The sequence below is a fragment of the Pseudomonas cichorii genome (genome assembly GCF_003700275.1).
Classification (GTDB): Bacteria; Pseudomonadota; Gammaproteobacteria; order Pseudomonadales; family Pseudomonadaceae; genus Aquipseudomonas; species Aquipseudomonas cichorii_B.
The window spans coordinates 172,182-213,793 of sequence record NZ_RBRE01000042.1 but is presented as its reverse complement, the minus strand read 5'-3'; the positions used below and the strand labels follow the sequence as shown (position 1 = coordinate 213,793).

Here is a 41,612-nt window from a genome sequence, read left to right as displayed (position 1 = left end):
TCGCGGACAAGTCCGCTCCTGCGGGAACTGGAGCGCAGCCACCATGCTGAACACTATTCTTCCCATCCTGCTGTTCGCCGCCCTTGGCCTTGGGCTCCTCGGTGCTGTGCGGCGGGTGAAACTGTGGCGCAACGGGCGTGCCTCGAAGGTCGATCTGCTTGGCGGGCTGCTGGCCATGCCCAGGCGTTATATGGTCGACCTGCACCATGTCGTGGCACGGGACAAATACATCGCCAATACCCACGTGGCTACGGCGGGTGGGGCGGTGGCGTCGATTGTGCTGGCGATTCTGGTGCATGGTTTTGGGCTGCATAACCGGGTTCTCGGTTACGCCCTGCTGCTGATGAGTGCTGTGATGTTCGTCGGCGCGATCTTCGTGTTTCGGCGCCGTCTCAACCCGCCGTCGCGGCTGTCCAAAGGGCCGTGGATGCGCCTGCCGAAAAGTCTGCTGGCGTTTTCCGCGAGCTTCTTTGTCCTGACCTTGCCGGTCGCGGGCATTCTTCCCGAAGGCTTCGGTGGCTGGCTGCTGGCCGCAGTCCTGGCTGTAGGTGTGTTGTGGGGCGTCAGCGAGCTGTTTTTCGGCATGACCTGGGGCGGACCGATGAAGCACGCCTTTGCCGGAGCCTTGCACCTGGCCTGGCATCGGCGTGCCGAGCGTTTCGGCGGTGGTCGTTCGACCGGGCTGAAGCCGCTGGACCTGACTGACAAGGGCGCGCCGCTGGGGGTGGAAAAACCCGAGGACTTTACCTGGAACCAGCTGCTGGGTTTCGACGCCTGCGTGCAGTGCGGCAAATGCGAAGCGGCTTGTCCGGCATTTGCCGCAGGGCAACCGTTGAATCCCAAGAAGTTGATTCAGGACATGGTGGTCGGTCTGGCGGGCGGCACCGATGCGCAATTTGCGGGCAGTCCGTATCCATCCCTCGACGGCAAGGGCAAGCCCCTCGGCGAGCATGGCGGCCATCCGCATCAACCCATCGTCAATGGTCTGGTGGATGCCGAAACCCTGTGGTCCTGCACCACCTGCCGCGCTTGCGTGGAAGAGTGCCCGATGATGATCGAGCACGTCGATGCCATCGTCGACATGCGCCGTCACCTGACTCTGGAAAAGGGCGCGACGCCGAACAAGGGCGCCGAAGTACTGGATAACCTGATCGCTACCGACAACCCGGGCGGCTTCGCCCCTGGCGGACGCATGAACTGGGCGGCGGACCTGAACCTGAGCCTGCTTGGCGAGAAGCAGAGTACCGATGTGCTGTTCTGGGTCGGCGATGGTGCTTTCGATATGCGCAACCAGCGCACGCTGCGCGCATTCGTCAAAGTCCTGAAAGCTGCCGGGATCGACTTTGCCGTGCTGGGCCTTGAAGAACGTGACAGCGGTGATGTGGCGCGCCGCCTGGGCGATGAGGCGACCTTTCAGATGCTGGCCAGACGCAATATCCAGACCCTGGGCAAATACCGCTTCAAGCGTATCGTCACCTGCGACCCGCACAGCTTTCATGTGCTGAAGAACGAGTACGGCGCCTTTGGCGGCGATTATCTGGTACAGCACCACAGCACTTACATGGCCGAACTGATTCAGAACGGCTCGCTCAGGCTCTGGCAACACAAGGGCTCCAGCGTGACCTATCACGATCCGTGCTATCTGGGCCGTTACAACGGCGAGTATGAGGCGCCGCGTGAGGTGTTGCGTGCCCTGGGCATCGAGGTCAGGGAAATGCAACGCTCCGGCTTCCGCTCCCGTTGCTGCGGTGGCGGCGGCGGTGCGCCCATCACCGACATTCCCGGCAAGCAACGGATTCCCGATATGCGCATGGAGGACATCCGCGAGACTGGTGCCGAACTGGTGGCCGTGGGTTGTCCACAATGTACGGCGATGCTCGAAGGTGTGGTCGAACCGCGACCGCTGATCAAGGACATTGCCGAACTGGTGGCCGACGCCCTGATCGAAGAGCCGCCTGCCAGCAAGCCTGCGTCTGCCAAACGTGAACCCGCGGAGGTGCACTGATGAGCGACATTATTCGCCGCGACCCGCGTGCCGAATGGATTGCCCGTAACCGTCTGCATCCCTTGCATGCGGCCATGCAGCCTGCACAAACGAGCTGGATGGGACCCAATGGCCTGTTACGCAAGAACGTGCATGGCCTTGGTTTCATTGGCCCTAATGGCATCAAGCGTATTGACCGCAGCGGCGCGCAGCAGGGCGGAACGGTCAAGCGTACGGCGAGTGCTGAAGTCAGCCTGCCGCTGCATCAAGTGCCTGAACCGGCTTTTTACATCAGTGTGGCGCCGGATATGGTCGGTGGCCGCTTGAGCAGTCACGACCGAGATCTGCTCGGCCTGGCCCGGCAACTGGCAGGCGCGGATGGCGCGGTACTGGCCGTGGTGTTTGGTGAGCACAAGGAAAACACTTTCGAGACCGCCGGTGTGGATCGTCTGCTGGTGCTTGATGGAGAGGAATTCAGCGGTTACTCACCCGAGCAGCGGGTTCAAGGGCTACGGGCTGTGGATAACCAGTTCAGCCCACGCCACTGGTTGCTGCCGGACAGTCGCAGCGGCGGTGCCGAGTTGGGACGACGCTTTGCGGCCAGCCTCGGTGAACGCCCGGCGACCCGTGTCTGGCAGGTCAAGGATCAACAGTGCATCGGACGCGCCGGCGCAGGACGCGAGGATCTGGCCCGGCCACTGGCGCGCCTGATTCTGGCGGCTGCCGAGTGTGCCGAACCGGTCAGCGAGACGCGCCACGAAGCCTTGCCTGTGGAGTTATCCACAGCGGTGGCGCGCAGTCTGGCGCGCATCGAAGACCTCGGCGCGGTAGCGGTCGATCCGGCAGTTATCCCCATGGCCGAAGCGGAATTCATCTTCTCCGGCGGTAATGGCGTCAAGGATTGGGAGCTGTTCCACCGCACGGCGGCGGCCCTGGGCGCGACCGAAGGCGCATCGCGGGTGGCGGTGGACGATGGTTTCATGGGCCGGGATCGTCAGGTCGGTGCCAGCGGAACCTGGGTCACTGCGCGGGTGTATGTGGCTGTGGGTATCTCCGGGGCGATCCAGCATCTGCAAGGCATCGGTGCTTGCGACAAGGTGCTGGCGATCAACCTGGATGCCGGCTGCGACATGATCAAGCGTGCCGACCTGTCGGTGATCGGCGACAGCGCAGAAATCCTCAAGGCCTTGATCGATGCGGTCGAGGCTTATCGCAGCGGGGCAAAACGTGATGCGGCCTGAACAAGCAAACTCCTCTGTGGATAACGTTGCATTGAATAAACCCACGCTGCAGGTCATGAGCCTGGTGTCCATTGGTGCCCATCCGACCTCCGGACGTGCGCGCCGCGCCGAACAGGATGCACGGGCCGTGGAACTGGGCCTGCAACTGGCTGGGGATAACTTGCAGGTGCTGCATGCCGGCAATGCCCGGGAGCCTGCATTGCGGGCCTATATGGGCATGGGCCTGGATGAGCTGCAAGTGCTGGAGCAGCCGGAAGGCGCGGATGCGTTGCCCGCGCTGACCGATTACATCCGCGATGCCGGGGTGCAGATTGTCCTCACTGGCAGCCAGGCGGAAACCGGGGAAGGTTCAGGCATGTTGCCGTTCCTGCTGGCGGAACGGCTTGGCTGGCCGCTGGTGGTGGGGCTGGCTCAGGTCGAGTCGCTGGATAACGGTGTGGCCATTGTTCTGCAAGCCTTGCCGCGGGGGCAGCGGCGGCGCCTGAAGGTGCGTCTGCCGTTTCTCGCCACTGTGGATAACGCCGCACCCAAACCCCGGCAGAGCGCCTATGGCCCGGCGCAGCGGGGCGTTGTGGGCGCTGAGCAGGTTGAGTTGGTGGAAGATGAGTTACTCACAGCCAACGCTCTGCAGCCGGCCAGACCGCGTCCCAAGCGCCTGAAAGTGATCAAGGCCAAGAGCGGAGCGGATCGCATGAAAGCAGCGACCGCCAAGGCCAGTGGCGGTACCGGGCAAGTACTCAAGGGCGTCAGCCCGGAGGAGGGCGCAGCGGCTATCCTGAAACTATTGGTGGAAGAGGGTGTTATCCGCTAGTTACACACATTCCCTGTGCGCCCGGCTGTGGATAAGGTGTTCGCGGGTTGCTGGACGCCATGTAAAACGTGGCTTACAGACGTCTGGTTGAAAAATGATCAACCTAAGTTGCGGTTTTTCCTGACTTTTTCTTGTGGATAAACAATTCACTGTTTTCTCTGCCAGGTAGTAATTGCCCACAATCTCTGTTGGCCTCTCTGTGGACAAGTTGTTCGTGACCTCTTGCAGCCCATATAAAACGTGGTTTGTACGCTTTAGTATAAAAAATGATCAATTGATCGTTTGCCGGAATAAAAGCGCTCTGCAAGCCTTGTTGTCTCTTGCTCTGAGAGGTTTTCCACAGCGCGCAACCAGTAAAGGCAAAGTTGCCCCCAAAGTCTGTTGGCGCTTCTGTGGATAAGGTGTTCGTCATCCACGGCAAGCCACGTTATACAAGGCGTGCGAGGGGTTGTTCAAAAAACGTACAGCATGATTCAAATGTGGACGTTTTGGATAACTCACGGTTTTGGCAGGTTTTTTCGGAGCGCTGGAGCCGACTTTCCCACAATTGCTGTGGGTTGCTCTGTGGATAAGTTGTTCGTTGACCCTGCTACACCCCGGCAGGCCTGGCCTGTAAGGCCTCTGTATGTTTTTTGTACAGTCCAGGGGAGCGAATTCATTCGCGAATGAATTCGCTCCTGCCAGGTGTTACACGGCTACACCCTTCAGATACGGCGCAGGCTCGGCTCCCAGGTTTGCCAGCATGCGTGAGCTGTACCAGTCGATGAAGTTGACCACACCGAACTCATAGGTCTTGGAGTACGGACCGGGCTGGTAGGCGCTGGAGTTGATGCCGCGCTGGTTTTCCTCGGCCAGGCGACGGTCCTGGTCGTTGGTGGCGTCCCAGACCTGGCGCATGCGTTCAACGTCGTAATCGACGCCTTCCACCGCGTCCTTGTGCACGATCCACTTGGTGGTGACCATGGTTTCCTGGGCGCTGATCGGCCATACCGTGAAGACGATGATGTGATCGCCCATGCAGTGGTTCCATGAATGCGGCAGGTGCAGGATGCGCATCGAGCCCAGGTCCGGGTTCTGGATGCGGCCCATGAGCTTCCTGCAGCCGGGCTGGCCGTCCATGGTCATGGACACGGTGCCCTTGAGCAGCGGCATGCGCACGATACGGTTGCGCAGGCCAAAGCTGGCGTGAGCGTAGGGAATCTTCTCGGCGTCCCAGGCTGCGGCAGACGCGGCCACATGATCCTTGAAGGCCTGATCGGCACGCGGATCGGTCACGTCGTCCCATTCCAGCAGGGTCTTGAGCAACTCCGGGTGCGAACCGTTGCAGTGGTAGCACTCGCGGTTGTTTTCGAGCACCAGTTTCCAGTTGGCCTTTTCCATCAAGGTGGTCTGCACCGCCACCTTGGTGTTTTCCATGTCGTAGGGTTCCATGTAGTGCTTGAGTGTGGCCAGGAACTCGTCGATTGCAGGCGGGTTCTCCGCCAGGCTGATGAAGATATAGCCGCCTGCGGTTTTCACATGCACCGGCTTGAGGCTGAATTTCTTCATGTCGAAGTCGTCGCCCATCTCGGTGCCGGCATACAGCAGGCGTCCGTCCAGCTCGTAGGTCCACTGGTGATAAGGGCAGACCAGTTTGGCGACCTTGCCCTTCTCGGCGGTGCACAGCCGCGAACCACGATGCCGGCAGACGTTGTGAAAGGCATTTACGCTGCCGTCCGGGGCGCGCACCACGAGGATCGGGTTCTTGCCGATCTGCAACGTCAGGTAATTGCCCTTGGTAGGGATTTCGCAGGTCATACCGGCAATCAGCCATTCCTTGTGGAAGATTTCCTGCATGTCGATTTCAAACAGCCGTTCATCACTGTAGAAAGGCTGCGGCAGCGAATAGGTGCGCTCGCGACTCTGCAGCATCCCGGCAGTGGCCTTGCGTGCAGGTTCCAGCGGATCGCCCAGGCTCAGGGTGGCGGTGATGTCCATTTTTCAAGTTCCCTCATGACCGCATCGATGGCGGCCTGCGAATGTGGCTAATACGGTTCTTTGCAGCGCTGCACGCAAGGCGATCAGGGGTCGCAATGCCGTGAATCGGTTCGTAGCGATTTAGGGGCGAGTGTGGAGCTGGGCGCGGACGGAACCTTATCCATGGGCGACATGGCCGAATCCGTTCCCGACTAGGTAACCCACGGCTTTTAGGGGCTGGTCGCCGTAAGTACGTGAATGTCGTTGATAGGTAAGTGGTCGCTCTGCGCGTTACGCAGAATCCGCAACATAAAAGGTCGACAGTCGACCATGGAGAACAAGTATGTCCCAAAGCTTTCTCAACCCGGTAACCACCCAGACATGGGCTAATGGCCGCCATCTTGTACGGGTCGTCAAGGTGATCCAGGAAACCTGGGACGTGCGCACCTTCTGCTTCATGGCCGACCAGCCGATCCTGTTCTTTTTCAAGCCCGGCCAGTTCGTGACCCTGGAGCTGGAAATCGACGGCCTGCCGATCATGCGTTCCTACACCATCTCCAGTTCGCCGTCGGTGCCGTACAGCTTTTCGATCACCGTCAAGCGCGTGCCGGGAGGCAAGGTTTCCAATCACCTGCACGACACGCTGCACGAAGGCCAGGAGCTGGCGGTGCACGGGCCGGTCGGGCTGTTCAATGCCATCGACTTCCCCAATCCGAAGATCCTCTATCTGAGCGGCGGCGTGGGCATCACTCCGGTGATGTCCATGGCCCGCTGGTTCTACGACACCAATGCCAATGTCGACATGGTGTTCGTGCACAGCGCCCGTTCGCCCAAGGACATCATCTATCACCGCGAGCTGGAGCACATGGCGTCGCGGATCGACAACTTCAACCTGCACCTGATCTGCGAGAAGCACGGCCTTGGCGAGCCATGGGCAGGTTACCGCGGCTATCTGAACCAGCGCATGCTGGAATTGATGGCACCGGACTACAAGGATCGCGAAGTCTTCTGCTGCGGGCCGACGCCGTACATGAGCGCGGTCAAGCGCATGCTGCAGGAAAGCGGCTTCAACATGGCGCAATACCATGAAGAGTCCTTTGGTGCGACGCCGCCCGAAGTGCGTGCCGAAGCGGTGGAACATGCCGAGATCGCAGCGGATGCACCGGATATCGATGTCGCGGACCAGCATCAGGTGGAGTTCGCCGACTCTGGCAAGAGTATTCGGGTCGCGCCGGGTGAAACCGTCCATGCGGCTGCTTCCAAGCTTGGCCTGATGATTCCCAAGGCCTGCGGCATGGGCATCTGCGGGACCTGCAAGGTCATGAAGCTCAGCGGCGAAGTGGAGATGGAGCACAACGGTGGCATCACCGACGAGGACGTGGAAGAGGGTTACATCCTGTCGTGCTGCAGCGTGCCCAAGGGCGATGTGCGGATCGAGTATTGAGTGAGCAAGGGCGCATTGATCATGCGCCCGGTTTCTTTCAAGGCTTAGCCGTGACTCTGCTTGTAGGTCGCCAGTGCCGGTAGCAGTTGTTGATCGATCGCCTGACGTACTGCGGGCAGAATGGTCGCCCTGCCGGTCAACAATTGCTCGACCAGACGTCGCAAGGCCGTGGCACGCTCCTCGGTCAAACCACATACCGCCTGGCTACAGGCCTGTTCGGCGGTTGCGCCACTGGGCATCTCGAACCCCAGTGCCCTGAGCTGGCTCAGCAAATCTTCTTGATCAATCAAATCCGCATGCATCATGACGTTTCTTCCTTTGATCGGGTAAGGCCCCGATTCTGGTAGCAGCATCATTGTCTCGGCAACCCCGTCTGGCTCGATTACCTATGAACAGGTCGTTTTCGCTCGGGTTCAGTCAGCGGAAAGTCGATCAACGGTCGGCTTTTGCGGTTTTATCTGTCATTTCTGACAGTACCCAATCATTCGACATGGGTATTCAATAATGTCCTGTTATGCCTGACTAAATAAGGAGGACGCACTTTGGCAATGACTCATCCGATGGAACTCATTATTGATCGGTTAATGCTTCAGGTTTCAAAGGCAGCACCTGTTTTCTCGTTTGATGGTCTCGAAAGGCCAAGGGATTGGTGGGTTAAATGCAAAGAAAAATATTATCCAGCTCCGCTTTTTCAAAACAGGGTTCAGCTTTTCCCTTCCCGGCATCATCTCCCCATGAGGCAAGACTCCTTGCCAGTATTGCCCTGAGTTTTGCACCGAAAGAAATCGATGTAAGCCCGGACAACGATATGCTTTTTGTCTCGCATGAAGATGGCAGCCGGGTCAGTTTCATCAATATCGAAAGTCGAGAAGTGGTCTCCACCCTGCAGAGGGGCTGCGTGGGAAATGTGGCGGTCAGCCCGGATGGGCGCAGGTTATATGTGGCGGGGGAAAATGAGTGTTCCGTCATTGATGTCCGGCGTAATGCGCTTGTCGCGATCCTTGATTCGGAAGGCGTCGACAAGATCGCGGCCAGTCCGGACGGGCGCTTTATCTGCCTGAGTTTCCGCTATGCGCCCGGTGGGCTTATCCGCATGATCGATGCGGATGACTACAATGCCGAGAGTGATTTTGACCTGGGCAGAATGTCGAATGCCGCACTGGTCATGGCCGTCAGTCCGGACGGTAATCATATCTATGCGCTGGAACTTGCCGATGATCCTGACAGCGCAGTGGCCATGATCGATACGCGGGATTATTCGCAAGTGGATATTCCCGGCTTCAGGAATCCCTGCTCCATGACGGTCAGTCCGGACGGTAGTCAGTTGTATGTAGGCGGCTTCGATGAAATGTTCGTTGCCGATACAGTAACGCGCAGGATTCTGTATACGCTGGAGTTCGGTTCAAGGGGCTATCCGGTCAATATCATTGGTGTTACGCCGGACGATAAATATGTATACGCCATTCATTCCTGCAATTTTGATTTGTATAGAATCGATACCGATAAAAGGATCGCGACACGCATTGATTTCTTTCACTCTGTAGGCGGAGCAGTGTTGAGCCGCGACGGTACTCGTCTCTATACCACCCATCCGGACAGGAAGTGGATTTCCGTTTATGCCTTGTAGTGCGATCCGTCCGTGATTCTGTAAAGCGCGACCTACAGGAAGGGTGATTAAAGTCATTCACCCTTCGTTATCGAACCCGCGAATTTCTCCTTTCTGTCACCTGCTTCCTGCACGCTACTGTCTTGTTCCCGGCCGAGTTTTGCTAAACTGCGCAGCCTGCCAGGAGCTGCCATGAATTACCGTCACGCCTTCCACGCCGGCAACCATGCCGATGTGTTCAAACACCTGACCCTGACTCGCTTGATCGCCCTCATGGCGCGCAAGGAGCAACCTTTCGCCTACCTCGACACCCACGCCGGGTTGGGGCTCTACGACCTCAAGGGCGATCAGGCCACCCGTACCGGTGAGTGGCTGGAAGGTATCGGACGTCTGTGGAATGCACCGGATCTGCCGGCACTGGCCGCCGATTACCTGCAAGTGCTGCACGACATGAACCCCGATGGCGAACTGCGCTATTACCCGGGTTCACCGGAGCTGGCCCGGCGCCTGACCCGCGAGCGTGAGCGGGTGCTGCTCAACGAGAAGCATCCCGAAGACGGGCAGTTGCTCAAGGAGAACATGAAGGGTGACCGTCGGGTGGCCGTGCATCTGGGCGAAGGCTGGCATGTGCCACGCGCCTTGCTGCCGGTTGCCGAGAAGCGTGCGGTGATGCTGATCGACCCACCGTTCGAGCAGCTCGATGAAATGAAGCGCTGCGCCGTCGCGCTCAAGGAAGCCATCAGCCGCATGCGCCAGACCGTGGCCGCCATCTGGTATCCGGTCAAGGACCAGCGCCAGCTCAAGCGTTTCTATCAGGACCTGGCCGAAACCGGCGCACCGAAGCTATTGCGCGTCGAGTTGTATGTTCATCCTCTCGACACGCCCGCCAGCCTCAACGGCTCGGGTCTGGCCATCGCCAACCCGCCCTGGGGCCTGGAAGAAGAACTGCGCGAACTGATGCCTTATCTGGCCAGCAAACTGGGACAGACCCAGGGTGGCTGGAAGATGGACTGGCTGATTGCGGAATAGCCCTTTCGCGAGTGAGTTCGCTCCTGCGGCAGGAGCGAATTCATTCGCGAAGCTTCAAGCCGGCAAACAAACCCCGGTTCCGCCCAGCCCGCAATAACCCTGCGGATTCTTCGCCAGGTATTGCTGGTGGTACGCTTCGGCGTAATAGAAGGTGGGTGCCTGGTCGATCTCGGTGGTGATCTCGCCCAGCCCGGCCTTTTGCAATTCGGCCTGGAACGCCTGTTCGCTGGCCTTGGCCGCGTCGAGCTGTTCAGGTTTGGTGCAGTAGATCACCGAGCGGTACTGAGTACCGATGTCGTTGCCCTGGCGCATGCCCTGAGTCGGGTTGTGCGCTTCCCAGAAGATCTTGAGCAGTGCTTCGTAGCTGATCTGCTCTGGCTCATACACCACCAGAACCACTTCGCTGTGGCCGGTCAGGCCCGAGCAGACTTCTTCATACGTCGGGTTTGGCGTCAGGCCGCCGGCATAGCCCACAGCGGTGCTGACTACGCCAGGCTGTTGCCACAGGCGGCGTTCGGCGCCCCAGAAGCAGCCCATGCCGAAGATCGCGAATTCGACCGTGCCCGAGAACGGACCCAGCAACGGGTTGCCGTTGACGAAATGCTGTTCCGGGACAGCGATAGGCGTTTCACGACCCGGCAGTGCCTGCTGGGCGGTAGGGAGTACATTTTTGTTCACTAGAATTTCCGAGCGAAGAGCCATGAACCATATCCTCTCGATAAGTGAAAACAGATTGGAGGGATAAACAGTCTGACAGTGTGCCCGAGAGTCCGGTGCACAGGGAAGGGGGGTCAGGCCGACGGTAGGCGCGGATAGCGTTGCAGTTTTTCGATCAGTTCTTCGCCGGGGATCGGCTTGTCGAACAGATAACCCTGGCCCACGTCGCAGCGATGACGGCGCAGGAATGCCAGTTGAGCCGCGGTTTCTATACCTTCGGCCACGACCTTGAGCTTGAGGTTATGGGCCATGGCAATCACTGCCGAAGTGATCTCCATGTCGTCCTCGTTATCCGGAATGTCGCGGATAAAGCTGCGATCGATCTTGATCACGTCGATGGGGAATTTCTTCAGATAGCTGAATGACGAATAGCCGGTGCCGAAGTCATCCATTGCCAGCGACAGTCCGAGCTTCTTCAACGAATCGAGTTGCTGGCGGGTGTCTTCGGTGGCTTCCAGCAGCAGGCCTTCGGTCAGCTCCAGCTCCAGAAGCGAGGCATCGAGCGCTTCTTCTTCGAGGATCGAGGCAATCGAAGACACCAGGTCCGGGTCGGAGAACTGCTTGGGCGAGACGTTGATCGCCACCTGCAGCTTGCCGAACCCGGCAGCGGTCAGTGCCTTGCTCATGCGGCAGGACTCGCGGGCTACCCATTTGCCAATCGGGATGATCAGGCCGGTTTCCTCGGCCACGCTGATGAACTGATCCGGCCGGATCATGCCCTTTTCCGGATGATTCCAGCGCAGCAGTGCTTCCATGCCCAGCAGGCGCCCGGTGAGCAGGCATAGCTTGGGTTGATAGAAGACTTCAAGTTCGTTCTGGGTCAGGGCCCGGCGCAGGTTGTTCTCGACGAACAGCTTGTAGCTGGCTTCGGCATTGAGCGCTTCGGTAAACACCTGGACCTGATGCTTGCCGTTGGCCTTGGCCTTGTGCAGCGCCAGACCGGCGTTTTTCATCAGGGTCTGCGGGTCGCGGCCATGCAGCGGCGCACAGGCCAGGCCTACGGAGCCGGTGACGCTGATGAGCTGGTTGTCGACGAACATCGGCTTGTCCAGCGTCGCCAGTACCTGACTGGCCACGTTTTGCCCGGCCTCCGGCCCGGTCTGGTCGAGCAGGACGGCAAATTCGTTACTGGCAAAGCGCGCCAGTATGTCGGACGGGCTCAAGGTATTGCGCAGGCGCCGGGCCAGGCTGATCAGCAGCTTGTCGCCGGTCTGGTGGCCGAGGCTGTCGTTGATCCGCTTGAAGTTGTCGATATCCACCAGCAACAGGCTCATGGGCGTGTCGCTGTCACGGGCAAAGCGCTCGTCCAGGTTGCGAATGAAGGCTGGCCGGTTGCCCAGGTTGGTCAGGTTGTCGGTATACGCCAGGCGCTCGATGCGCTGCTGCGCGAGCTTGCTCTGGGTGATGTCTTCGTAAATGCCGATGTAATGGGTCAGTTCGCGGTTGTCGCCATAGACCTTGGAAATCGACAACTGGCCCCAGTAGGGTTCCAGGTTCTTGCGCCGGCTCTTGAACTCGCCTTGCCAGCTATTGCTGTTGGTCAGGCTGGAGTTGGCGTCGAGCAGCAAGGCACTGAGGTTTTCCAGCGCCGGCAGTTCCGACAGCTTGTGGCCGTGGACTTCTTCGGAGCTGTACTGGGTGATGGCGGTGAAGCTCGGGTTGACGTATTCGACCACGCCGTCGCAGTTGACCAGCAGGAAGGCGTTGGCGCTTTGCTCGACAGCACGCTGGAACAGGTACAGCGCGTTGGTCGCGGCCCGTCGGCTGTGGTTGTTGATGACTTGCGCGAACTGGTCGGCCAGTTCTCCGGCGAAGGTGATCTCGTCGGGCTGCCACTCGCGTGTCGAACCGCTCTGCTCCAGGCACAGTACGCCGACCACCTGGCCGTCGATGCGGATACTGGCGTCGAGGATTGCATTGACGCCCTGCGGCAGGAGGGTTTCGGCGATCTCGCGGGTACGCGGGTCGTTCTGGACGTTACTGACATCGATAGCCCGGCTGTTATGCAAGGCTTCCAGGTAATTCGGGTAGTGGCTGATGTCCAGGGGCTTGCGCACCTGATAGTCGCAGCTTTGCCGGTGATAGTCGGCAATCGACTCCAGTCGCTGATTATGCAGGCTCCAGATGCCGACCCGGTCGACATCATAGATATCGCAGGCGCTCTTGGTGATCAGCTCTGCGGCTTCGAGGACCGAGTTGGCGGTGCTGTAGCGATGCCGGGTCAGCAGCAGGATCAGTTCCTGCTGGGCGCGGACCCGCTCCAGGTGCGCGAGTTGGTCACGTTGTGCCCGCTGGTTGAGTTCCAGAGCGATCTGCAGGCGTGAGTTCTGGGTTTCCAGATCCGGGCCGAAGGTCTGTTCGCTATCGTCAAGCAGGCCTTCGACGACCAGGAAATAGCCGCGCAGCAGATGACGATTGTGTTGCTTGTAGGCTTCGCCGAGTTCCAGAAGGCCTAACGGGCCTTTGGGGGTGTGCAGGGTATAGCGGACCAGATAATACGGAGCGGATGCCAGTTGTAGCTGGATCTCGTCATGCAGTTGATAGCGTGCCTCCGGCTCCATCAGGCTGGCGTAGGGCGAACCGATCAGGGCGCAGAGTTCCACGGCAGGCAGGCCGAACTGTTTTTCGCAGTTAGGATCGAGAAACAACAGCGCCCAATTGGCTTCATTAAGCCGCTCGAAACGCAGCATGCCCAGGCGCGAAGGCACTGGCAATTGCGTTACTACCTCGGCTGCCGTTCTGCCGGCAGCATCGGTTTGGCTTTTCATGAACAAACTCGCTTCCGGAATACTGATCGCGGTGGGGGCATAGGGCCCATATTACTTTCGCGTATGGCAAGGTTGCATCATGCAGCTCGGGCTTACAAGAGAACGCGGTGGCTTAGTGCTATAAATATCGGCCGGTTGTCCGGGCTCTGTAATGCAATTGGTCGGTTGGCAAAAATTCAGTGTGCAGCCAGAAGGTCCGGGCAAAAAAAAGCCCCGCTTGAAGGCGGGGTTGAGGTTCGAGCGTGGCAGCTCGGAAACACATGGCAAGGCCCGCCAGCGGCGGGCCTGTCCGGGCTTACAGCAGAATCGTGCGGATATCCGCCAGCAATTCGCTCAAGCGTTTGGTGAAGCGTGCTGCTGCTGCACCATTGATCACACGGTGATCGTAGGACAGCGACAGTGGCAGCATCAGTTTCGGCTGGAAGGCTTTGCCGTCCCAGACTGGCTGGATGGTTGCCTTGGAAACGCCGAGGATCGCCACTTCCGGTGCATTGACGATCGGCGTGAAGCCGGTGCCGCCGATGTGACCGAGGCTGGAGATCGTGAAGCATGCGCCTTGCATGTCGTTCGCGGTCAGCTTCTTGTTGCGCGCCTTTTCAGCCAGTTCGGCTGCTTCGGCTGCCAGTTGCAGCAGGTTTTTCTGATCGACGTTGCGGATTACCGGGACCAGCAGGCCGTCCGGAGTGTCCACGGCGAAGCCGATGTGCACGTACTTCTTGCGGATCACGGCCTTGCCGCTTGGTGCCAGCGAAGCGTTGAAGTCCGGCAGCTCCTTGAGCAGGTGCGCGATGGACTTGAGCAGCAGTGGCAGCACGGTCAGCTTGACGCCAGCCTTCTCGGCTGCGGCTTTCTGCGCAACACGGAAAGCTTCCAGGTCGGTGATGTCGGCCTGGTCGAATTGCGTGACGTGCGGGATGTTCAGCCAGCTGCGATGCAGGCCGGTAGCGCCCAGTTGCATCAGGCGGGTCATCGGCACTTCTTCGATTTCGCCGAAACGGCTGAAATCGACTTCCGGAATCGGCTGGATGCCCATGCCGCCGCTTGCGCCGCCGGCTGGAGCTTCCTTGGCCTTCTGCATCATGGCCTTGACGTAAACCTGTACGTCTTCTTTCAGCACACGGCCGTGTGGGCCGGTGGCGCTGACAGCGTTCAACTCGACGCCGAACTCGCGAGCCAACTGACGAACCGCCGGGCCTGCGTGAACCTTGGCACCGCCTGGCGCTGGGGCCGGAGCCGGAGCCGGAGCAGCCTCTGTTTTCGCAGCAGGTGCGGCAGCCGGTGCAGGTGCAGCTTCAGCCTTGGCCGGAGCTGCGGCTGGAGCGCTGGCAGCCTGAGCTGGAGCAGCAGGTGCAGCGCCTGCGATCTTCAGTTTGAGAATCAGGTCGCCAGTACCGACTTCCTGTTCCAGCTTGACTTCAACGCTCTCGACCACGCCGGCGGCTGGAGACGGGATCTCCATGCTGGCCTTGTCGGATTCCAGGGTGATCAGCGATTGATCGGCCTGGATGCTGTCGCCCGGCTTGACCAGGACTTCGATGATCTTGGCCTTGCCCGACGAACCGATATCAGGAACGTGGATGTCCTGAACGGTAGCGGCTGCAGCAGGTGCAGGCGCCGCCGCAGGAGCTTCAGCAGCCGGCTTCTCGGCAGCTGGCGCCGGTGCCGCTTCGGCAGCAGGAGCCGCCGGGGCAGTTGCTTCGCCTTCAACTTCCAGTTCAAACAGCTCGTCGCCTTCTTTCAGGCGGTCGCCCAGCTTGACCTTCATGACCTTGATGACGCCGGCCTTGGGAGCAGGGATTTCCATGCTCGCCTTGTCGGACTCAAGCGTCAGGATGCTCTGGTCGGCTTCGATGCGATCACCGGCCTTGACCAGCAACTCAATGACTTCACCTTCACCGTTGCCGATGTCGGGTACGCGAATTAACTCACTCACAATGTATCTCCTTCGCAGAACCTGTTCATTCTCGATGGCGCCGTATCCAGTTGCAACGAAACAGCGTTGGATGCTCATTTACAGATGTAAATTCCGCATCCTCGGCTGTTTCACGCTCTTGATCAGCGCAGGTTACCGATGTTGAAGCAGGCTCTTAACAGTCCAGTGGGTTGCGTTTTTCAGGATCGATACCGAACTTGGCAATGGCCTCGGCCACGACTTTAGGTTCGATGTCGCCACGGTCAGCCAAGGCTTCCAGGGCTGCCAGCACCACGAAGTTGCGGTCGACTTCAAAGAAGTGACGCAGCTTGCGGCGGCTGTCGCTACGGCCGAAACCGTCGGTGCCCAGCACTTTGTATTCCTTGGATGGAACCCACTGACGGATCTGGTCAGCGAACAGCTTCATGTAGTCGGTCGATGCGATGACCGGACCCTTGCGACCGCTCAGGCATTGCTCGACGTAGGTCTGCTGAGGCTTCTGGCCTGGGTGCAGGCGGTTGGAGCGCTCTACTGCCAGACCATCGCGACGCAGTTCGTTGAAGCTGGTAACGCTCCAGACGTCAGCGCCGACGTTGAATTCGTCGCGCAGGATCTTCGCTGCTTCGCGGACTTCACGCAGGATGGTGCCCGAGCCCAGCAACTGGACGTGGTGCGCCGCGGCCTTGGTGTCTTCCTCGAGCAGGTACATGCCCTTGATGATGCCTTCCTCGACGCCGGCCGGGATGGCTGGCTGGGTGTAGGCTTCGTTCATCACGGTGATGTAGTAGAAGATGTCCTGTTGTTCTTCGGTCATCTTCTTCATGCCGTCCTGGATGATCACCGCCAGCTCGTAGCCGTAGGTCGGATCATAGGTGCGGCAGTTCGGCACGGTGGCGGCCAGGATGTGGCTGTGACCGTCTTCGTGCTGCAGGCCTTCGCCGTTCAGCGTGGTACGGCCGGCGGTGCCGCCGATCAGGAAGCCACGGGTGCGGCTGTCGCCAGCGGCCCATGCCAGGTCACCGATCCGCTGGAAGCCGAACATCGAGTAGAAGATGTAGAACGGCAGCATCGGCTGGTTGTGGTTGCTGTAGGAAGTACCGGCAGCGATGAACGACGACATGGCGCCGGCTTCGTTGATGCCTTCCTCGAGGATCTGGCCCTTCTTGTCCTCGCGGTAGAACATCACCTGGTCTTTATCGACTGGCTCGTAGAGCTGGCCGACCGACGAGTAGATGCCCAACTGACGGAACATGCCTTCCATACCGAAGGTACGGGCTTCGTCCGGGATGATCGGAACGATGCGCTGGCCGATTTCCTTGTCCTTGACCAGTTGCGCGAGGATCCGCACGAAGGCCATGGTGGTGGAGATTTCACGGTCGCCCGAGCCGTCGAGGATCGCTTTCAGCGTTTCCAGCGGAGGTGTCGGGATGCTGAAGCTCTTGGCGCGACGCTGTGGCACGAAACCGCCCAGGGCGCTGCGGCGCTCGGCCAGGTAACGGGCTTCGGCGCTGCCTTCTTCCGGACGGAAGAACGGCAGTTTTTCCAGGTCGGCGTCCTTGATCGGCACGTCGAAGCGGTCACGGAAGTGACGCAGGCTGTCGACATCGACCTTCTTGGTGTTGTGCGCGGTGTTCTTGGCTTCGCCTGCACCTGTACCGTAACCCTTGATGGTCTTGGCCAGGATGACAGTCGGCTGTTCCTTGTGGTTGACCGCCTGATGGTAAGCCGCGTAGACCTTGTACGGGTCGTGGCCACCACGGTTGAGCTTCCAGATTTCGTCGTCGGACAGGTCTTCGACCATGGCCTTGAGTTCAGGCGTGTTGAAGAAGTGCTCGCGAACGAACGCTCCGTCCTTGGCCTTGTAGTTCTGGTACTCGCCGTCGATGACTTCGTCCATGCGGCGTTGCAGTGCACCGTTGGTGTCCTTGGCCAGCAGCGGGTCCCAGAAACGGCCCCAGATGACTTTGTTGACGTTCCACTGGGCACCACGGAACACGCCTTCGAGTTCCTGGATGATCTTGGCGTTGCCGCGAACCGGGCCATCAAGACGCTGCAGGTTGCAGTTGATGACGAAGATCAGGTTGTCGAGCTTCTCACGACCGGCCAGAGCGATTGCGCCCAGGGATTCCGGCTCGTCGCACTCGCCGTCGCCCATGAAGCACCAGATCTTCTGCTTGCCGGCAGGGATGTAGCCACGGCTTTCCATGTACTTCATGAAACGCGCCTGGTAGATCGCCTGGATCGGGCCCAGACCCATGGATACGGTCGGGAACTGCCAGAAATCAGGCATCAGCCATGGGTGCGGATAGGAAGACAGACCTTTGCCGTCGACTTCCTGACGGAAGTTGTTCATCTGGTCTTCGGTGATGCGGCCTTCGAGGAACGCACGAGCGTAGACGCCCGGGGAAGCGTGACCCTGGAAGTAGATCAGGTCGCCGCCGTGCTCGTCGGTCGGGGCCTGGAAGAAGTAGTTGAAACCGATGTCATACAGCGTCGCGCTGGAAGCGAAGCTGGAGATGTGACCGCCCAGGTCCGGGTCGTTCAGGTTGGTTTTGACAACCATTGCCAATGCGTTCCAGCGTACCAGCGAGCGAATGCGGCGTTCCATGAACAGGTCGCCAGGCATGCGTGCTTCGTGGGTAACCGGAATGGTGTTGCGGTAAGGCGTGGTGATGGCGTAAGGCAGTTGCGAACCACTACGAGTGGCCAGTTCGCCCATACGGGTCATCAGGTAATGAGCACGGTCTTCGCCTTCTTTGTCGAGAACCGATTCCAGGGCGTCCAGCCATTCCTGGGTTTCGACGGGATCGAGGTCTTGCATGGCTTGCTCCAGGGCGGAAAGGCTTCCAGAATCGGTTGCCTGAGTTTGCGACTGGCCTTGTGGGCAGACGACATAAATTCTTGGATTACCGGAGGTTGTTCCGGCGGCGTGTAGTTTTACTACAAATCGACGACCATTTCAGCCCTTCGAGTTACATGCCTAGTAGTAAAACTACAGAGAAGCGACCAAATCGCTCCTGTCGTGTTGTGAGATAAAACGTTACCGTTGATTGGAACTTTATATATCAAGGTGAAAAATTGGCGACTTGTGCTAGTAAAGCGAATTTTTCAGCAATTTATAACCTTTGTTCGACAGTCGGTGGTTGCGCATGGATCTTGCGGACATGGCAGGTAGTCCTTCGTACGCCGATCAAGGATAGACCATGAGCCTACCTTCGCTGGCCGATTTTCCGGCCATCCTGCTGCCTTTAGTTACCCGTGCACAACAGACATTTCGTACCGCGCTTGCTGCTTTGCCAGAGGATTCACTGGCTTCTTTCGAGGCATGGCCCGAGGCGCGGCGCAAGGCTTTCGACCGGGTCTGCGCGGCCAGTGACTTCGTCACCGAGCAGGTCTGTCGCGATCCTCGCATGCTGCTGGAGCTGGCCGAATCAGGCGAGCTGGAACGCAGTTTCAGTGCCGGCGAGTTGCGCGGGCAAATAGCTGCCGCAGTCCTGACTGCCAGCAGCGATGATGAGCTGGGGCGTAATCTACGTCGGCAACGCATGCGCCAGCAAGTGCGGATTATCTGGCGCGATCTTACCCGTCAGGCAGATTTGATCGAAACCTGCCGTGATCTGTCCGAGATGGCAGATGGCTGCATCGACCTGGCCTATCAATGGCTGTACGAGCGGCACTGCCAGTTGCTCGGCACGCCAACCGGGCGTCGCAGCGGCGAGCCGCAGCAGATGGTGATTCTCGGCATGGGCAAGCTGGGTGCCGTGGAACTGAACCTGTCTTCGGATATCGACCTGATCTTCGCTTACCCCGAAGGCGGCGAGACAGTCGGTGCGAAACGCGCGCTGGATAACCAGGAATTTTTCATTCGCCTGGGACAACGCCTGATCAAGGCGCTGGACCCGGTCACGGTCGATGGCTTCGTGTTCCGCGTCGATATGCGTCTGCGGCCCTACGGTTCATCCGGGGCGCTGGTGCTGAGTTTCAATGCGCTGGAGCAGTATTACCAGGATCAGGGCCGCGACTGGGAACGCTACGCCATGATCAAGGCCCGGGTGGTGGGCGGCGATCAGGTTGCCGGCGAGCAATTGCTGCAAATGCTGCGACCGTTCGTCTATCGGCGTTATCTGGATTTCTCCGCCATCGAAGCACTGCGCACCATGAAGCAGTTGATCCAGCAGGAAGTCCGGCGCAAGGGCATGGCCGAGAACATCAAGCTGGGAGCGGGCGGCATTCGTGAAGTGGAGTTCATTGCCCAGGCCTTCCAGTTGATCCACGGTGGTCGCGACCTGAGTCTGCAGCAGCGTCCCCTGTTCAAGGTGCTGAAAACCCTGGAAGGCCAGGGTTATCTACCGTCTGCGGTGACCGACGAGTTGCGCGAAGGTTATGAATTCCTGCGCTACACCGAACATGCGATCCAGGCCATCGCCGACCGCCAGACGCAGATGCTGCCCGACAATCAACAGGATCAGGCGCGCATAGCCATGATGCTGGGCTTTGCCGACTGGCCGACTTTCCATGAGCGGCTGATGCATTGGCGCAATCGTGTTTCATGGCATTTCCGCCAGGTGATTGCCGACCCGGACTCCGATGACGACGAGCAAGAGGATGACGGCGAGGTCATCGTCGGCGGTGAATGGCTGCCGCTGTGGCAGGAATCCCAGGATGAAGAGGCGGCTTGCCGCCAGTTGTCGCAAGCCGGGTTTGTCGAAGCCGACAAGGCCATCAAGCAACTGGCCAACCTGCGTGGCAGCCCGCAACTGCGTTCGATGCAGCGTCTGGGGCGCGAGCGTCTGGACGCCTTCATTCCCCGTCTGCTGGCTCAGGCGGTCGAGCATCAAAACCCGGATCTGGTGCTTGAGCGGGTGCTGCCGTTGGTCGAGGCTGTGGCGCGCCGTTCGGCTTATCTGGTGTTGCTCACGGAAAACCCCGATGCACTGCGACGTCTGCTGACCTTGTGTGCGGCCAGTCCGTGGATCGCCGAGCAGATTGCCCGCTTTCCGCTGTTGCTCGACGAACTGCTCAACGAAGGACGGTTGTTCAAGCCGCCATTGGCGCCGGAACTGGCCGCCGAGCTGCATGAGCGGTTGATCCGCATTCCCGAGGATGACCTGGAACAGCAGATGGAAGCCTTGCGCCATTTCAAGCTCGCGCATCGCCTGCGAGTTGCGGCGTCGGAGATATCCGGCAGCTTGCCATTGATGAAAGTCAGCGATTACCTGACCTGGCTGGCCGAAGCGATTCTGGAGCAGGTGCTGGCGCTGGCCTGGCGGCATACGGTGGCCCGGCACGGCACGCCTGCGCGGCCTGATGGCAGTCTGTGCGATCCGAGCTTCGTGATTGTCGGCTACGGCAAGGTCGGCGGTATCGAGCTGGGGCATGGTTCGGACCTGGATCTGGTCTTTATTCATGACGGCGACCCGCAGGCCGAAACCGATGGCGCCAAGCCCATCGACGGTGCGCAGTTCTTCACTCGCCTGGGCCAGCGGATCATCCACCTGCTGACGACCCAGACCAACTCCGGCCAGCTTTATGAAGTCGACATGCGCTTGCGACCTTCTGGCGCATCAGGCCTGTTGGTCAGTTCGCTGGGGGCTTTTGCCCGTTATCAGGAAAATGAAGCCTGGACCTGGGAGCATCAGGCGCTGGTACGTGCCCGGGTTCTGGTCGGCAGTTCCGATGTGGGCAGCGAGTTCGGCAAGGTTCGGGCTGCGGTGCTGGGGCGCGAGCGCGATCTGGACAAACTGCGCGCAGAAGTCAGCGAGATGCGCGCCAAGATGCGCGATAACCTCGGGACCCGGCTGACCACGGCGGGACGCGGAGCGAATGCTTTCGATCCGGCGATGGTGTTCGATCTGAAGCAGGACGCCGGTGGTATCGTCGATATCGAATTTATGGTGCAATACGCGGCCTTGGCGTGGTCCAGAGAACATCCCGCACTGCTGCGCTATACCGATAACATTCGTATTCTCGAAGGCCTGGAAGAGGCCGGATTGCTGCCTGGTGTCGATGCCAGCCTGTTGCGCGAAGCCTACAAGGCATACCGCGCGGCAGCGCACCGTCAGGCATTGCAGAACCAGGCCGGTACAGTGGCCGGTGATCAGTTCGAGGTCGAGCGGCGGGAAGTGATGCGGATCTGGAGTGAGTCGGGATTGACCTGACCCCATGAGGTGGGAGCGGATTCATCCGCGAAGGGATGTTCCTGTTGCTCTGGCCCTTTCGCGAATGAGTTCGCTCCTGCGTTTATCGAGCGCTATATATAGCTATGACAGGGAGGCGTCAGGTTGTGTGGGAAGGTCACGCAACCTGACAAGCCTCCCTGGCTGTTTTTGGATCGAGCATGAAAATTCTTATCGTTGGGCCGAGCTGGGTCGGGGACATGGTGATGGCGCAAACGCTGTTCCAGTGTCTGAAGCAGCGCCATCCCGAGTGCGAAATCGATGTGCTGGCTCCTGAATGGAGCCGTCCGCTGCTGGAGCGCATGCCTGAAGTGCGGGCTGCCTTGAGCTTTCCGCTGGGGCATGGCGCGCTGGAACTGGCAACCCGACGCCGGATCGGCAAGTCGCTGGCCGGTCAGTATGACCAGGCAATTCTGCTGCCCAACTCGCTCAAGTCCGCGCTGGTGCCTTTTTTTGCCGGTATCCCCAAGCGCACCGGCTGGCGCGGCGAGTTCCGCTACGGTCTGCTCAACGATGTGCGGGTGCTGGACAAACAGCGCTATCCGTTGATGATCGAGCGCTTCATGGCCATGGCCTTCGACAAGGGCGTCGAGTTGCCGCGTCCCTATCCCAGGCCGAGCCTGAAAATCGACACGGCAGTGCGTGATACGGCGCTGGCCAAGTTCGGCCTGAGCCTGGATCGTCCGGTACTGGCGCTATGCCCTGGTGCCGAGTTCGGTGAGTCCAAGCGCTGGCCGGCCGAGCATTATGCTCAGGTGGCCGAGTCGAGGATTCGTGAAGGCTGGCAGGTCTGGCTGTTTGGCTCGAAAAAGGATCATCCGGTCGGCGAGAGCATTCGCGATTACCTGATTCCGGGGCTGCGTGAAGAGTCGATCAATCTCAGCGGCGAAACCTCGCTGGCCGAAGCTATCGACCTGCTGTCCTGCGCCGACGCCGTGGTGTCCAACGATTCAGGGCTGATGCACGTGGCCGCGGCGCTGAACCGCCCGCTGGTGGCAGTCTACGGTTCGACATCGCCCGGCTTTACTCCACCGTTGGCCGATGAAGTCGAGATTGTGCAGTTGGGTATCGAGTGCAGTCCGTGTTTTGAGCGGACCTGCCGTTTCGGCCATTACAACTGCATGCGCCTGCTTGAGCCCGAGTCTGTGGTCCAGGCGTTGGGTCGCCTGGGCGGCACCCCGGTGGAGGTCGCCTGACTTTGCGGGTATTGCTGATCAAGACTTCTTCGCTGGGCGACGTGATTCACGCCTTGCCAGCGCTGACCGATGCGGCCAACGCGCTGCCCGGTATTCGTTTCGACTGGGTGGTGGAAGAGGGCTTTGCCGAGATTCCGACCTGGCATCCGGCTGTGGACAAGGTGATTCCGGTGGCGATCCGTCGCTGGCGCAAGAACCTCTGGCAAACTTTCAAGACTGGCGAGTGGCAGGGCTTCAAGCAACGTTTGCGCGAGACGCATTATGACGTGGTCATCGATGCCCAGGGCTTGTTCAAGAGCGCCTGGCTGACCCGTTATGTCAATGCGCCGGTGGCGGGGCTGGACAAGCATTCGGCCCGCGAACCGATTGCCAGCCGCTTTTATGACCGGCCTTACCCGGTGGCGCGCGGGCAACATGCGGTCGAACGGTTACGCCAGTTATTCGCTCAGGCGCTGGGTTACCCAGTACCGACAGACCTTGGCAATTACGGCCTCAAGCGTCTGGCGGCACTGGATGAAGCGCTCGAAGCACCCTTTGTGCTGTTTCTGCATGGTACGACCTGGGCCACCAAGCACTGGCCCGAGGATTACTGGCGGCAACTGGCAGAACTGATGGCCCTGCGCGGCCTGCAAGTGCGTCTGCCGTGGGGCAATCCGGCAGAAAAGGCCCGTGCCGAGCGTATCGCCGAAGGCCTGGATAATACGCAGGTATTGCCCAGGCTGAACCTGGCAGGCGTGGCCCGGGTGCTGGCCGGTGCCCAGGCCTGTGTGGCGGTGGATACCGGTATCGGTCATCTGGCCGCTGCGCTGGATGTGCCGACCATTTCCCTGTTCGGCCCGACCAATCCGGGCCTGACCGGTGCCTATGGCAAGTCGCAGGTGCATCTGGCTGCCGATTACCCGGCCTGTGCGCCCTGCCTGCAAAAGAAATGTACCTATCAACCGACGGCTGACGATCAGGCGCGGTTCGATCTGAAACGCGAGTGGCCCATGTGCTTCACTCGTTTGAATCCCGAGCGGGTAGCGAGCCAGTTGGGCGCGCTGTTGCTGGCAAAGGAACACCACTGATGCAACTGGCTTTCGTACTCTATAAATATTTCCCGTTCGGTGGCCTGCAACGCGACTTCATGCGCATTGCGCTGGAGTGCCAGCAACGCGGCCATCAGATCCGCGTCTACACCCTGATCTGGGAAGGTGATGTGCCTCCAGGCTTCGAGGTGCTGGTGGCGCCGGTCAAGGCGTTCTTCAATCATCGTCGCAACGAGAAACTCAGCGCCTGGATGGAAGCGGATCTGGCCAAGCGTCCGGTTGATCGCCTGATCGGCTTCAACAAGATGCCGGGCCTGGATGTGTATTACGCCGCCGATGGCTGTTTCGAGGACAAGGCGCAGAACCTGCGCAACTCGCTGTACCGCAAATGGGGCCGCTATCGCCACTTTGCCGAGTACGAGCGGGCAGTCTTTGCCAGAGAGGCGAAAACCCGGGTACTGATGATTTCCGAAGTGCAGCAGCCGCTGTTCATCAAGCATTACGACACTCCGCTGTCGCGCTTCCACCTGCTGCCACCGGGCATCTCTCAGGACCGCCGTGCGCCGGCCGATGCGCCAGCGATTCGTGCCGGGTTCCGCCAGGAGTTCGGTCTGGCCGACGATGACCTGCTGCTGGTCCAGATCGGCTCGGGCTTCAAGACCAAGGGCGTGGACCGCAGCCTCAAGGCGCTGGCGGCCTTGCCTGGCGAACTCAAGAAACGCACGCGGCTGTTTGTAATCGGCCAGGACGACCCCAAGGTATTCCAGCTACAAAGCGCAGCATTGGGCCTGGGTGAGCAAGTGACCTTCATGAAAGGGCGTAGCGATATTCCGCGTTTCCTGCTGGGTGCCGATCTGTTGATTCACCCGGCCTATAACGAGAACACCGGCACGGTGCTGCTCGAAGCGCTGGTGGCCGGTTTGCCGGTGCTGGTCAGCGCGGTGTGTGGCTATGCCCATTACATTGCCGAAGCCGACAGCGGTATGGTTCTGGACGATCCGTTCGAGCAGACACAGCTCAACCGTTATCTGGTAAAGATGCTCGAAGACGATGCGGCGCGTAGCACCTGGGGCCGAAATGGCCTGGCGTTCGCCGATACGGCGGACCTTTACAGCATGCCGCAGCACGCAGCCGATGTGATTCTGGCGGAGCACGATCAATGAAGCTGTTCCTCGCTGAACCCTTCAAGAGCCGTTGGGCCGGACGCGATGCATTCGCCGAAGTCGAAGCGCTGCAAGGGCTGGTCTATCGCGAACTGGAAGGGCGCAGCACGCTGCGCACCGAGGTCGATGGCCGCGGTTACTTCGTCAAGATTCACCGTGGTATCGGCTGGAGCGAGATCGCCAAGAATCTGGTGACCGCCAAGCTGCCGGTACTGGGCGCTGGCAAGGAATGGGAAGCGATAGCGCGACTGCATGAAGTCGGCGTGCCGACCATGACCGCCGTGGCCTATGGCGAGCGCGGCGGCAATCCGGCGGCTCAGCACTCCTTCATTATCACCGAAGAGCTGGCGCCGACCGAAAGCCTGGAAGATGTCAGCATCAACTGGCGCAACGAGCCGCCCGAGCCACGCTTGAAGCGGGCGTTCATTGCCGAAGTCGCGCGCATGGTCGGAATGATGCATCGGGCCGGGGTCAATCACCGCGACTGTTATATCTGCCACTTCCTGTTGCATACCGACAGGCCGGTGACGGCAGATGATTTCAAACTGTCGGTCATCGACCTGCACCGTGCCCAGACCCGCCGCGCTATCACCCCGCGCTGGCGTAACAAGGATCTGGCGGCGCTGTATTTCTCGGCGCTGGACATCGGTCTGACCAAACGCGACAAACTGCGTTTTCTCAAAGGGTATTTCCAGAAGCCACTGCGCGAAGTGCTGGCTCGGGAAGCCTCATTGCTGCGTTGGCTGGATAAAAAGGCGGAAAAGTTGTATCAGCGTAAATTGCGTTACGGAGATGCGCTCTGATGGCGGGTTGGACTCTTGAGCCGGAATACGCCTTTCTGGCTGAGGACTTCGGCAGTCTGGATGCGGTTTTTGCCTTGCAAGGCGAGCGCCTGACCAGCGACCTGCTCTCGGAGGTGATCCGGGTGGAGCGTGGCGGCGTGACCTATTACGTCAAGCGCTACACCGGCGCCGGTAAAGGCCTGCGGCGTTATCTGGGGCGGCCACGGGTCAAGTCCGAATGGCAGAACCTCAAGCGTTTCGCCAAATGGGGGATTCCGACCGCCGACGTAGTGGCCTGGGGCCTGGAGCGCAAGGGCGCAGCCTATGATCGCGGTGCCTTGATTACCCGCGAGTTGCCGCGTACCGAGGATTTGTCTGCACTGGCACTCGCCCGGGACCCGCGGCTTGCGGATCGTGCCTGGGTCGATGTGATCAGCCGCCAACTGGCGCGCTGCACCCGGATCATGCATGACGAGCACTTCACCCATAACGATTTGAAATGGCGCAATCTGTTGGTCGACGACCAGTCCAGGCTGTTTTTCATCGATTGCCCCAACGGTGCGTTCTGGCGCAGCTTCATGCTGCGCTACCGGATCACCAAGGATCTGGCCTGCCTGGACAAGGTTGCCAAGTATCATTTGTCCGCGACCCAGCGGCTGCGCTTCTACTTGCAGTACCGTCAGCGTGATCGCTTGAATGCTTCCGACAAGAAGCGCATCCGCCATATCGTCAGTTTCTTCGAGGGGCGCGAATGAGCGTTTTCATTGCCGGTTCCGAGCGTGCCTTGCTTGAGCGTCATGGTCTGGCCGATTTTCAGGCGCTGTGGGATAAAAAGCTCGATGCCGTCGATGAGCCCAACACCGGGCGCGGCGGCTGGAGCAGCGTGTGTCGCCTGGAGCTGGACGGTCAGGGCTTTTATCTGAAGCGTCAGAGCAATTACCTGACCCATACCCTGCACCATCCGTTTGGCGAGCCGTCGTTTTCCCGCGAGTTTCGTAATATCAATCGCTACCGGAAACTCGGTATCCCGGCCCTGCAGGCGGTGTTCTATGGCGAGAGCAAGGTCAATGGCGAGCGCCGGGCAATTCTGATGACCCGTGCGCTGGATGGCTGGACTGACCTGGATGCCTTGCTTCAGCAATGGTCCGGGCTGGATGCCGGTCAGCAGGTAGCGATTGTGCAGGCCTGTGGACAATTGGCGCGCACACTGCACCACGCCAGACAGGTTCATGGTTGCTTCTACCCCAAGCATATTTTCCTGCAGGCCCATGGCGATGCCTATCAGGCGCAACTGATCGATCTGGAGAAAACCCGCCCGGTGTTGTTTGGCCAGCGCGACCAGATCAAGGACCTGGAGCCTTTGCTGCGCCGTGCCGACGCCTGGGGCGACGCCGAGTTGCGCGTGCTGCTGGCCGCCTATCTACAGGCCGCCCCCGACAGCGCTCAGGTCGATGCCTGGCGTTTGCGCCTGGGCAAGCGCGGCAAGCACAAGCGCGATCTTCATCAACGTGACCACAAAGAGGCACGCTGATGCGTTTGTCTGAACTCAAGAATGTCGGGCGCACCCCTGAGCTGCCACTGAGCGTGACCCTGGCCGATGCAATTGGCGCGGCCGATCTGCAGCTCTTGACGCTGTTGCGCGTGCTGCCGGGGCAGCGTTATGTCGGCGCAGGCATCTGGCGTGGTCGCCCGGTGCTGGCCAAGCTGCTGGTCGGCAGCAAGGCGGCCCGGCATTTTCAACGTGAGCTGGACGGTGTCCGGCTGCTGGCCGAGCAAGGCCTGACAACCCCCTTGCTGCTGGCCGATGGCTTGCAGGAAGGCGAGGGCGGCTGGTTGCTGTTCGAGTTTCTGGATAATGCCGAGAGCCTTGGCAGCGCCTGGAGTCAGGTCGAGAACCTGCCGCCGCTGGCCGATGAACAGCAAGCGGTGCTGGCCGAGGCGCTGTCCGCCATTGCCTTGTTGCATGCCAAAGGCTTGTGGCAGGAAGACCTGCATCTGGACAACCTGCTGCGTCACCACGGCCAGTTGTATCTGATCGACGGCGCGGGCATTCGCGCTGAAGAGGCCGGCAAGCCGTTATCGCGGCAGGCGGTGCTGGAAAATCTTGGGGTGTTTTTCGCCCAGTTGCCCAAGACCCTGGAACCGTTCACCGAAGAGTTGCTGGTGCATTACCTGTTGAGCAACGCCGAACACGCCTTGCCCATGGAAGCCTTGCAGAAGCAGATCGACAAGGTCCGTCTCTGGCGCCTTAAGGACTACATGAGCAAGACCGGGCGCGATTGCAGTCTGTTCAGCGTCGAGGATAGCGCTTCGCAGTTCCGCGCCATTCGCCGTGAAGAAGAGGCCGCCATGCTGCCCGTGCTGGAGCAGGCCGACGCCTTGCTCGATCAGGGGCATCTGTACAAGACCGGTGGCGCCGCAAGTGTCGGGCGGGTCGAGGTCAATGGTCGCCCGCTGGTGATCAAGCGCTACAACATCAAGAGTTTCGGTCACTGGCTCAAGCGCTTCTGGCGCCCGAGCCGGGCCTGGTATTCCTGGCGAGAGGCCAATCGACTGATGTTTCTGGGGATCGCCACGCCAAAGCCGCTGGCGATACGCGAGCAACGTGTCCTTGGCCTTCGCAACAAGGCGTATCTGGTCACCGAGTTTCTGCCGGGAGAGGACATCATCAAGCGCTTCGCGCCTTATGAAGCCTCGGGTGATGTGCCGGAGCATGAGTTGCAGGCGCTGGAGCACTTGTTCACACAGTTGATCCGCGAGCGCATCAGCCATGGCGACTTCAAGGGCCATAACCTGTTCTGGCATGAGGATCGCTGGGCGCTGATCGATCTGGACGCCATGCAGCAACACTCATCGCCGGGCTCGTTCGCCAGCGCATTCGCCCGTGACCGGGCGCGCTTCATGCGCAACTGGCCGGCGGGAAGTGCGCTGCACCGATTGCTGGAGCAGCGCTTGCCGAAAGGCGAACAGCCCTGAGCCTGAACGCCCTGGCGCAGGTCAGGCCACGCGGGTGAGGAACATGTCTTCGAGCGCTTTTACCAGCATATCCATGTTGTCATAAGGCGTCAGGTGCACACTTGCCCAGCTTGGCCGCTCCAGATAGACCCTGCCTTCGGCATTGACGTGCACCGGAGTGCGATGAATGCGCGTATCGCGTGAGCGATGGACAACCGTTTGCAGACCGTCTTCCGACTGTTCGATGAGAAACATGCCGGGGTTGCTCAGGCGCTGCTCGATCGGCAAAGGCATGGGCGGGCGAACGGCTTGCACGGCGCCGCGCACTTCCATTTCCACCAGATAGTCGCCTTTGATCGGCACGGTTTCACTACCCAGGCCGATCCTGACTATCTCTCCGGGGTCGGCGATTACACCTCTGGACTGACCGGGCGGCACACCTGCAATACGCAGGCCGATCCCGCCTTCAAGTTCGGCGAGGCCGGGGACGATCTGTCGGAAGGTGTTGGAGTGGCTGTTGCCGACCAGGGCAATCCATTTGTGCTGTCCCATGATTTGCTGATGCTTGCGAATGGTGAGGGACGCAAAGTGGTTCATCATCTGCTGGCGCGTGGTCGGTGCATCGCCCAGGATGCCTTTGAGGTGGTAGCTTGCCGAGCAGTCGATGGCGCGGATCTCCACCCCGTGCTGCTGGGCCTTGAGCACCAGTTGCTCATAGTTGTAGATCCTGTTCGGGTCGGTTCTGTGTCCCCGGTCGAGTCGCTTCAGGTCATGCAGCAGGGTCTTGCTCATTTGCCCGGTCTCGAAGAATCGATCAAGGTCCGCCTGATGCAGATCGGCAAGCATGTGTTCCATGTACAGCGTCTTGACGTTTTGCTGCGACAACAGCGGCAGGTTGTCGATAATCAAGCGCTTGCTGACCACTGACGAATGCCCTTCGCCAATCACCAGGCCATCGGTGTGTTGATAAAGCGTTTGCAGAAAGTCGGGCAACGGGGTTTTCGGATCGATCTCGGGTATGGTCGGGCGTGGCGGCAGCTCGGAGGAGATGATCTCGCGGGCATCGGCTTGCAGCTTGCTGCGTACTGCGAAGAACTTGCCCCGCACCGTGCTCATGTCCGGGTCCTGGAATAAATAGTTCTGATCGAGCCCTTTGTGCTCGAAGTTGGCCAGTTGGTACAGGGTGCCCCGGTTTTCCAGCGGCAGTTCGTAGTTGGTGTCTGCCAATGACTGCTGGATCGCGGTCAGCGGGCTGTTGGGTTTCCATAGCTCGGGCTCGATACGCAACCAGCCATGGGTTTCATCCCAGCGAAAGCCGTATTCGCCGGCCCAGATATCCTCTGTGCCAAGGCTTGGCTTTTTGCCCAGTTCCTTGTACAGGGCCATATCCAGCAGCGTGCTCTGCGGCAGCGGTGATGTCGGAGCGATGATCAGCGGGTTGGCGAACTCTATCGTGAAGTCGCAACGCGATACCGAGTCGGCTGACGTCGAGCCGGCGGCAGCGCTTTTGATCCGGGTCGGACGTCCGCCTGCAACGTCCTGAATATGCACGCTGGGCACGCCTTCGAGTTCGGCAATGCCGGGCAGATGGCCCTGGGTGGTCGCCAGCTTTTGATCGAGCAGGGCAATCCAGCGCCTCGACGGATCGCCCGCCACGTCGCTGCTGATCAATTTGTGACCAAAGAAATTGCTCATCTTGTGGCCTGCGGCGACGTCGCCTGCGGCCGATTCGACAGGGTGCATGATCAGCGGATAGCTGATCGAAGAGCTGAACGGACGGACTTCGATGCCATGGCGGTGGGCGACCTTGACCAGGTGGTAATAGTCGTATTCGGTCGTCTTGTTATCCAGTGCCTTGTTGTTGATGTATTCAAGGTGATCCTTGATTTCATGGGAGCCGGAGCGGGTTTTCTTGCCCAGTTGGCGGTAGCGGGCCAGTTTTGGCAGATGTTTGTCGGTAAACAGATGCTCGATGTAGAGGATTTCGACCCGCTCCTTTACCAGCAGCGGCATGTTCTGGATGAGCAGGCGTTTGCTGGCGACTGATTTTGGCGCTTCGCTCAGGACCAGCCCCTTGCTGTTGGCAAACAGGCTCTCGAACAGGTTGTCGAGCGTTGCTCCAGGTTCAAGGGTTGGCAATGGCGGACGCGGTGGCAGGGAGGGTGAGCCGAAAAATGCATTGGCATCCCGGTACAGCTTTTCCCTGAGCGTGCCGAACGTCTGGCGCATCTCGACAAAATAGGTTTCAAAGTACTGCATCATGCCAAGGCCGCTCGGGTCGTAGCCTTCCTTGCTGATAATCAGGTCCATGTGCGGCTGCATCGATTCCGGTAGCTGGTAATCGCCAAGGGTTGTGCCCGGATTGGCGGCTTCGTCTTCCGGCAAGAGGCGGTAATTCTGTGGCCCTTCCAGTCCGCCACCGCGTAACTGGGCCTGGTCTGTGAGCTGCCATTGGCCCTGTTCATCAAGACGCACCGGTTGTTTGCCGAAGAAGGCGAACGGGTTGTCCGGGTCGATGATTTGCCAGCAGCGTAGCTGGGCGTCGTACTGCACTTCAAAGGTCGTTCCGGACAGTTCGATGTAATGCTTGCCATTGAGGGTACAGACCCCTTTGCCGTGGCCGTCGCTCATGCGCGGCACGTTGCGCAGGGAAAGCCTGACTTCAAACCCCTTGGGCGCGCCCGCAGCCGAAGGACTTGCCGCGCCGAGCGACGGGCCTGTGGGCTGCCATGTGCCGTTGGCGCCGGGCCTGACGAACTGCCCGGTGTTATCGACCTCTGCCGAAGGCGCGCCGACATTGCGCAGTACCGGGAAGTAACCGTTGCTGTCCGGTTTGCCGACCAGGAAGGGCTCGTCGGACAGGTTGATCGGATACAGATCCTCGTAGCGCGGCAGTGACGGTGACTTGTGCACCGGGCGCAGCACGGAGTGAGGTGGCGGTGGCGGGCCGACCTGGCGAATCACGCCGCCGAAACCCTTGAGGCCTGAATGCAGGTCGCCAGCAGCACCGAAACTGTTGAGGATCGAAGTCAAAATATAGCCTCGGGCCGTTTCGCTATCGCCGTTACGCAAGGCCTGGAGGGCGCGTACGGTGTCATGCAGGGACAGCAGGACGCCCACGGCAAAGCTGGCAGGCGGAAAAGGCAGGGTAATCACGGTGGCGATCACCTCGATGCTGCTCCAGATCACCCTGGCCAGCATGTCGTTGCGCCCGGTAGTGGTTTCTTCCACGTCGCGCAGCTTGCGCATGATCGGGCGATTGAAGCAGGTGTCCGCGAAATCGGAAATGGACTCCCGGGGCAGGAAGGGCGCCTTGTTGGCATTGCCCTGGCGCATGTCGTTAAGGAAGAACGACAGGGTCTTGCCGGACTTTATCCGGCAGCGATCCTTGTAGTAATCGATCATGCCAGGGGTCTTGAGCGAATCAGTGAAGCTGCTGAACAGGCGGAATTCGATGCCGTCCGGCGCCAGCGGCGTGTACAGCAGCGCTGTCTGCCTGATGGACATGGGTAGAACGGCAATACAGCCTTGCACGGTTTCGATGTGGATGAGGTTGGTGTCGGGAATCACCAGTTGCTCGATGCCGTCCAGCCCCGAAGCGATAAAGGGTTTATCCACGTGGATCTGCAGGGGATACAGCGGATATTGCTCGCGGATCCGGGGATCGCTCAGGTGAGCATGGTCGATGGAGTCCCGCAGCCACTGATACTGGACCGCGCTGATATGGCCCTTGAGCAGGCTGCGCAAGGCGGCGGCTTTCATCTGCAACTGGGTCATCAGCAGGCTGGTCTTGCGACGGTACTCGTAGCCACGCGAAGCGGGGTTGAGCAGGGTGCTGTTGACGAGTGCGATGTAATCGTCGGCCAGCCATTTGTCGCGTACCGAGGCCGCGACACTCATGGGTGACAACACGCTGAGATTCACCCCGACCGGTCCGCTGAAGGTTGCCTGGGTATCGGCAGTGCTGTGGATGATACCGATGCTGTCGTCGTAGCCATTGAGCAGCATGTCGGTGTAGGTAATCGTCTCGCGTTCGCTGGTGATCACGATGAGATCAGGGTCTACGCTGCCGGTCGGCACGTTGAGCAGCTTGCCGATCTGTTCGCTGGCCCGCTCATGGACATAGGCCTTGAACGGCTGCATGCGGGTGTGCGGCCTGGCCTCGTAGTTCCTGAGCGCGCCGTTGGCCGCATCCTCCAGAGCCACCAGTTCCTGGCGCTGTGCGTGGCTGGCCTGGCGATACCATTGCGGCGTGTGGCGTTCCTGCTCGGACAGCGCCACGCGAACATGCTGTTCGGCGAGAATCCGCAGCCCCGCATCAAAGTCCGCCAGGCCGGGCAGCTCGATGAAACCTTTCGGCGGGTAAGGCTTGAGCTTCAGGGCGGACAGTTGCGTGGCAAGGTCTGTGCGTTCGGCAACCTCCACCTGCTTGAGCAGGTATTCGCACAGTGGTTCCGACACCACCCAGCCGATCAGTTCATGTCGTAGCTGGGTTTCATTGTCGAAGGCCCAGAAGCACTGGGAATGCGGAGCATCCACGGCAACCATGATCAGGCGTTCCAGCTGGCCGGCTGGCGTCTCCTGGCGAATCACCAGCAGTTTGCTCAGCACATGCCGGTCGAGCCTGATCTGCTGGATGTGCAGTCGGTAATCGGCGCTGTTCTGTAGCGGGGTCGCCACGGTTTCGACGAGGCTGAAATCCTCGGGACGGATATGCCCCTGCATCTTTGCCGCATAAGCCAGGGCGCTGATCTGTCGACGAGTCAGGAGTTGCATGAGCTGCTGGTTGTGCTCCTTGCGGTACTCGCTCTTCTGGAATTCGGCGAAGGCCAGGCGCAGCTCCAGGTCGTCGATGAGCTGGGCCAGGTAGGCCGGGGTCAAGGACGAATAGCCGGGGTCCAGCGGCTCGTCTTCGAGACTGAAGGTCGTGTGCTGGAGAAACTCCGAACCTGCCGTTCGGTCGTCAGGATGCAGGCCGTACAAGGCCAGATCCGTCAGGGAACGGGTCACCGTGTAGGGTTCGCCTGTCACGGCAAGGCTGCGGCGGGTGCTGACCTTTATCGCGCCGGGGTCCAGATCATGGCCCAGATCGTTGGCCAGGCGCATGCGCAGTTGTGCCCTGGCAAACTGCTCGGGAGACGCTGCCGCACTGAGGGCGCTGAGAGTGACGGTGCGGGCCTGATCGTATTGTCGCAGTCGTGCGGCGTAAGTATTGCGATCACCGTGACTGGCAAGCTTGATCCAGTCCGGCAGGCTGCGGCGATAGCGGCTTTCCAGGGCGGCCAGCTCGCGCAGTTCCAGCATGGCACCGGGACCGAACAGGCCGCGCATGCCAATCGCTTCACGGATCAGTGTCTGGTGTTTTTCCGCATCATCGAGCCGAGGTCGTGTGCAGGCGTAATGGACATCCCTGCGCTGCTTGTCGAGTAGCTGGTCCATGGCGTGGGCGTAGGGCGAGCCGATGACGGGCATGAGCAACAGGTCGGCGGCGCTGAACGGTTCGAGATGCAGGTCAGGATCGTTGTCGATCTCTCTCAGCAAGTCCTGCTGGCGCTGTTCGATGCTGTTGAGCAGCGCATCTTTCAAGGTCGGGGTATTGAGCCAGAGGGCGAGGGTTTCGCACATCTCTGCCTGACTGGTAAAACCCGTTGCGCCGATGCCGGGCAGCACCAGCAAGGTATGGCCCTGCTCCTGGGTCATTACCAGCGCGCCAGCCACTTCGACCTGCCGGTCCTCCTGAAGCTGTATCCGCAGGGCAAAGTTTTTCGCGGGAGTTGGTGGCGGGTCGTCCGACCGACGGCGCGAGGCGGGCAGGCAGGCAACATACCGGGCCGTCAGGTCGCGCTCGTGGATCTTGACGTTCAGTTCATCGCGCAGGGCTTGCTGCATGCCGCTCAGGAATTTCTCGTAGCGGGTTCCGTAAGCCGCACTGGGCGTATCCCAGAAATCGTTGATGCGCTGCAACAGGCTGGAGGTCTGCTGTTCCGTTCGTGGACTGTCCAGGTCGGTGATCGCATTCAGCAAGGCATCGTCGGGCATGGGCAGCATGTCCAGTTCGCCGAGCAGGCTGATGTTCAGCGCTGCGAGCCTCTTCAGTGCGGCCAAAGCGGCGGGCAAGGTATCGTCGGGAAATTCCGGGGAGGGAGGCAATGTCTGCATCGTGTTTACTTCCGTGAGCACTTCAAGCGCTGGGGTTTGATTGAGGGCCGTCGGGCCGACTGTGATGGGCCTCAATCAATCAGAAGTGGATAGTCACGCTGGTGTAGATAATTATTGGCCGGGAGAAACCTGCCAACGCCGGTCGCAGGGCTTTTCAGGCGTTACATCCGGTTATATCTTCCGATCCGCTTTCAGCCCCCGAGCCAAATCCCCGGTCATTACGCTATAATCGCGCGCTTTAAGTTGTCCCTGGCCCGTGTGCGGGGGGCACATCTTTTCTCGGGCGCCATGCGCCTGCATGCAGACTAAAGAGGCTAGACCCAGTGGCATTGACGATCCTTGGCCTGTCCGGCGCCCTTAGCCATGATCCTTCCGCAGCGCTTTATATCGACGGCAAGCTGATCGCGGCGGCTGAGGAAGAGCGTTTCGTTCGCGATAAACATGCAAAGAACCGCATGCCCTACGAATCGGCGAAGTTCTGTCTGGAACAGGCAGGCATCAAGCCGTCGGACGTCGATGTGGTTGCCATTCCGTTCGCCCCGATCAGCCTGTTCGGCAAGGCGCGCTGGCACTACGCCAAGCGTTACTGGTACGCCCCGGACCGCGCCCTCGATGCCTTGCTGATGGGTAATCGCCGCTACAAGCGCTATCGCAACAAGATTGTCTGGTGCCTCGAGCAATTGGGCTTCGATCCGAAAAAGATCAAGATCGAGCCGGTCGAGCATCACCTGGCCCACGCCTCCAGCGCTTACCACTGCTCCGGTTTCAAGGAAAAGACCGCGATCATGGGCATCGATGGCAAGGGCGAGTACGCCACGACCTTCTTTGGCTATGGCGAGAACGGCAAGATCTACAAGATCAAGGAGTTCTTCGATCCGGACTCCCTTGGTGGCCTGTATGGCGCGATCACCGAATTCCTCGGCTTCGAGATGCTCGACGGCGAATTCAAGGTCATGGGCATGGCGCCGTATGGCGATGCCAGCAAGTATGACTTCTCGCGTCTGGCGACCTTTGAAAACGGCGAACTGGTGATCAACACCGAGCTGGCCAACGTCATCGGTCTGCGTCGCTACAAGGAAAACGGCAAGGGTTTCTACTTCTCGCCGAAACTGATCGAGTGGCTGGGTCCAAAGCGTGTCGGCGATGTTGCCGACGAGCCTTACATCCACTACGCCGCCAGCATGCAGGCGCTGTTCGAGAAACTCGCGCTGCAGATGATGGATCACTACCTGGGCGACATTCTCAGGGAAACCGGCAAGATCGCCTTCGCCGGCGGCTGTGCGCTGAACGTGAAGCTCAACCAGCGCATCATCGCCCGTCCGGAAGTCAAGGAACTGTTCGTCCAGCCTGCGTCCGGCGATGCCGGTACGGCAGTCGGCGCGGCTGCCTATGTGTCTCACGCCCGTGGCGTGCCGGTCGAGAAGATGGAACACGTCTACCTCGGTCCGGCCTACAGCAACGAGGATGTGATCGCGGCCTGTGCCCGTCACCCGAGCAAGCCGGTCTGGCGCCAGATCGACAACATGCCCGAGCGCATCGCGAAGATCATGGTCGAAGGCAATCCGGTCGCCTGGTTCCAGGGCCGCATGGAGTTCGGTCCACGTGCGCTGGGTGGTCGTTCGATCATCGGTTGCCCGAGCATTCCGGGCGTCGCCAACCGCATCAATGAGCAGATCAAGTTCCGCGAGCGCTGGAGACCTTTCTGCCCGTCGATGCTCGACACCGTGGCACCCCAGATGATCACCATCGATCATCCTGCGCCGTTCATGACCTTCACCTTTGAAGTGGCGGAAGAGTGGAAGACCCGCGTGCCGGAAGTCGTGCACGAAGACGGCACCTCGCGTGCCCAGGTGCTCAAGCGCGAATACAACCCGCGCTACTACGACATGATGAAGGCGCTGGAAAACCTGACCGGCAACGGCGTGTCGCTCAACACCTCGCTCAACCGTCGTGGCGAGCCGATGATCTGTTCGCCGACCGACGCGCTGAACATGTTCTTCGGGTCTGACCTGCAGTACCTGATCATGGAAGATATTCTGGTCGTCAAGGACGGTGTGGAAACCTATGAGAATGCCTGAGCCACTGATCAGCGTCGTCATCCCGGCCTACAACTATGCCTTGTTGTTGCCGCGGGCGATTGATTCTGTACTGGCTCAATTGGCAGACGATGTCGAGCTGGTTATCGTCAATGATGGCTCCACCGACGATACCCGGCGTGTGCTCGATGATTATCAGGCTCGCCATGAAACCGGCATGACCGTGGTGCATCAGGCCAACGCCGGAGCGGCTGCGGCACGTAATCATGGTGTGCGTCTGGCTCGGGGGCGCTATGCTCTGATGCTGGATGCCGATGACGAGTTGTTACCCGATGCACTGGCCTTGTTGCGTCAGGCGGTTACTGATAACCCGGAGGCGGGGTTGGTGCTGGGAGGACAGGTTTCGGTCTATCCGGACGGGCGTGAACGTGTGCGCCAGCCGACTCCGGTTCAAGGCAGTGCGGATCAACTGGTTCGCCGTTATCTGTTGCAGAAGAAGATCGCCATTTCGCATTGCTGCACCCTTTTGCGACGTGACCTTCTGCTTGAGCGCCCTTATCCGCACAACCTGCGTTCGGGTGAGGATATACCGGTATTTGCCTATGTCCTGGTCAGTGCTCCTGTTGCTCTGGTACAGCAGCCGGTTGCGCGCATCTACAAGCATGCCGACAGTTTGCGCCATAGCCGTGCCGACGAAGAGAGCGTGGCTACAGGGCTGATCAAAGAGGTGTTTGCACACCTGCCGGACGAGTGTCAGTACCTTTTGCCGCGCTATTCGGCTCAGGTTTATCTCTCGTTGTTCCGTGCCGCTCAACTGGCTGGCGATTACCGGGTCGCGCGTCGTTACTATCTGCGCGCCATTCGTTTCAGTCCTGTGCAGGCGTTGACGTGGAGTTACCTGCGCAAGGCGCTCAGGTTCGGGAAGCGCTGATGCGCATTCTGGTCCTGAGCTGTACCCCGCGGGAGCCCGACAATCGCCAGCTGTGGCAGGGGCTCGAACGCTTTGCAGAAGTCGAGGTTCGCTACGTCGACCGTGAGCAGCACAAGCGCTTGGGCGATGTCCTGAAGGCCATCGATTTCTCGCAGTATGACCGGGTCGTGCTCGATCTGCTGTTTCGCTACCTGAGCAAACAGGCCGGCCGTCTCAAGCGTATTTCCGGGTTACTGATCTACGAGGAAGATGCTTGCCAGGAGTTTATTTCCGGCTCCAGGTGGCAGGGAAAGTTTTCAGCTTTCTATCGAAAAATACCCAACGCCAAAATCGTCATGACCGGCTTTCGAGTGGCTGAACGCTTTCGTGAAACGGGAGTTGATGCCTACTTTCTCGCCAAGGGCTATAACAGTTCCTCGTTGTATGCCAGCGGTGCCGAGCGTGATATCGAACTGGGATTCATTGGCCGCCTGGGCAGCGATACCTACCGTGAACGCCGGGATTTCCTGCAACGTGCTGTAGAGCAGTTTCAGTTGCAGCTCATGCGCACCGCCCCAGGCGATGAGTACCGCGAAGCGCTCAATCGCATTCGAGTATTTGTCAGTGCGGATATCGGGCTTGGCGAGTATATGGCGAAGAACTTCGAGGCCATGGCCTGCGGCTGCGTATTGCTTGCCTACCGTCAGGGGTACGGTGAGGAACAGGCGCTTGGTCTGGAGGATGGCGTCAATGCCATGCTCTATAGCGACGCTCAAGATTTTGCAGAGAAGTTGACGCTGCTGCGCAACGATCCCGCGCTGGTCGCCGGTATCGCGGAGCAGGGCAGGCTTTTTGCGACACAGCATCTTGATTACTTCAAGCAGTCGGCCGTGATTTACCAACATCTTTGCGCTGACTTTCCGGAAGTCGAGGACATGAGTCTTGTTCAGCGTTTAATGTCCAGGCTACTTCCGGGAAAGTGATCGCCCTGCCATCTCAGGCGGCTGCATCCTTTACTGCCAAATCATAGCAACGCATGAGTTCGTCCCACGGGAAGTCGGTAATCCTGCTGCGGCGCAGGTAATTCTGCAGATGCTGGAAGTTGCGTCTCACCATCGACTTGTTAAGCGGCTTGCGCTTGAAGCGGGTATCAAGGAAGTCGATCAGCCCGAAGCCCTGATCCGGTGTGCGCAGTACGTTGCCAAGATGCAGCGAGCGGAAGTAGATGCCGCGTTGATGCAGGGAGTGAATGTAGCGCGCAAGCTCCGGCAACAGGCTGGTGAATGCTTCAAGCGACTGCTTGTAGAGTGAGTCCAGAGGCATGCCGGGCAAGGGTTGATAGAGGCATGCGCTGATGCCTTTTGCAGGCTCCACCCAGAAATAATCATTGACCTGCGGAGTGCTGATGCCGCGCTCGCGCAGGCGACAGCTCTGCTGGTAAAAGCGCTGTGCATCGGGGTTCAGGCGAACCAGAAGCGGATGGCGTCTGCTGCGAAAAATCTTCAATAGCTCACCGCTGGCAAGGCTGATGACCTTGGGGCCATGGCTGTCTTTTTCCAGTACGGTCCCTTCGGTTAGCCAATCTTGCATTTGGTTCGCTGTTACAATGCGCATCTGTCTCTCTTTTGAATGGTACGGGGCGCGTTAATGGCCAATTCTACCCAGCAGTCAAGTATGAAAATCTATCTGAGATTGTTGAAATACGTCGTTCCCTACTGGAGAGCGTTTGCCGTAAGTATCGTTGGCTTTCTTTTGTTCGCCTCCAGTCAGCCCATGTTGGCCGACATGCTCAAGCACTTTCTCAACGCCTTGCAGGAACCGGACGGTGCCAAGTTTCTGGGTGTTTCCCTGATCCTCGGGGTGCCGCTGCTGATTGTACTCATTGCAGTCTACCAAGGCATAGGCTCATTTTTGGGTAACTATTACCTGGCCAAAGTGGCTCGCGGGGTTGTTCATGACCTGCGCTGTTCGCTGTTCGATAACTTGCTGAGCCTGCCCAATCCTTACTTCGACAACCATAACTCGGGTCACTTGATTTCGCGTATTACCTACAACGTGACCATGGTTACCGGCGCGGCTACCGATGCAATCAAGGTCGTGATCCGGGAAGGTCTGACAGTCGTATTCCTGATCGCTTACCTGTTGTACAGCAACTGGAAAATGACCCTGGTGATGCTGGCCATCCTGCCGATCATTGCGCTCATGGTGAGCAGCGCCAGCAAGAAATTCCGCAAGCAAAGCAAGAAGATCCAGGAAGCCATGGGCGATGTTACCCACGTTGCTTCCGAGGCGATCCAGGGCTATCGGGTCGTGCGCAGTTTTGGTGGTGAAACCTACGAGAAACAGCGTTTTCACGATGCCAGCGCCAGCAACATGAATCGCAGCCTCGGCATGACTCGCACCCAGTCGATCTACACGCCTATGCTGCAACTGGTGATTTACGTGGCAATGGCAGTGCTGATGTACCTGGTGCTGTACATGCGTGGTGATGCATCGGCTGGCGAACTGATCGCCTACATCACGGCTGCCGGCCTGCTGCCAAAGCCGATTCGTCAGCTTTCGGAAGTCAGTGCGACCATTCAGAAAGGTCTTGCTGCTGCTGAAAACATTTTTGAACAGCTCGATGAGATACCTGAGCTGGACAGCGGTACCTGTGAGCGTGATCAGGTTTCCGGTCGCCTGGAAGTGCGCAACCTGACGTTCTCTTACGGTAATGTCGACACGCCTGTGCTCAATGACATTTCCTTTGTCGCCGAGCCGGGGCAGATGGTCGCGCTGGTGGGCCGCTCGGGTAGCGGGAAGTCCACGCTGGCCAACCTGATTCCGCGTTTCTACCATCACAGCAATGGGCAGATCCTGCTCGATGGCGTCGATGTAGAAGAATACAAGCTGAATAACCTGCGCCAGCACATCGCCCTGGTGAATCAGCAGGTAACGCTGTTCAACGATACCGTCACCAACAACATCGCCTACGGTGACCTTGCCGGCGCGCCGGACGAAGATGTCAAAAAGGCCGCCGAAGCCGCTTATGCCGACGAGTTCATCGTCAAGATGCCCCAGGGCTACGACACGCTGGTGGGCGAGAACGGTGTCCTGCTTTCCGGTGGCCAGCGCCAGCGTTTGGCTATTGCTCGTGCGTTGCTTAAAAATGCGCCGCTGCTGATCCTCGATGAGGCGACCTCGGCACTCGATACCGAGTCCGAGCGTCATATCCAGGCGGCACTCGATGAAGTGATCAAGGGGCGCACGACGCTGGTGATCGCTCACCGCCTGACGACCATCGAAAAGGCTGACCTGATCCTGGTCATGGACCGTGGGCAGATTGTCGAGCGTGGCACCCATCAGGAGTTGCTGGCTTTCAACGGTTACTACGCACGTCTTCACGAGAAGGATTTCAAGGAAGAAAGCCACGGCGTTACAGGAGGCGCCATTTGATTCTCGGGTATTTGCGCAGTTGGCGTGAACGCGGCTGGACCCCTATTGAAGCAGGTGAGTACGCCCAGGTCTGGGAGCGCTATGGTGGCAGTTTTGCCACCCACCCGCAGGTCATAGAACGATTGTCTTCGCTGGTCGGTATTCCCGTGCGTTATCTGGGTGTCGTGCGTGATGGGCAACTGGTCGCCGGGTTGCCTGCATGGGGCCGTCATATTGCCCTTTCGCGTGATGCCGCCAAGCGCCAGGGTGTGCGTGGCATGTATGACCTGGGTAATTCCGAGATCATTCTGCCGGTGGCCAAAGA

The 41,612-nt window shown here is 59.6% G+C and carries 28 protein-coding genes (1 of these 28 only partly in view); 19 read left to right on the top strand and 9 right to left on the bottom strand.

All coding sequences use genetic code 11. The annotated features are described in order from the left end of the window. Window positions 1-43 precede the first annotated feature (43 nt). From dgcB to ALQ04_RS12425, 3 genes are read left to right on the top strand one after another with little or no spacing between them, the layout of a single operon-like run. Window positions 44-2,005 carry a dimethylglycine demethylation protein DgcB gene (gene dgcB, locus ALQ04_RS12435; protein ID WP_122316058.1) on the top strand — a complete coding sequence of 654 codons (1,962 nt, stop codon included), beginning with the start codon at window positions 44-46 and terminating at the stop codon, window positions 2,003-2,005. Next, window positions 2,005-3,225, top strand: a complete 1,221-nt coding sequence (locus tag ALQ04_RS12430) for an electron transfer flavoprotein subunit alpha/FixB family protein (protein WP_122316057.1) — start codon at window positions 2,005-2,007, stop codon at window positions 3,223-3,225. Before dgcB ends, ALQ04_RS12430 begins: the two co-directional genes overlap by 1 nt. Next, window positions 3,215-4,036, top strand: a complete 822-nt coding sequence (locus tag ALQ04_RS12425) for an electron transfer flavoprotein subunit beta (protein WP_122316056.1) — start codon at window positions 3,215-3,217, stop codon at window positions 4,034-4,036. Before ALQ04_RS12430 ends, ALQ04_RS12425 begins: the two co-directional genes overlap by 11 nt. Window positions 4,037-4,139: 103 nt before the next feature. Here the strand turns inward: ALQ04_RS12425 and ALQ04_RS26750 are convergent, their stop codons facing one another. Then, window positions 4,140-4,448 (bottom strand): hypothetical protein, encoded by a 309-nt coding sequence (locus tag ALQ04_RS26750; RefSeq protein WP_147466592.1) that lies wholly within the window; start codon window positions 4,446-4,448, stop codon window positions 4,140-4,142. 275 nt (window positions 4,449-4,723) lie between these two features. Next, window positions 4,724-6,013, bottom strand: coding sequence for a glycine-betaine demethylase subunit GbcA (gbcA, locus tag ALQ04_RS12420; protein WP_122316055.1), 1,290 nt, complete (start codon window positions 6,011-6,013; stop codon window positions 4,724-4,726). Between the two features lie 322 nt (window positions 6,014-6,335). Here gbcA and gbcB point away from each other — a divergent pair, with 322 nt between their 5' ends. Then, window positions 6,336-7,436 (top strand): glycine-betaine demethylase subunit GbcB, encoded by a 1,101-nt coding sequence (gene gbcB / locus ALQ04_RS12410; protein ID WP_122316054.1) that lies wholly within the window; start codon window positions 6,336-6,338, stop codon window positions 7,434-7,436. Between the two features lie 44 nt (window positions 7,437-7,480). Here gbcB and ALQ04_RS12405 read toward each other — a convergent pair whose 3' ends face one another. Continuing rightward, on the bottom strand, window positions 7,481-7,741 hold the full coding sequence (locus ALQ04_RS12405; RefSeq protein WP_122316053.1) for a hypothetical protein: 261 nt from the start codon (window positions 7,739-7,741) through the stop codon (window positions 7,481-7,483). Window positions 7,742-8,094: 353 nt separating this feature from the next. Here ALQ04_RS12405 and ALQ04_RS12400 point away from each other — a divergent pair, with 353 nt between their 5' ends. Next, window positions 8,095-9,063: a WD40 repeat domain-containing protein gene (locus tag ALQ04_RS12400; RefSeq protein ID WP_147466591.1), complete on the top strand. Its 969-nt coding sequence runs from the start codon at window positions 8,095-8,097 to the stop codon at window positions 9,061-9,063. A 171-nt stretch (window positions 9,064-9,234) separates the two neighbouring features. Continuing rightward, on the top strand, window positions 9,235-10,071 hold the full coding sequence (locus ALQ04_RS12395) for a 23S rRNA (adenine(2030)-N(6))-methyltransferase RlmJ (protein WP_122316051.1): 837 nt from the start codon (window positions 9,235-9,237) through the stop codon (window positions 10,069-10,071). Window positions 10,072-10,125: 54 nt separating this feature from the next. On the opposite strand, the gene msrA is transcribed toward ALQ04_RS12395, so the two are convergent. The 4 genes from msrA to aceE form a co-directional block, all read right to left on the bottom strand. Then, window positions 10,126-10,773 (bottom strand): peptide-methionine (S)-S-oxide reductase MsrA, encoded by a 648-nt coding sequence (gene msrA, locus ALQ04_RS12390; protein ID WP_122316050.1) that lies wholly within the window; start codon window positions 10,771-10,773, stop codon window positions 10,126-10,128. Window positions 10,774-10,862: 89 nt separating this feature from the next. Beyond that, a complete protein-coding gene (locus ALQ04_RS12385) occupies window positions 10,863-13,556 on the bottom strand; it encodes an EAL domain-containing protein (protein WP_122316049.1) in 2,694 nt (897 codons plus the stop codon). A gap of 295 nt (window positions 13,557-13,851) precedes the next feature. Continuing rightward, complete coding sequence (aceF, locus tag ALQ04_RS12380; RefSeq protein WP_122316048.1) at window positions 13,852-15,489, bottom strand: dihydrolipoyllysine-residue acetyltransferase; 1,638 nt, start codon at window positions 15,487-15,489, stop codon at window positions 13,852-13,854. Between the two features lie 154 nt (window positions 15,490-15,643). After that, window positions 15,644-18,289, bottom strand: coding sequence for a pyruvate dehydrogenase (acetyl-transferring), homodimeric type (aceE, locus tag ALQ04_RS12375; protein WP_122316047.1), 2,646 nt, complete (start codon window positions 18,287-18,289; stop codon window positions 15,644-15,646). Window positions 18,290-18,671: 382 nt separating this feature from the next. Here aceE and glnE point away from each other — a divergent pair, with 382 nt between their 5' ends. From glnE to ALQ04_RS12335, 8 genes are all read left to right on the top strand, one after another. Next, window positions 18,672-21,626: a bifunctional [glutamate--ammonia ligase]-adenylyl-L-tyrosine phosphorylase/[glutamate--ammonia-ligase] adenylyltransferase gene (glnE, locus tag ALQ04_RS12370; protein WP_122316046.1), complete on the top strand. Its 2,955-nt coding sequence runs from the start codon at window positions 18,672-18,674 to the stop codon at window positions 21,624-21,626. A gap of 179 nt (window positions 21,627-21,805) precedes the next feature. Continuing rightward, the gene (waaF, locus tag ALQ04_RS12365) at window positions 21,806-22,840 is read left to right on the top strand and encodes a lipopolysaccharide heptosyltransferase II (RefSeq protein WP_122316045.1); all 1,035 of its coding nucleotides are present in this window, start codon (window positions 21,806-21,808) and stop codon (window positions 22,838-22,840) included. A gap of 2 nt (window positions 22,841-22,842) precedes the next feature. Further along, complete coding sequence (gene waaC / locus ALQ04_RS12360; protein ID WP_122316044.1) at window positions 22,843-23,907, top strand: lipopolysaccharide heptosyltransferase I; 1,065 nt, start codon at window positions 22,843-22,845, stop codon at window positions 23,905-23,907. Beyond that, window positions 23,907-25,031 carry a glycosyltransferase family 4 protein gene (locus tag ALQ04_RS12355; RefSeq protein ID WP_122316043.1) on the top strand — a complete coding sequence of 375 codons (1,125 nt, stop codon included), beginning with the start codon at window positions 23,907-23,909 and terminating at the stop codon, window positions 25,029-25,031. The genes waaC and ALQ04_RS12355 overlap by 1 nt, the downstream gene beginning before the upstream one ends. Continuing rightward, window positions 25,028-25,834, top strand: a complete 807-nt coding sequence (gene rfaP / locus ALQ04_RS12350; protein WP_122316042.1) for a lipopolysaccharide core heptose(I) kinase RfaP — start codon at window positions 25,028-25,030, stop codon at window positions 25,832-25,834. Before ALQ04_RS12355 ends, rfaP begins: the two co-directional genes overlap by 4 nt. Beyond that, on the top strand, window positions 25,834-26,568 hold the full coding sequence (locus tag ALQ04_RS12345; RefSeq protein WP_122316041.1) for a lipopolysaccharide kinase InaA family protein: 735 nt from the start codon (window positions 25,834-25,836) through the stop codon (window positions 26,566-26,568). Before rfaP ends, ALQ04_RS12345 begins: the two co-directional genes overlap by 1 nt. Then, window positions 26,565-27,344: a lipopolysaccharide kinase InaA family protein gene (locus tag ALQ04_RS12340; RefSeq protein WP_122316040.1), complete on the top strand. Its 780-nt coding sequence runs from the start codon at window positions 26,565-26,567 to the stop codon at window positions 27,342-27,344. Before ALQ04_RS12345 ends, ALQ04_RS12340 begins: the two co-directional genes overlap by 4 nt. Beyond that, entirely contained in the window at window positions 27,344-28,789 is a 1,446-nt protein-coding gene (locus ALQ04_RS12335) for a lipopolysaccharide kinase InaA family protein (protein ID WP_122316039.1), read from the top strand. The genes ALQ04_RS12340 and ALQ04_RS12335 overlap by 1 nt, the downstream gene beginning before the upstream one ends. Before the next feature lie 21 nt (window positions 28,790-28,810). Here the strand turns inward: ALQ04_RS12335 and ALQ04_RS12330 are convergent, their stop codons facing one another. After that, window positions 28,811-34,927 (bottom strand): membrane-targeted effector domain-containing toxin, encoded by a 6,117-nt coding sequence (locus ALQ04_RS12330; RefSeq protein ID WP_122316038.1) that lies wholly within the window; start codon window positions 34,925-34,927, stop codon window positions 28,811-28,813. Between the two features lie 323 nt (window positions 34,928-35,250). Here ALQ04_RS12330 and ALQ04_RS12325 point away from each other — a divergent pair, with 323 nt between their 5' ends. From ALQ04_RS12325 to ALQ04_RS12315, 3 genes are read left to right on the top strand one after another with little or no spacing between them, the layout of a single operon-like run. Further along, on the top strand, window positions 35,251-37,005 hold the full coding sequence (locus ALQ04_RS12325) for a carbamoyltransferase (RefSeq protein WP_122316037.1): 1,755 nt from the start codon (window positions 35,251-35,253) through the stop codon (window positions 37,003-37,005). After that, on the top strand, window positions 36,998-37,894 hold the full coding sequence (locus ALQ04_RS12320) for a glycosyltransferase family A protein (protein ID WP_259644997.1): 897 nt from the start codon (window positions 36,998-37,000) through the stop codon (window positions 37,892-37,894). Before ALQ04_RS12325 ends, ALQ04_RS12320 begins: the two co-directional genes overlap by 8 nt. Next, window positions 37,852-38,856: a glycosyltransferase gene (locus ALQ04_RS12315; protein WP_147466590.1), complete on the top strand. Its 1,005-nt coding sequence runs from the start codon at window positions 37,852-37,854 to the stop codon at window positions 38,854-38,856. Before ALQ04_RS12320 ends, ALQ04_RS12315 begins: the two co-directional genes overlap by 43 nt. 13 nt (window positions 38,857-38,869) lie before the next feature. On the opposite strand, the gene ALQ04_RS12310 is transcribed toward ALQ04_RS12315, so the two are convergent. After that, window positions 38,870-39,463 carry a lipopolysaccharide kinase InaA family protein gene (locus tag ALQ04_RS12310; protein ID WP_259644996.1) on the bottom strand — a complete coding sequence of 198 codons (594 nt, stop codon included), beginning with the start codon at window positions 39,461-39,463 and terminating at the stop codon, window positions 38,870-38,872. 57 nt (window positions 39,464-39,520) lie between these two features. Here ALQ04_RS12310 and msbA point away from each other — a divergent pair, with 57 nt between their 5' ends. Together msbA and ALQ04_RS12300 are read left to right on the top strand one after the other, a co-directional pair. Next, window positions 39,521-41,308, top strand: a complete 1,788-nt coding sequence (msbA, locus tag ALQ04_RS12305; protein ID WP_122316033.1) for a lipid A export permease/ATP-binding protein MsbA — start codon at window positions 39,521-39,523, stop codon at window positions 41,306-41,308. Continuing rightward, on the top strand, window positions 41,308-41,612 hold the start of the coding sequence (locus ALQ04_RS12300) for a GNAT family N-acetyltransferase (protein WP_122316062.1). 592 nt of this gene lie beyond the right edge of the window; only the first 305 of its 897 coding nucleotides appear in the window; its start codon is at window positions 41,308-41,310; its stop codon lies beyond the right edge, outside the window. Before msbA ends, ALQ04_RS12300 begins: the two co-directional genes overlap by 1 nt.

Coding starts and splice junctions, on each gene's coding strand:
- dgcB (WP_122316058.1), top strand. CDS start 44: ATGCTGAACACTATTCTTCCCATCCTGCTGTTCGCCGCCCTTGGCCTT.
- ALQ04_RS12430 (WP_122316057.1), top strand. CDS start 2,005: ATGAGCGACATTATTCGCCGCGACCCGCGTGCCGAATGGATTGCCCGT.
- ALQ04_RS12425 (WP_122316056.1), top strand. CDS start 3,215: ATGCGGCCTGAACAAGCAAACTCCTCTGTGGATAACGTTGCATTGAAT.
- ALQ04_RS26750 (WP_147466592.1), bottom strand. CDS start 4,448: ATGACGAACACCTTATCCACAGAAGCGCCAACAGACTTTGGGGGCAAC.
- gbcA (WP_122316055.1), bottom strand. CDS start 6,013: ATGGACATCACCGCCACCCTGAGCCTGGGCGATCCGCTGGAACCTGCA.
- gbcB (WP_122316054.1), top strand. CDS start 6,336: ATGTCCCAAAGCTTTCTCAACCCGGTAACCACCCAGACATGGGCTAAT.
- ALQ04_RS12405 (WP_122316053.1), bottom strand. CDS start 7,741: ATGATGCATGCGGATTTGATTGATCAAGAAGATTTGCTGAGCCAGCTC.
- ALQ04_RS12400 (WP_147466591.1), top strand. CDS start 8,095: ATGCAAAGAAAAATATTATCCAGCTCCGCTTTTTCAAAACAGGGTTCA.
- ALQ04_RS12395 (WP_122316051.1), top strand. CDS start 9,235: ATGAATTACCGTCACGCCTTCCACGCCGGCAACCATGCCGATGTGTTC.
- msrA (WP_122316050.1), bottom strand. CDS start 10,773: ATGGCTCTTCGCTCGGAAATTCTAGTGAACAAAAATGTACTCCCTACC.
- ALQ04_RS12385 (WP_122316049.1), bottom strand. CDS start 13,556: ATGAAAAGCCAAACCGATGCTGCCGGCAGAACGGCAGCCGAGGTAGTA.
- aceE (WP_122316047.1), bottom strand. CDS start 18,289: ATGCAAGACCTCGATCCCGTCGAAACCCAGGAATGGCTGGACGCCCTG.
- glnE (WP_122316046.1), top strand. CDS start 18,672: ATGAGCCTACCTTCGCTGGCCGATTTTCCGGCCATCCTGCTGCCTTTA.
- waaF (WP_122316045.1), top strand. CDS start 21,806: ATGAAAATTCTTATCGTTGGGCCGAGCTGGGTCGGGGACATGGTGATG.
- ALQ04_RS12355 (WP_122316043.1), top strand. CDS start 23,907: ATGCAACTGGCTTTCGTACTCTATAAATATTTCCCGTTCGGTGGCCTG.
- rfaP (WP_122316042.1), top strand. CDS start 25,028: ATGAAGCTGTTCCTCGCTGAACCCTTCAAGAGCCGTTGGGCCGGACGC.
- ALQ04_RS12345 (WP_122316041.1), top strand. CDS start 25,834: ATGGCGGGTTGGACTCTTGAGCCGGAATACGCCTTTCTGGCTGAGGAC.
- ALQ04_RS12340 (WP_122316040.1), top strand. CDS start 26,565: ATGAGCGTTTTCATTGCCGGTTCCGAGCGTGCCTTGCTTGAGCGTCAT.
- ALQ04_RS12335 (WP_122316039.1), top strand. CDS start 27,344: ATGCGTTTGTCTGAACTCAAGAATGTCGGGCGCACCCCTGAGCTGCCA.
- ALQ04_RS12330 (WP_122316038.1), bottom strand. CDS start 34,927: ATGCAGACATTGCCTCCCTCCCCGGAATTTCCCGACGATACCTTGCCC.
- ALQ04_RS12320 (WP_259644997.1), top strand. CDS start 36,998: ATGCCTGAGCCACTGATCAGCGTCGTCATCCCGGCCTACAACTATGCC.
- ALQ04_RS12310 (WP_259644996.1), bottom strand. CDS start 39,463: ATGCAAGATTGGCTAACCGAAGGGACCGTACTGGAAAAAGACAGCCAT.
- msbA (WP_122316033.1), top strand. CDS start 39,521: ATGGCCAATTCTACCCAGCAGTCAAGTATGAAAATCTATCTGAGATTG.